The sequence below is a fragment of the Actinoallomurus sp. NPDC050550 genome (genome assembly GCF_040655075.1).
GTDB lineage: Bacteria > Actinomycetota > Actinomycetes > Streptosporangiales > Streptosporangiaceae > Actinoallomurus.
Genome location: NZ_JBFAJC010000007.1, coordinates 1 through 57,234, shown reverse-complemented (window position 1 = coordinate 57,234; position 57,234 = coordinate 1). Strand labels below are relative to the sequence as shown.

At 71.7% G+C, this 57,234-nt stretch carries 52 protein-coding genes and 2 pseudogenes (1 of these 54 only partly in view); 21 read left to right on the top strand and 33 right to left on the bottom strand.

Annotated features, from left to right (window positions below; genetic code table 11):
* Positions 1–664, bottom strand: the 5' portion of a protein-coding gene (locus AB0I04_RS12210; RefSeq protein WP_360882537.1) for a hypothetical protein. Its footprint begins 317 nt before the window's first position; only the first 664 of its 981 coding nucleotides appear in the window; it begins with the start codon at positions 662–664; its stop codon lies off the left edge, out of view.
* A 550-nt stretch (positions 665–1,214) separates the two neighbouring features.
* Here AB0I04_RS12210 and AB0I04_RS12205 point away from each other — a divergent pair.
* Both AB0I04_RS12205 and AB0I04_RS12200 read left to right on the top strand, forming a co-directional pair.
* The gene (locus tag AB0I04_RS12205; RefSeq protein ID WP_360882534.1) at positions 1,215–3,329 is read left to right on the top strand and encodes a RecQ family ATP-dependent DNA helicase; all 2,115 of its coding nucleotides are present in this window, start codon (positions 1,215–1,217) and stop codon (positions 3,327–3,329) included.
* Positions 3,330–3,528: 199 nt separating this feature from the next.
* The gene (locus tag AB0I04_RS12200; RefSeq protein WP_360882531.1) at positions 3,529–4,572 is read left to right on the top strand and encodes a LysR family transcriptional regulator; all 1,044 of its coding nucleotides are present in this window, start codon (positions 3,529–3,531) and stop codon (positions 4,570–4,572) included.
* A 21-nt stretch (positions 4,573–4,593) separates the two neighbouring features.
* Here AB0I04_RS12200 and AB0I04_RS12195 read toward each other — a convergent pair whose 3' ends face one another.
* Positions 4,594–5,487, bottom strand: coding sequence for a sugar kinase (locus tag AB0I04_RS12195; RefSeq protein WP_360883179.1), 894 nt, complete (start codon positions 5,485–5,487; stop codon positions 4,594–4,596).
* A 142-nt stretch (positions 5,488–5,629) separates the two neighbouring features.
* Here AB0I04_RS12195 and AB0I04_RS12190 point away from each other — a divergent pair, with 142 nt between their 5' ends.
* The 5 genes and pseudogenes from AB0I04_RS12190 (at position 5,630) to AB0I04_RS12170 (ending at position 11,812) form a co-directional block, all read left to right on the top strand.
* Positions 5,630–8,128, top strand: a complete 2,499-nt coding sequence (locus AB0I04_RS12190; protein WP_360882528.1) for a GNAT family N-acetyltransferase — start codon at positions 5,630–5,632, stop codon at positions 8,126–8,128.
* 544 nt (positions 8,129–8,672) lie between these two features.
* Positions 8,673–9,158: pseudogene (locus AB0I04_RS12185) on the top strand (transposase); the annotation flags it as partial.
* A gap of 70 nt (positions 9,159–9,228) precedes the next feature.
* Positions 9,229–9,819, top strand: a complete 591-nt coding sequence (locus AB0I04_RS12180; RefSeq protein WP_360882525.1) for a DUF5998 family protein — start codon at positions 9,229–9,231, stop codon at positions 9,817–9,819.
* Positions 9,816–10,928, top strand: coding sequence for a nucleotide pyrophosphatase/phosphodiesterase family protein (locus AB0I04_RS12175; protein WP_360882522.1), 1,113 nt, complete (start codon positions 9,816–9,818; stop codon positions 10,926–10,928). Before AB0I04_RS12180 ends, AB0I04_RS12175 begins: the two co-directional genes overlap by 4 nt.
* 50 nt (positions 10,929–10,978) lie before the next feature.
* Positions 10,979–11,812 carry a sulfurtransferase gene (locus AB0I04_RS12170; protein ID WP_360882520.1) on the top strand — a complete coding sequence of 278 codons (834 nt, stop codon included), beginning with the start codon at positions 10,979–10,981 and terminating at the stop codon, positions 11,810–11,812.
* Positions 11,813–11,925: 113 nt separating this feature from the next.
* On the opposite strand, the gene AB0I04_RS12165 is transcribed toward AB0I04_RS12170, so the two are convergent.
* The 4 genes from AB0I04_RS12165 to AB0I04_RS12150 all read right to left on the bottom strand — a co-directional run bounded on the left by AB0I04_RS12165 (position 11,926) and on the right by AB0I04_RS12150 (position 15,075).
* Positions 11,926–12,291: a DUF2203 domain-containing protein gene (locus tag AB0I04_RS12165; protein WP_360882517.1), complete on the bottom strand. Its 366-nt coding sequence runs from the start codon at positions 12,289–12,291 to the stop codon at positions 11,926–11,928.
* 140 nt (positions 12,292–12,431) lie between these two features.
* Positions 12,432–13,313, bottom strand: a complete 882-nt coding sequence (locus tag AB0I04_RS12160) for a trypsin-like serine protease (RefSeq protein WP_360882514.1) — start codon at positions 13,311–13,313, stop codon at positions 12,432–12,434.
* A gap of 394 nt (positions 13,314–13,707) precedes the next feature.
* On the bottom strand, positions 13,708–14,436 hold the full coding sequence (locus AB0I04_RS12155; RefSeq protein ID WP_360882511.1) for a hypothetical protein: 729 nt from the start codon (positions 14,434–14,436) through the stop codon (positions 13,708–13,710).
* 78 nt (positions 14,437–14,514) lie between these two features.
* Positions 14,515–15,075 carry a TetR/AcrR family transcriptional regulator gene (locus AB0I04_RS12150; RefSeq protein ID WP_360882508.1) on the bottom strand — a complete coding sequence of 187 codons (561 nt, stop codon included), beginning with the start codon at positions 15,073–15,075 and terminating at the stop codon, positions 14,515–14,517.
* A gap of 95 nt (positions 15,076–15,170) precedes the next feature.
* On the opposite strand from AB0I04_RS12150, the gene AB0I04_RS12145 reads away from it, so the two are divergent.
* On the top strand, positions 15,171–15,716 hold the full coding sequence (locus tag AB0I04_RS12145) for a hypothetical protein (protein WP_360882506.1): 546 nt from the start codon (positions 15,171–15,173) through the stop codon (positions 15,714–15,716).
* Between the two features lie 272 nt (positions 15,717–15,988).
* Positions 15,989–18,007 (top strand): zinc ribbon domain-containing protein, encoded by a 2,019-nt coding sequence (locus AB0I04_RS12140; protein WP_360882503.1) that lies wholly within the window; start codon positions 15,989–15,991, stop codon positions 18,005–18,007.
* A 120-nt stretch (positions 18,008–18,127) separates the two neighbouring features.
* On the opposite strand, the gene AB0I04_RS12135 is transcribed toward AB0I04_RS12140, so the two are convergent.
* From AB0I04_RS12135 to AB0I04_RS12120, 4 genes and pseudogenes are all read right to left on the bottom strand, one after another.
* On the bottom strand, positions 18,128–20,617 hold the full coding sequence (locus tag AB0I04_RS12135; protein ID WP_360882500.1) for a CHAT domain-containing protein: 2,490 nt from the start codon (positions 20,615–20,617) through the stop codon (positions 18,128–18,130).
* The gene (locus tag AB0I04_RS12130) at positions 20,610–21,026 is read right to left on the bottom strand and encodes a hypothetical protein (RefSeq protein ID WP_360882497.1); all 417 of its coding nucleotides are present in this window, start codon (positions 21,024–21,026) and stop codon (positions 20,610–20,612) included. The genes AB0I04_RS12135 and AB0I04_RS12130 overlap by 8 nt, the downstream gene beginning before the upstream one ends.
* A complete protein-coding gene (locus AB0I04_RS12125; RefSeq protein ID WP_360882495.1) occupies positions 21,023–21,553 on the bottom strand; it encodes a sigma-70 family RNA polymerase sigma factor in 531 nt (176 codons plus the stop codon). Before AB0I04_RS12125 ends, AB0I04_RS12130 begins: the two co-directional genes overlap by 4 nt.
* A 90-nt stretch (positions 21,554–21,643) precedes the next feature.
* A pseudogene (locus AB0I04_RS12120) lies at positions 21,644–21,850 on the bottom strand (glycosyl hydrolase family 5); the annotation flags it as partial.
* A 283-nt stretch (positions 21,851–22,133) separates the two neighbouring features.
* On the opposite strand from AB0I04_RS12120, the gene AB0I04_RS12115 reads away from it, so the two are divergent.
* On the top strand, positions 22,134–22,691 hold the full coding sequence (locus tag AB0I04_RS12115; RefSeq protein ID WP_360882492.1) for a hypothetical protein: 558 nt from the start codon (positions 22,134–22,136) through the stop codon (positions 22,689–22,691).
* Between the two features lie 115 nt (positions 22,692–22,806).
* Here AB0I04_RS12115 and AB0I04_RS12110 read toward each other — a convergent pair whose 3' ends face one another.
* Positions 22,807–23,970, bottom strand: a complete 1,164-nt coding sequence (locus tag AB0I04_RS12110) for a S8/S53 family peptidase (protein ID WP_360882489.1) — start codon at positions 23,968–23,970, stop codon at positions 22,807–22,809.
* Between the two features lie 253 nt (positions 23,971–24,223).
* Between AB0I04_RS12110 and lnt the strand changes: the two genes are divergently transcribed.
* Positions 24,224–25,732 carry an apolipoprotein N-acyltransferase gene (gene lnt / locus AB0I04_RS12105; RefSeq protein ID WP_360882486.1) on the top strand — a complete coding sequence of 503 codons (1,509 nt, stop codon included), beginning with the start codon at positions 24,224–24,226 and terminating at the stop codon, positions 25,730–25,732.
* Here the strand turns inward: lnt and AB0I04_RS12100 are convergent.
* On the bottom strand, positions 25,692–26,051 hold the full coding sequence (locus AB0I04_RS12100) for an FxLYD domain-containing protein (protein ID WP_360882484.1): 360 nt from the start codon (positions 26,049–26,051) through the stop codon (positions 25,692–25,694). The two genes, lnt and AB0I04_RS12100, sit on opposite strands and share 41 nt — an antisense overlap.
* Before the next feature lie 225 nt (positions 26,052–26,276).
* Between AB0I04_RS12100 and AB0I04_RS12095 the strand changes: the two genes are divergently transcribed.
* Complete coding sequence (locus AB0I04_RS12095; RefSeq protein ID WP_360882482.1) at positions 26,277–26,771, top strand: DUF3145 domain-containing protein; 495 nt, start codon at positions 26,277–26,279, stop codon at positions 26,769–26,771.
* A gap of 164 nt (positions 26,772–26,935) precedes the next feature.
* Here the strand turns inward: AB0I04_RS12095 and AB0I04_RS12090 are convergent, their stop codons facing one another.
* Both AB0I04_RS12090 and AB0I04_RS12085 read right to left on the bottom strand, forming a co-directional pair.
* Positions 26,936–27,307 (bottom strand): ClpX C4-type zinc finger protein, encoded by a 372-nt coding sequence (locus tag AB0I04_RS12090; RefSeq protein WP_360882480.1) that lies wholly within the window; start codon positions 27,305–27,307, stop codon positions 26,936–26,938.
* Between the two features lie 251 nt (positions 27,308–27,558).
* Positions 27,559–28,236 (bottom strand): VOC family protein, encoded by a 678-nt coding sequence (locus tag AB0I04_RS12085; protein ID WP_360882478.1) that lies wholly within the window; start codon positions 28,234–28,236, stop codon positions 27,559–27,561.
* Positions 28,237–28,407: 171 nt separating this feature from the next.
* On the opposite strand from AB0I04_RS12085, the gene AB0I04_RS12080 reads away from it, so the two are divergent.
* On the top strand, positions 28,408–29,226 hold the full coding sequence (locus AB0I04_RS12080) for a class I SAM-dependent methyltransferase (protein ID WP_360882476.1): 819 nt from the start codon (positions 28,408–28,410) through the stop codon (positions 29,224–29,226).
* Positions 29,227–29,379: 153 nt separating this feature from the next.
* Here AB0I04_RS12080 and AB0I04_RS12075 read toward each other — a convergent pair whose 3' ends face one another.
* From AB0I04_RS12075 to AB0I04_RS12030, 10 genes are all read right to left on the bottom strand, one after another.
* Positions 29,380–30,765, bottom strand: coding sequence for a carboxyl transferase domain-containing protein (locus tag AB0I04_RS12075; RefSeq protein ID WP_360883176.1), 1,386 nt, complete (start codon positions 30,763–30,765; stop codon positions 29,380–29,382).
* Between the two features lie 50 nt (positions 30,766–30,815).
* The gene (gene fabF / locus AB0I04_RS12070; protein ID WP_360882474.1) at positions 30,816–32,069 is read right to left on the bottom strand and encodes a beta-ketoacyl-ACP synthase II; all 1,254 of its coding nucleotides are present in this window, start codon (positions 32,067–32,069) and stop codon (positions 30,816–30,818) included.
* A 29-nt stretch (positions 32,070–32,098) separates the two neighbouring features.
* Positions 32,099–32,353: an acyl carrier protein gene (locus tag AB0I04_RS12065; RefSeq protein WP_360882472.1), complete on the bottom strand. Its 255-nt coding sequence runs from the start codon at positions 32,351–32,353 to the stop codon at positions 32,099–32,101.
* 63 nt (positions 32,354–32,416) lie between these two features.
* Positions 32,417–33,382 (bottom strand): beta-ketoacyl-ACP synthase III, encoded by a 966-nt coding sequence (locus AB0I04_RS12060; RefSeq protein WP_360882470.1) that lies wholly within the window; start codon positions 33,380–33,382, stop codon positions 32,417–32,419.
* Positions 33,379–34,314 carry an ACP S-malonyltransferase gene (locus AB0I04_RS12055; RefSeq protein WP_360882468.1) on the bottom strand — a complete coding sequence of 312 codons (936 nt, stop codon included), beginning with the start codon at positions 34,312–34,314 and terminating at the stop codon, positions 33,379–33,381. Before AB0I04_RS12055 ends, AB0I04_RS12060 begins: the two co-directional genes overlap by 4 nt.
* 91 nt (positions 34,315–34,405) lie before the next feature.
* Positions 34,406–35,527 carry a helix-turn-helix domain-containing protein gene (locus AB0I04_RS12050; RefSeq protein ID WP_360883173.1) on the bottom strand — a complete coding sequence of 374 codons (1,122 nt, stop codon included), beginning with the start codon at positions 35,525–35,527 and terminating at the stop codon, positions 34,406–34,408.
* Positions 35,528–35,836: 309 nt separating this feature from the next.
* Positions 35,837–37,027, bottom strand: a complete 1,191-nt coding sequence (locus AB0I04_RS12045; protein ID WP_360882466.1) for an acyltransferase — start codon at positions 37,025–37,027, stop codon at positions 35,837–35,839.
* A 307-nt stretch (positions 37,028–37,334) separates the two neighbouring features.
* Positions 37,335–38,246: an alpha/beta hydrolase gene (locus AB0I04_RS12040; protein ID WP_360882465.1), complete on the bottom strand. Its 912-nt coding sequence runs from the start codon at positions 38,244–38,246 to the stop codon at positions 37,335–37,337.
* A 210-nt stretch (positions 38,247–38,456) separates the two neighbouring features.
* The gene (locus tag AB0I04_RS12035; RefSeq protein ID WP_360882464.1) at positions 38,457–39,116 is read right to left on the bottom strand and encodes a response regulator transcription factor; all 660 of its coding nucleotides are present in this window, start codon (positions 39,114–39,116) and stop codon (positions 38,457–38,459) included.
* Positions 39,117–39,143: 27 nt separating this feature from the next.
* Positions 39,144–40,418, bottom strand: a complete 1,275-nt coding sequence (locus tag AB0I04_RS12030; protein ID WP_360882462.1) for a sensor histidine kinase — start codon at positions 40,416–40,418, stop codon at positions 39,144–39,146.
* A gap of 100 nt (positions 40,419–40,518) precedes the next feature.
* Here AB0I04_RS12030 and AB0I04_RS12025 point away from each other — a divergent pair, with 100 nt between their 5' ends.
* Positions 40,519–41,541, top strand: coding sequence for a PHP domain-containing protein (locus AB0I04_RS12025; RefSeq protein ID WP_360882460.1), 1,023 nt, complete (start codon positions 40,519–40,521; stop codon positions 41,539–41,541).
* Here the strand turns inward: AB0I04_RS12025 and AB0I04_RS12020 are convergent.
* The 3 genes from AB0I04_RS12020 to AB0I04_RS12010 all read right to left on the bottom strand — a co-directional run bounded on the left by AB0I04_RS12020 (position 41,531) and on the right by AB0I04_RS12010 (position 44,976).
* Entirely contained in the window at positions 41,531–42,811 is a 1,281-nt protein-coding gene (locus AB0I04_RS12020) for an ABC transporter permease (protein WP_360882458.1), read from the bottom strand. The genes AB0I04_RS12025 and AB0I04_RS12020 overlap by 11 nt on opposite strands.
* On the bottom strand, positions 42,798–43,784 hold the full coding sequence (locus AB0I04_RS12015; RefSeq protein WP_360882456.1) for an ABC transporter ATP-binding protein: 987 nt from the start codon (positions 43,782–43,784) through the stop codon (positions 42,798–42,800). Before AB0I04_RS12015 ends, AB0I04_RS12020 begins: the two co-directional genes overlap by 14 nt.
* Positions 43,785–43,845: 61 nt before the next feature.
* Entirely contained in the window at positions 43,846–44,976 is a 1,131-nt protein-coding gene (locus AB0I04_RS12010; RefSeq protein WP_360882454.1) for a sigma-E factor regulatory protein RseB domain-containing protein, read from the bottom strand.
* A gap of 171 nt (positions 44,977–45,147) precedes the next feature.
* On the opposite strand from AB0I04_RS12010, the gene AB0I04_RS12005 reads away from it, so the two are divergent.
* From AB0I04_RS12005 to AB0I04_RS11990, 4 genes are all read left to right on the top strand, one after another.
* Complete coding sequence (locus AB0I04_RS12005; RefSeq protein WP_360882452.1) at positions 45,148–45,825, top strand: response regulator transcription factor; 678 nt, start codon at positions 45,148–45,150, stop codon at positions 45,823–45,825.
* A 163-nt stretch (positions 45,826–45,988) separates the two neighbouring features.
* Entirely contained in the window at positions 45,989–47,437 is a 1,449-nt protein-coding gene (locus AB0I04_RS12000) for an ATP-binding protein (protein WP_360882450.1), read from the top strand.
* A gap of 41 nt (positions 47,438–47,478) precedes the next feature.
* A complete protein-coding gene (locus AB0I04_RS11995; protein ID WP_360882448.1) occupies positions 47,479–48,102 on the top strand; it encodes an amino acid-binding protein in 624 nt (207 codons plus the stop codon).
* Positions 48,103–48,150: 48 nt separating this feature from the next.
* Positions 48,151–49,161 (top strand): cation diffusion facilitator family transporter, encoded by a 1,011-nt coding sequence (locus AB0I04_RS11990; protein ID WP_360882446.1) that lies wholly within the window; start codon positions 48,151–48,153, stop codon positions 49,159–49,161.
* On the opposite strand, the gene AB0I04_RS11985 is transcribed toward AB0I04_RS11990, so the two are convergent.
* A complete protein-coding gene (locus AB0I04_RS11985) occupies positions 49,149–49,541 on the bottom strand; it encodes a hypothetical protein (RefSeq protein WP_360882444.1) in 393 nt (130 codons plus the stop codon). The genes AB0I04_RS11990 and AB0I04_RS11985 overlap by 13 nt on opposite strands.
* Before the next feature lie 158 nt (positions 49,542–49,699).
* On the opposite strand from AB0I04_RS11985, the gene AB0I04_RS11980 reads away from it, so the two are divergent.
* Complete coding sequence (locus AB0I04_RS11980; RefSeq protein ID WP_360882442.1) at positions 49,700–50,611, top strand: glutaminase; 912 nt, start codon at positions 49,700–49,702, stop codon at positions 50,609–50,611.
* 93 nt (positions 50,612–50,704) lie between these two features.
* Complete coding sequence (locus AB0I04_RS11975) at positions 50,705–51,406, top strand: WYL domain-containing protein (RefSeq protein WP_360882440.1); 702 nt, start codon at positions 50,705–50,707, stop codon at positions 51,404–51,406.
* An 84-nt stretch (positions 51,407–51,490) separates the two neighbouring features.
* On the opposite strand, the gene AB0I04_RS11970 is transcribed toward AB0I04_RS11975, so the two are convergent.
* Positions 51,491–52,120, bottom strand: coding sequence for a TetR/AcrR family transcriptional regulator (locus AB0I04_RS11970; protein ID WP_360882438.1), 630 nt, complete (start codon positions 52,118–52,120; stop codon positions 51,491–51,493).
* A 133-nt stretch (positions 52,121–52,253) separates the two neighbouring features.
* Between AB0I04_RS11970 and AB0I04_RS11965 the strand changes: the two genes are divergently transcribed.
* Entirely contained in the window at positions 52,254–53,300 is a 1,047-nt protein-coding gene (locus AB0I04_RS11965; RefSeq protein ID WP_360882436.1) for a hypothetical protein, read from the top strand.
* A 33-nt stretch (positions 53,301–53,333) separates the two neighbouring features.
* Here AB0I04_RS11965 and AB0I04_RS11960 read toward each other — a convergent pair whose 3' ends face one another.
* From AB0I04_RS11960 to AB0I04_RS11945, 4 genes are all read right to left on the bottom strand, one after another.
* Positions 53,334–54,944 carry a transposase gene (locus AB0I04_RS11960; protein ID WP_360882434.1) on the bottom strand — a complete coding sequence of 537 codons (1,611 nt, stop codon included), beginning with the start codon at positions 54,942–54,944 and terminating at the stop codon, positions 53,334–53,336.
* A gap of 70 nt (positions 54,945–55,014) precedes the next feature.
* Complete coding sequence (locus AB0I04_RS11955) at positions 55,015–55,173, bottom strand: hypothetical protein (RefSeq protein WP_360882432.1); 159 nt, start codon at positions 55,171–55,173, stop codon at positions 55,015–55,017.
* A gap of 158 nt (positions 55,174–55,331) precedes the next feature.
* Positions 55,332–55,988 (bottom strand): maleylpyruvate isomerase N-terminal domain-containing protein, encoded by a 657-nt coding sequence (locus AB0I04_RS11950; protein ID WP_360882430.1) that lies wholly within the window; start codon positions 55,986–55,988, stop codon positions 55,332–55,334.
* A gap of 197 nt (positions 55,989–56,185) precedes the next feature.
* Positions 56,186–56,890 carry a GntR family transcriptional regulator gene (locus AB0I04_RS11945; RefSeq protein ID WP_360882428.1) on the bottom strand — a complete coding sequence of 235 codons (705 nt, stop codon included), beginning with the start codon at positions 56,888–56,890 and terminating at the stop codon, positions 56,186–56,188.
* Positions 56,891–57,234: the final 344 nt, after the last annotated feature.

The following is a 57,234-nucleotide window of genomic DNA, read 5'->3' as shown; positions in this document are numbered from 1 at the left end:
TGAGCATCACAGGAGAGGCCGGCGGTCCACCCCTCGTGTCGACTGATGCGAGGAAGAGAGTGCCATTCCGGGTCAGCCCGACGAACTTCGTGAAGCTGTCGCCCGGGGCGGTTTCCGCGGCGAGGCACACACCCGCGGCGGCCGGGCCTGTCGGGCCGGTGGCACCTGTCGGGCCGGTGGGGCCAGTCGCGCCCGTTGGGCCGGTGGCGCCGGTGCCTCCCGTTGGGCCGGTGGCGCCCGTTGGGCCAGTTGCGCCCGTTGGGCCGGTCGCGCCGGTGCCCCCCGTTGCGCCGGTCGCCCCGGTCGCCCCGGTCGCCCCGGTCGCCCCGGTCGCGCCGGTCGCGCCGGTCGCGCCGGTGGCACCCGTGGCTCCTGTGGCGCCAGCGGGACCGGTGGGGCCGGGCGACGCTGCGTTTCGGATGACGGCGAGGTTGTTGGCGCGGATTTGGTTACGGATCGGTACGCGAACGAACTGCTCGTTGTTGTTGGCGTTGAAGTTCGCGTGCCGATGGAGCAATCTGAAGCGGCTGTTGTGGAAAGTGCGGAAACTGCTGTGATGGCGCCAGCCGTCCGCAGGAGCCTGGGCGTACGCGGAAATGCTGCCGATCATCCCGCTTCCGGTCACGGCAAGCATTCCGGTGGCAATAATCGCCTTCTTCTGCATTTTCCCCTCATTTTCGGAACGATGTGATGGCGTTCGTATCTGTCGCAATGGGTGTCTGGAGTCCGACGCGATCTATATTCCCGCGTATTCTGATGGCAATATACGTATCGGGTAAGGTGATCACCAAGAGGCGTGTCGGAGATGCGGTAGTCATCGTGAGTGTGGTCCGCTCCGTCATTCGCCCGCACTTTGCTAAACGAGTCAATCTGGACACCGGGATCAAGCTGGGAATCCGGGGCTTTATGGTATGGCGCGGCGGTGACGAGAGGTGGATACCCCTCCTGGTGTTCCATGAGACCCGTTTCGCGCGATAGTCCCAGCTATTACGCGCGACACCGCGTCTGCCGGCCCACCCCATCCGCGAATACCGCCCGAAAGGGACAGAAATCCCGGGATCTCCGTAGCGAGGATCAACCGAAGGGCTTGTTCGCCGCCTGCCTGGCGGAGCAGGCGGGTAGCAGGCCCGACCGGTCCCGACGCCGGCACCGGTCATCGGTCTGTCGGGCCGATCCGTCGCGGGCGGTCGGTGCGGGCTGGTACGAAGGACTGCATGGCTGACGAAGCGGACCGGGGACCGGCCGAAGACGCCCTGCGGGAGGACGCCGAGGCGTGCCTGCGATCGCTCGCCGGGGACCACGCCCGGCTGCGCGAGGACCAGTGGCTCGCGATCCGCGCGCTGGTCGTCGAGCGGCGGCGGGCCCTGGTCGTGCAGCGCACCGGATGGGGCAAATCGGCGGTCTACTTCGTGGCCACGGCCCTGCTGCGGCGGCGCGGCGCCGGGCCGACGGTGATCGTCAGTCCGCTGCTGGCCCTGATGCGCAACCAGATCGCCGCCGCCGAGCGGGCCGGCATCCACGCGGCGACCATCAACTCCGCCAACCTCGACGACTGGGAGCGGGTCTACGCCGACGTCCGCGACGGCGCCGTCGACGTGCTGCTGGTCAGCCCGGAGCGGCTCAACAACCCGGACTTCCGCGACCAGGTTCTGCCCGAGCTGGCGGCCGGCGCGGGACTGGTCGTCGTGGACGAGGCGCACTGCATCTCCGACTGGGGGCACGACTTCCGGCCCGACTACCGCCGGCTGCGCACGCTGTTCGCCGAGCTGCCGCCCGGCGTGCCGGTCCTGGCCACCACCGCGACCGCCAACGCGCGGGTCACCCATGACGTCGCCGATCAGCTCACGGGCGGATCCGACCAGGAGACCCTCGTGCTGCGCGGCCCGCTGGAGCGTGAGAGCCTGCGCCTGTCCGTCGTACGGCTCCAGGGGGCCGAGCAAAGGCTGGCCTGGCTCGCCGGGCGGCTCGACACCCTGCCCGGATCCGGGATCATCTACACGCTCACCGTCGCGGCGGCGCACGAGATGGCCGGGTTCCTTCGCGACCGCGGATACGCCGTCTCCGCGTACACGGGGCAGACCGAGCAGACCGAGCGCCTGCAGGCCGAGCAGGATCTTCTCGACAACAAGGTGAAGGCCCTGGTGGCGACCAGCGCGCTCGGCATGGGGTTCGACAAGGCGGATCTGGGGTTCATCGTGCACCTGGGCGCCCCGCAGTCACCCGTGGCGTACTACCAGCAGATCGGCCGGGCCGGGCGCGGCGTGGAGCGGGCCGAGGTGATCCTGCTGCCGGGCACCGAGGACCGCGACATCTGGGCCTACTTCGCCGGTCTGGCCTTTCCCCCCGAGCCGGTCGTACGCCAGGCGCTGGGGGCGCTGGAGGAGGCGGGCACACTGTCCACCGCGGCGCTCGAGACCCACGTCGACCTGGGCCGCAGCCGCCTGGAGATGATGCTCAAGGTGCTCGACGTCGACGGCGCCGCCCGCCGCGTGAAGGGCGGCTGGACCGCGACCGGCCGGCCGTGGGCGTACGACCGGGAGCGTTACGAGCGGGTCGCGGCCGAGCGCTCCCGCGAACAGCAGGCCATGCTCGAGTATCAAACGACCGGTTCCTGCCGGATGGAGTTCCTCCGGCGGCAGCTCGACGATCCGCAGGCGGTGCCGTGCGGGCGCTGCGACAACTGCACCGGGCGGCACCTGACGGCGGAGGTGCCCGAGGAGGAGACCGTACGGGCCCGGGAGCGGCTGAGCCGCCCGGGAGTCGAGGTGACGCCGCGCCGGATGTGGCCGACGGGCATGAAGGCGGAGGGTATTTCCGGGCGTATCCCCGCCGACCTGCAGGCCGAGCCCGGCCGGGCGCTCGGGAGGCTGACCGACATCGGCTGGGGCAACCGGCTGCGCGGTCTGCTCGCCGACGGCGCGCCCGACGCCCCGGTGTCCGACGAGGTCTTCGGCGCGATCGTGAAGGTCCTCGCGGCGTGGGACTGGGAGCGCCGGCCCGCCGGAGTGGTCGCCATGGGCTCGGCGACCCGGCCGGGGATGATCGCCGACCTGGCCCGGCGCGTCGCCGGGATCGGCCGGCTGCCCTACCTCGGCGAGGTCGCGTACGCGGACGGCGGCCCCGGTCCGCGCCGCCACAACAGCGCGCAGCGGGTCCGCGCGCTCTGGAACGCTTTCGTCGTTCCCGACGCGGTGCGTTCCGCGGAGGGGCCGGTGCTGTTGGTCGACGATCTGGTCGACACCGGCTGGACCGTCACCGTCGTGGCGCGGCTCCTGCGCGAGGCCGGCGCCCCCGCCGTCCTCCCGCTGGCCCTCGCCGCCGTGAGCTGACCGGCCGCCCCGGATCGGGGCCCCCGTGACCTTCACGATCCTGGACGACCGGCCATCGCACGCTTAGGAATTGTTCTAGAGTGCAAAAAGTCGTGTCCACCTGTTCTGGAGAACATCTAGAGGTCATCTCACCGCTAAGTGCGATCACTTCCCGCTGAACTGTTCTCGCGGACAGAACAACGCCCGAATTGGACGTCTGATGAGTGAATCGTCCGGTATTCATCCGCTGCGTGACGACAGGCTCGGCGAGTTGCTGAGCTGTGCCCCGCCGCTGCTCGACACCACCCTCGACCAGCTGAGGACGCTCCTGGTCGTCCGCGAGACGGGCTCGGCGCTGCGCGCCGCCCGGCTGCTCGGCCGCGAGCAGTCCAGCGTGCAGAAACAGATGGACACTCTCAACCGCAACTACCAGGACCTCTGCGGAGAGGTCCTCACCGTCAAGCAGGGGCGGGGCAAGGACGTCCTGTTCACGCCGACCGGCGAGGCGATCACGCGCCTCGCGGGCGCCACCCTGAGCGAGTGGCTGGCCGAGATCCACTCCTCCCGCCGGCGCCTCGGCAGCACGCTCACCGTGGGCACGACCGAGTTCACCCTGAAGACCGTCTCCCGCGCCTGGGCGCGCCTGTCCGAGGAGTTCCAGCGCCGCGAGGTCGAGTTCCGCGTCGTCCACGTACGTACGAAGGACGTGTGGTCGCGGCTGGAGTCCAAGAGCGTCGACCTGGTCTGCGGCACCATCGTCGCGGTCCCCGGCGACGAGACGCGCCTGCGGCCGTACGACGTCATCGAGCTGGCGCGCGGCCGCCCCGTCCTCCTCACCAACCTCAGCGAGCAGGAGCTCCCGCTCAGCGTCGTCACGAGCAGCCGCCTGCCGGAGATCCCGCTCGTGGTGCCGTCGACCGGACTGATCGCCGACTTCCTCGGCCACTGGTACGGGCCCAACTTCCGGGACCGCCTCGACATCGTGGCCGACATCGACGACATCTCCTACGGGCTGTCACTGCTGAAGTCCGGCCTCGCCCGCGGCTGCATGATCGTCACGCGGTCGATCGGCGACCGGTCGCGCGCCGAGGGACTCCGGGTCATCGAGCTGCGCAACGACCTCGAGGCCGCCCCGGAGATCATGACCGGGGCGTTCGTCAGCAAGGAGGACCGCGTCCGGTACGAACCGCGGCATCCGCTCAACCTGCTGTGGGCCGCCATGCGCGAGGAGGCCGCCGCCCGGGCCGAGGCCGCCGAGCGATGACCGTACGGCCTGTGCGGTTTCTCAGAGCATGGGGCGGGCGCCGAGGTGGCTGATCGCCCGCGCGGCGAGCCGGCAGCCGTTCGCGAGGCCCTCCACGGGCGGCTTGCCATCGAGCCAGACCGGCAGGAATCCGGCGATGAAGGCGTCACCAGCGCCCGTGCCGTCGGCGATCTCCTCCACCGGCTCGGCCGGCACCCGGATCGGGTCGGTGGGGCCGTTGCTGAACCACAGCGCGCCCTCGGCCTCCATCTTCACCACGACCTCCGGGTACCAGGCGGTCAGCACCTTGGCCGCCTGCTCCGGGTTGTCGCGGCCGGTCAGCACCTCGGCCTGGGAGGTGTTGACGATCAGCAGCCGGACGCCCTGTGTCCACTCGAGGAACGGCTCGGCGCCGGCCCGCTTGAGATGGGAGTTGGAGCCGCCGTCCACGGTGACCGACATCTGCGCCCGCTGCGCCAGCTTCATCGCGTGCAGGACGGCCTGCCGGGCCCCCTCGTTGAGCAGGGAGTAACCGGACACGTGGAGATGGGCGCCGGGACCGAAGAGGTCCTGCGGGATGTCCTCGGGGAGCAGCGCGGCGTTGGCGCCCGGGTCCGACAGCATCGTCCGGTCGCCCTTGTGGGTCACCATGACCACGCACGTGCCGGTCGCCCGCTCCGGATCCATCACGAGCCGGGCGTCGACGCCGTAGCCCATGAGCTCCATGTCGCGGTTGCGGCCCGCGATGTCGGCCCCGCGCCGCCCGATGAACGCCGACTCGACGCCCTCGACGGCCAGCCAGGCCGCGATGTTGGCTCCCGAGCCGCCGCCGTGCATCGTCACGTTGGCCGGCGTATCTCCGCCTTTCGCCAGCGGGAACGCGGCTCGCGCGACGGCATCGGTCATCAGATCACCGACCACGACCACGCGCGTCATGTCGTCCACCCACCCTGTTCCCTGCGGCTGCCACCCCCGAAAGGCGGCCTGCCTGCGCGACCCGGAGAAAAACCTAACAGCTCCCGGTACCCGGGTGGGTCCCGAACCGGCGCTAATTCGGGATCTCCCATAGTCTCGACGTGTGCCGTACCCCGACCACTGGGAGGCCGACGTCGTCCTCGCCGACGGAGGGACGGCGCACCTACGGCCGATCAGGCCCGGTGACGCCGAGTTGTTGCGCGAGTTCTACGCCCGGCTCTCGCCCGAATCCATCTACTACCGGTTCTTCTCGCCGCGCCCCCGGCTGACGGACCGGGAGATCGAACATTTCACCACCGTCGACCACACCGACCGCGTGGCCCTCATCGCCACCATCGGCGACGCGATGGTCGCGGTCGTGCGCTACGACCGCCTCGGCACGGGCAGTCCGTACGCGACCGTTCCGGAGTCACCGGACGAGTCACCGGACACCGCCGAGGTGGCCTTCCTCGTCGAGGACGCCCAGCAGGGCCGGGGCCTCGGCACCGTGCTGCTGGAGCACATCGCCGCGGCGGCCCGCGAACGCGGCATCCGGCGGTTCATCGCGGACGTCCTGCCGGAGAACCGCCGGATGACCACCGTGTTCCGGGCGGCCGGCTATGAGGCTCAGCAGCGTTTCGAGGACGGTGTGATCCGGCTCACCCTCGACCTGCAGCCGACCGAGACCTCCCGGGAGGTCATGGGCGCCCGCGAGCACCGGGCGGAGTCGCGGTCGATCGAGCGTCTTCTGTTCCCCGGGTCGGTCGCGGTGATCGGCGCCAGCCGCGAGGCGGGCGGCGTCGGCCGGACCGTCCTGCGCAACCTCCTCGGCGGCGACTTCACCGGCCCGGTGTTCCCCGTCCATCCGACCGCGTCGGCGGTGGGCGGCGTACGCGCCCACCCGACGGTGTCAGACGTCCCCGACCCGGTCGACCTGGCCGTCGTCGCGGTGCCCGCCGACCACGTCAACGAGGTCGTGGCCCAGTGCGCCGCCAAGGGCGTCCACGGGCTGGTCGTCGTCTCCTCCGGCTTCGGGGAGGCCGGCTTCGAGGGACGCGCCCGCCAGGACGAGCTCGTACGCCTCGCGCGGGCGAACGGCATGCGCGTCGTCGGCCCCAACTGCCTGGGCATCGCCAACACCGACCCGGGCGTACGGCTGAACGCCACCCTCGCCCCGACGCTGCCGGGACGCGGACCGGTCGGGTTCTTCTCCCAGTCCGGCGCGCTCGGCATTGCGATCCTGCGCTGGGCGGCCGAACGCGGGCTGGGCCTGTCGACGTTCGTGTCGGCGGGCAACCGCGTCGACGTGTCCGGCAACGACCTCATGCAGTACTGGGAGGAGGACCCCGCCACCGAGGTGATCCTCCTGTACCTCGAGTCGATCGGGAACCCCCGCAAGTTCACCCGCCTCGCGCGGCGGATCAGCCGCGTCAAGCCGATCGTCGCCGTCAAGAGCGGGCGTACCACCCAGGGCGTGCCGCTCGGCCACGCCGCGCGGGCGCTGACCCTTCCCGACCACGCCGTCAGCGCGCTGTTCGCCCAGGCCGGGGTCGTACGGGTCGACTCGCTCGGCGAGCTGTTCGACGTCGCCCAGATCCTGGCCTACCAGCCCCTGCCGACCGGCCGCCGGGTCGCGATCGTCGGCAACTCGGACTCCATCGGGCTACTGGTCCAGGACGCCGCGACCGCGGCGGAGCTCGACCCCCTCGCACCGGTGGACCTCGGCCCGGCGGCCGGGCCGGCGGACTTCGAATCCGCGCTCGCCGAGGCACTGGACGACGATGCGGTCGACGCGGTGATCACGGTGTTCGCGCCGCCCGTACGGGGCGGCATCGACCCCGAGGTGGCCGCTGCGATCGTCCGGCAGGCGGAGGGCGCCGCGAAGCCGGTCGTCGCGACCTACCTCGGCGAGCACGGCCTCCTGCACGGCAGCGTTCCCTCCTACCCCGCGCCCGAGGACGGCGTCCGGGCCCTCGTGTACGCCGTCCGGTACGCCGAGCGACGGCGCCGCGCGCCCGGCCGGATGCCCGAACTGCCCGGCATCGACCGGCCCAGGGCCCGCGCACTGGTCGACGAGATCTTGGCGGCGGATGGCGCTCCGGCCGGGGACCGGGAGCCCGGCGCGGTTCCCGAGCCGGTGGAACGGCGTGCAGCCGATGCGGAGCGGACCGCCGCGCTGCTCGCCTGCTACGGCATCGAGCCGGCAGGGGACGCCGTGGAGGCGGGCGACGAGGGGGTCGTCACGCGGATCACCACGTCGGAGGATCCCTCCTTCGGCGCGATCGTGTCCTTCGGCCTGGCAGACCTCACGGCCGAACTCCTGGACGACCGCGCGTACCGGCTTGCGCCCCTGACGGACGTCGAGGCGGCCGGGATGGTCCGCGCGATCAGGGCGGCGCCGCTGCTGCTGGGCCACCAGGGAGCCGAGCCCGTCGACCTGGCGGCGCTGGAGCGCCTCCTGCTGCGGGTGTCCCGGCTGTCCGACGACCTGCCGGAGGTGGCACGGCTGGACCTCGAGGTGGTCGCCCGCGCCTCCGGCGCCGTCGTACGGAGCGCGCGGCTGTGGTCGGAGAGACCGCCGGGTCCGCGCATCGACCACGTTCGCCGGCTCAGGCCGTCCTGACGGGAGAGTCGGGTCTGGCCGTCCTGACCGGCGAGTCGGCTCAGGTGGTCATGACGGGAGAGACCGCGCGGCGGCCTTTCGCGGACGGCCGGTGGGGGCGCATCCCAGGCTCGGCCGTTGCGCGGTTCGTTCCGGGCTGGGCCGTTGCGTGGCGCGTCCTGGGTCAGCCGGTGCGAAGGTCCGCGGGTTGCGGCGGTGGCACCGGCTCCGGAATCGGCGGGATTGGGCTGGGGTCCGGCTCGGGGACAGGACGCGGGGAGGGTCGGGACGGCGGCGGCTCCGGAGGCGGCACCGGCGGCTCCGGCGGAGGGATCGGCGGCTGCGGGGTGGGCGGTTCCGGTTGCGGTGGTGGAACAGGTGGTCGGGTCATCACGGTCCTCCGAGAAAACCCCGCCTTTTGAGGGCGAGGAGGAATCGGGCCCCTGCGGAGCAGGAGGGTAGGGGTGGCCGGATCGGCGCCATAGCGATTCGGCGTCCGCCACCCGGAGACCCGCAGCAGGTCACACGTTGCACTGCTAGTTTGCGGGCCATGGCCGCACATGTGAAGCGCGTCGGCTACAACGCCACGTCGGCAATGCTGACGGCTTGGAAGAAGACCGAGGAATTGGCCTACCTCAACGAGGTGTCCTCGGTCCCGCTCCAGCAGGCGCTCCGGCACCTACAAACCGCGTTCACCGGCTTCTTCGCCAAACGGGCGAAGTACCCACGTTTCAAGAGCCGGAAGAAGTCCCGCAAGTCCGTCGAGTACACCACCAGCGCGTTCCGCTTCCGCGACGGAAAACTCACCCTCGCCAAAATGACCGAGCCGCTGAACATCGTCTGGTCGCGACCTCTTCCCGAGGGCGCCGAACCCTCGACGGTGACCGTCTCCCAAGACTCGGCCGGACGCTGGTTCGTTTCCCTGCTGCGCCAAGACCCCGGCATGCAGTCGCTGCCTGCCAACGGCAACGCCATCGGGGTCGATGCCGGGCTGGACCGTCTGCTGACCCTGTCCGCCGGGGAGAAGATCACCAACCCCCGGTACGAGCGCTTTTTGGTTGGCGGTGGTGTTTGGGGGCGTGGGTGTGCGTGTAACGCCCGGGCAGTGCAGGATGGGATCCATGAGGGAAACCCGAGCGATGGCTCAGGGCCTGCGCACCGCGATCGAGCGGAGCGGCTACTACCCGGCGCTCGTCGCGGACGCGGTCGAGTCGCTTCTGGGCAACGAGACCGTGATCTCCTACGTCGTCCATCACGAGGCGACGTTCGATCCGGCGATGGAGGTCCGGCGCCACGTCACCGTGCTGGTGTTGTCGCCGACGCGCCTGCTCGTCTGCCACACGGACGAGCACCCGCCGACCGAGTCGGTTCCGCACCCGCACGCCTCCACGACGACGGAGGCGGTGCGCCTGGGCCGGGTGCAGTCGGTGGCGGTGACGCGCGTCGTGCCGGAGCCCGCGTCGTACGTGCCCGGCGTGCCGCCGACCGAGGTGATGCTCACCATCGGCTGGGGGGTGATCGCTCACGTCGATCTGGAGCCGGCTTCCTGCGGTGACGAGTCCTGCGAGGCCGACCACGGCTACACCGGCACGATCACGGCGGACGACCTCTCGCTGCGGGTGAGTGAGGCGGCGGACGGCGCGGACGCCGTCGAGCAGGTCCTCACGTTCGCTCAGGCGCTTTCGGAGGTCACTTCTCAGCAGGGTCGATGAGCATTCCCGCCCCGGCGTACGGCCGGGAGTCGCTGGCGGACCTGGGCCCGTCCGTGCTCGCCGCACTCGGCGTCCCGGACGAGACGAACGTTCTGGGTCTGCCCGCCCTGCCGCGCGCCTGCGTCCTTCTCGTCGACGGTCTCGGCTGGGAGCTGCTGCGGGCACATCCGGACGCCGCGCCGTACCTCTCCTCGCTGCCGGGCCGGCCACTGACCGCGGGATTCCCGTCGACCACGGCGACCAGTCTCGCGTCGCTCGGCACCGGCCGCCCGCCGGGCGGGCACGGCATGTTCGGATACCAGGTCGCCGTCCCGGGGGAGGGGCGGCTGCACAACTGCCTGCGCTGGAGCGACGGGATCGACCCCCTGACCTGGCAGCCCGCGCGCACCATCTTCGACCGGGCCGTCGCGGCGGGCGTGGCCACGAGCCACGTCGCGGCGCGGGCGTTCGAGCACTCCGGGCTGACCCGCTCGGTCTATCGCGGCGCGCGCTACCTCCCCGCGGACGCCCTCGGCCCGCTGGTCGCCCGCGCCGAGCAGGCCATCGGCGAGAGCGAGCGCGCGTTCGTCACCGTCTACCACGGCGATCTCGACGCCACCGGCCACATCCACGGCTCCCGTTCGGCGGCCTGGCGCCACCACCTGGCCTTCGTGGACCTGCTGGCGCGGCGGCTGGCCGAGGCGATGCCGCCGGACGCCGCCTTCTACGTCACCGCGGACCACGGCATGACCGATCCCGCCGACCGGGTCGACGTGGACGCCGAGCCCGCGCTGCGGGAGGGTGTGGCCCTGCTGGGCGGCGAGGCCCGGGCCCGGCACGTGTACGCCGAGGATGGGGCCACCGCCGACGTGCTCGCCGTGTGGCGTGAGCGCTTCGCGGGGCAGGCGTGGGTGCTGACCCGCGAAGAGGCGATCGCCGAGGGGCTGTTCGGCCCGGTGTCCGCGCCCTTGGCCCCGCGCATCGGCGACGTCGTCGCCGTCCCGTACGCCGACGTGGCCATCGTGGCGACCAAGGCCGAGCCGATCGAGTCCACTCTCATCGGCATGCACGGGTCGCTCGTCGCCGCCGAGCAGCTCGTTCCCCTGCTCTTCCGGGAGTCGGCCCGATGAACGCCGAGCGGCATCTCGCAGACGGGGGGATTAACGGTCAGACTGGCGGCGTGCATCCTCTCATCGACGTCCAGTCACTCGTCCGAGAACTCCGCGGCGACGTCGTCCTGCTCGACGTCCGCTGGCGCCTCGGTGGTCCGCCCGGCATCGAGGCGTACCGGCGGGGCCACCTGCCAGGGGCGGTCTTCATCGACCTCGATCGCGACCTCGCGGGGCCGCCGGGCCCGGACGGCCGGCATCCCCTTCCGGAGCGGCAGGTCTTCCAGGACGCGATGCGGCGGGCGGGCGTCCGCGACGACGGCCTCGTCGTGGTCTACGACGACGCGGACTCCACGTCCGCGGCCCGCGCCTGGTGGACCCTCCGCTACTTCGGGCACCAGCGGGTCCGCGTCCTCGACGGCGGCTACCACGCCTGGGTCGAGGCCGGACGGCCGGTGACGACCGAGGCACCGAAGGTCACACCCGGTGACTTCACCATCCGGCCGGGCGGCCTGCCCGTCCTCGACGCGGACGGCGCCGCCGCCCTCGCCAAGGCCGGAGCCTTGCTCGACGCCCGCGCGCCGGAGCGATACCGCGGCGAGGTGGAGCCCATCGACCCGGTCGCCGGGCACGTCCCCGGCGCCGTCAGCGCGCCCACGACCGGCAACGTCGGTGTCGACGGCCGATTCCTGCCCGCCGACCTGCTCCGCGAGCGCTTCGCCGAGCTGGGCGCCACCGACGCCGTCGACGTCGGCGCCTACTGCGGCTCCGGCGTCACTGCCGCCCACGAGATCCTCGCGCTCACCGTCGCGGGCGTGCCCGCGGCCCTGTACGTCGGCTCCTGGTCCAACTGGGTCGCCGACGGCACCCGCCCCGTCGAGACCGGCGACCAGGGTCTGGCGTAATTCATCGCCGGGGTTTCGCACGGTAATCGCGCGGAACCCCGGCATCCAGGGCTGGAAGGCCGGAGAGGATCTCTCAGGCCGAGAGCGCCGGGTCGCCGGACGCCCAGCCTCGTCTACGGCAGGCGGCGGCGTCCGGCGAAGCCGAGGTCCGTGCGGTGATACCAGCCGAGCGCGGACTCGGTCTCCAGCAGGCACAGGCGGATCGACTGCCCCCGCAGGTAGGCGGGGAAGTCGACGAGCACGGGCGTGACGCCCTTCACCTCGATGCCCTGGATCGTGAACCACCCGAGCGACTCGTCGATGCGCGCCTCGTACGCCTTCAGCTCGGGCGTGCCGCCCAGCGGCGACGACCGCCCCGACTGCAGGTCGAAGGCCAGCTCGGCGAGATCGGCACGGGCGGCGATGATCGCATCGATGTGCGCGCGCACCTCGGGGAGCAGCGCGCGGGCCTCCCCGAGGGTGAAGATGCGGTCGGTCACGGGTCGTACGCTACCGGCGCGGAGCGTCCGTCGTCCGGATCTGCCTCACGGGCGAGCCACCCCGACCATCGCGGATGGACCGCCCTCAACCACCCCTGACGATTGTGGAGCCGGGATGGCTCGTTTTATATCGCCGGGCTCTACCCGTTCGATTCGGCTTGGTCACGCAGGCTGGCTATGTCATGATCGACGAGAGATGAGTAGGATCGTTGTGGCGTATCGCCGCCCTCGTGATAGCCGCCGAGAACGCCGACGACCTTTCCCTGCTGCTTCGCCGGGTTGTACTGCGAGAGCCAGGGGCTTCCGCTGGTGCCGCCAGTGAATCCATCACAGTCGAAGGCCAGTTGGTATTTGAACCGGTGAATGGCGGTCGTGTCACACTGGATCGCGCGATCATTCCCGGGCGTTCCAGAAGCCGGATACCCGACGACGTGGACTTTCTCGGGGAGTGCTGTATTCGGGGTGAGGCGGTTCGATCCGGTTACATCGGCGACATTCTTGCCGCTTGTCTTGTCCTTGGCCAGGATGATGAAGCCGAAATCGAGGTCAGGGTCCGCTCGTTTCTTCCATCCATTGTGAACGAGGAGTGTCTTCGCGGCCCAGATGCCATGCGGGGCGTTTCCGGAGTCGTACTGGGGAACGAAAGCGATCTTGTCGCGGTAGTACCCGGTATTGGTGGTGCTGTTGTAGCTGTATATGCAGTGCGCCGCGGTGAGGGCCAGATTATGCTTCGTGCTGTATACGACGCTGGCAGTGCAGTAGTGGTCACCCGTCTTGCTGTGCGTGAAGAGCCGGCCGACGCTCGGAATACCGGTGAACACCGTCCCTTGGGGAATGCTCTTCTTGTCTCGTAGCAGTGCTCGTTTTTGTGGTCGGCGCTGATCCTCTGGGGTGGCCGCCTTCATGCGTGCCGGGGTCCAGTAGTTCTTCGTGTCCGAGTCGCTGCTTGACGCGGTCTGTGTGATCGCCGTGCTCGGCGAATGACCGTGGGCGGCCAGGAGGATCGCGCCGGTCGCCGCCACGCACGCGGCAGTCGTAGCGGTGATAACGGTCTTCGTTCTACTGTTCATCATAGTTTGGGGTTGTGTCGTTGGCGGATGAGAGAGCCTACTCTTTTTACCGCACTAAGGTGACAATGGGCGACTTGGCGCGTAAGTGATGCAAATCACACGAAGCGCTCTGGGGCTGTGATCTGCGTTCCGGGGTTTGCGCTAAATTCGGGCAATACCTGTTTCGGGGATCTGTGTAGTGTCTTTTACCTATTTTTTACCGGCATTGGGTCGGTCGGGCGAACGTACGCGAACGTCGACGGCACCCTGACGACGCAAAGACCTGGGCTGGAGTCCGGAATGGTCGGCGGTCAGAGCCGAGCACCGGTGGGTGGTCAGAAGGACGAACGCATCGGTGGCCGGGTGATCAGTCCGGCCAGGTGTACTCGAAGGCGCCGCTCTCGATCAGCTCGATGAACCGAGTGATGTCCTCGGCCTGCGGCAGCGCGTCGTGCCAGCCGTCTCCGGTGAGATCGACCAGCATGACCGGACCCGAGTCGTCTCGAAGGTCGACCGCGAGGAGCTCGCGGCTCCCGTCGCATCCGAGGACGGCCATCCCGGGGAACGCCTCGTTGGCCCCGGTTTCTCGGAGGACGGCGTTCGTTTCATGCGTTTCGCGGGGTGTGTAAAGCCATACGTAGGAATCCGAAGGGGACCAGCCGCGGCGAAACCAGGATCGTCTCTGGAGGTAGTCGCGCCAGGCGACGGGGAGCGGAGCGCCGAGAGCCTCGGTCGCCTCGGCGAACTCCTCGTCGGCCACGCGTCCGCGGTAGTCGGCCTCTTCGATGATCGCGCCGACGATGTTCGCGTTGAGTTCGTCCAGATCTTCGGCCGGGATCCAGTACTCCAGAACGTCGCGCCCGCCGACCTGCCGCACCGAGTAACGATCGAGGAAGGACTTACGGACGTCGAAGCGGGTGACGTAGCCGACGCCTCCGTGCGGGACGTTCCACTCGCGGGTGATCTTCGTTGCGTACCAGCGGTTGAGGACCGGATAGAAGATCGGCTGGTCCGGCAGCCGTGGCGGCCAGGACCGCCACCCCGACGCCGCCACCAGATCGAGCTCCTGCTGCCCGGTCGGCCTCCACAACGTCACCGTTTCCGCACCATGTTCCCCTGCCCGCATGGCGGACAACCGTAGTGCCCGGCCGGCCGCGAACGGGATCTCGGCCGCTCAGGCTCCCGGCGGGACGCCGAAAGGAGCCAGGATGGCGTCGACGTAGGTATGGGGATCGTCTGGGGCCGCGCCGACGCGCCGAAGCGCCGCGGCTCCGAGGTAGGCCGAGTAGCTCATCGTCGCGTAGTGACGCGCGAGCTTGGGGGAGTGTCCGAGCTCGGCGAACGCGGTCTCGATGACGGCGAGGCGTCGGTGTGTCACCCGCTCGGCGACGGACCGTACGGCCGGATCGTCGGAGGCGGTGAGCAGTCGCAGGGCGAGGTCGCCGTCGTCCGGGCCCGCGAACGCCTGGTGGACCAGGCGGCGCAGGCGCTCGGCCGGGTCGGGGATCTCGGCGAGCCGCGCCGCGACCGCCTCGGTCTGGGTCCGTTCCCAGCGCTCGAGAGCGGCCTCGAGCAGCGCCTGCCGGTTCTCGAAGAGCCAGTAGAAGCTCGACTTCGAAGCGCCCAGCCGGGCGGCGACGGGTTCGACGGCGACCGCGTTCGGCCCCCCTTCGGTAAGGGCGTCGAGCGCGGCGGCGGCCCAGTCGTCGCGGGTCAGACGGGCGGTACGCGGCATTCGGGGACCTCGCGGAATCTCGTTCTGTACGGTGGCGTACAGTACCATTCTAGACGGTGGCGTACAGAACGCCTCTCGACGTGAGGAGCGAGCGCGTGGAAAAGATCCTGGACCGGCTGATCCCGACGTACGACTTCCGTACCCGCTACAGCCGCCGGGTCGCGGCCCCTCCGGACGCGGTGTGGGAGGCGCTGCAGAAGATCACGGCCGCCGAACTTCCGGTCACCCGACTGCTGATGCGCATCCGGTCGGCCGGCCGCGACCCTCTCTCCGGACCGATCGCGCAGGCGCTGCCAATGGCCGACCTGGGGCGCGAGGAGGGCCGCGAGGCCGTGAGCGGGAGGGTGGCGAAGTTCTGGCGGTTCCGGCCGGAGCCGGGCCCGGAGGAGACCGCCGACCCCGCCGTGTTCGCGGCCTTCTCCGAACCCGGCTGGGCCAAGGCCGCGATGAGCTTCCAGCTCAGCCCGACGGCCGACGGCACCCTGTTGGCGGCCGAGACCCGCGTCCGCGCCACCGACCGGGCCAGCCGCCGCGCCTTCGCCCCGTACTGGCTGCTCATCCGCGTCGGAGGTGCCGGCTTCATCCGCCTGGAACTCCTAAGGGCGATCGCCCGCCGCGCCGAGAACGTCGGTGCCTCCTGAGGGTCCGCCCTGCCTCTCCTAGGTGAATGCGGCGCCAGGCTCACAGGTTTCCTTAAGGATCCGTGATGTTACGTTGCGGTCGCTCGAGGGTGTCGAGTTGCTGTGGTTGCTCACGATGGCGAAAGCGGGGTGTCCCCGATGACGCTTCGCCGGTGGGCGGTCGACGCTCTAACGGCCTGATCTCGCTCGAATTTTCGAATCACCGGGCGGATCACGGATACCGGTCGCTACTGTGCGTACATGCTTGGTCGCGTGTCGTCCGGTCGTGTCGCATGAGCCGGAAACGTCGGTTGGCCGCCGGGCAGGTGGCCCGGACGGCGACGGCCCGGGTGCTGCTGCGCAGTGGGGTGGATGAGAAGACCGGTGAGGCCCTGACGGCCCGGGTGGTGGCCGAGTGGGTGGGCTGGTGCGCGGACCTGATCGCGGGGATGACCACCGGCCTGCTGGCCGGGCGTTGGAATGCCGGTGATGTGGCCGTGCTGGCCGGTGGGACCGATGGCGCTGGCCGTGTCTTGCCGTCGAACGCGTGGATGGCGTTGCGCCGCTTGGGCTGGGCCGTGAGGGTCCCTGATGGGGTCAAGGTCAATGACCGGATCGTGCGGATGGCTCAAGAGCAGGCCGGGCGAGTCCTGCGTGGTGCGCAACACCGCGCCGGGATGGTCGCCGGGATCCTGGCGGCCTGGCCCGCCGACCCGGCCAAGCGCACGGCGGCCGAGTGGGACGCCGTCCGCGCGGCGATCCCCGACGGCCAGGGCCTGCCGGGCAGCGTGATCAGAGCGCGCACGCGGCAGGTCAGCGCGTTCGTCGACGGGCATGGGCGGCTTCCGGTCGATGTGTTCGAACTGGAGGATGTGCCGCGTGTGGCGCGGATGCTGGTGCTGGCCGCGGTGGACCGCCAGCAGGCCAGTCTGGAACGCGCCGACGACGACCCAGCCAGGGTGCTGCTGCGGGTGCAGTTGCCGACCCGCCCGGATCCGCGCTCCTACGCCGACTGGACCTGGGTGGCCTGCCCGATCACGCTGCCGTCCACCGTCCCGCCCGACGCTGTGCTGCACCTGCCCACACTCCGCCCGCAGGGCCGGAAAGTGCACGCGGACCTGGCGTTCTCCCACCCCGTCCCCAAAACCGAACGCAAGGGTCACCTGACGGCGCTGGGCGTGGACTGGGGCCTGAACACCCTGCTGTCGGCGGGCGCGGTGCACCGTCACGACGATGGCCGTATCACCGCGCTGGGGGCCGGGGCGATGTTCCGGGCCGCCGGGGTGATGGCCCGCCAGCACCGGCTACGCCGCCACGGCGAACACCTGCACGCCAAAACCGGCACCTACACCCGTCTCATCGGCGGCCGGGAGGGGCACCACTTGGTCGCCAAGCACGCCGTGCTGACGGCCGAGAGCGAGCATGTGGCTGATCGCCGGTCGGGCCTGAACGATGCGCTGGCCTGGTCGGCCGCCCGCTGGGTAGTGGATCAGGCGATCGCCGCGGGGGCGAGCGTGATCTATGTCGAGGATCTGCGGTCGATGGAGGCCAAGGGCATGGGCCGCACCCTCAACACCCGCCTCGCCCAAGCGGCGCGCGGGCAGATCGCCGGGAACATGCGGCACCTGGCCGCCGAGACCGGTATCGCCGTGGTCACGGTCCCACCGAAGAACACCTCCAAGCACTGCCCGCAGTGTCTGGTCCCGTTGCGGCACTGCAAGGCCCCCGACCGGCCCGCCACGCCCGGGTGGAAATGGGCGATCTGCCCCGACCCGCACTGCGGCTGGCAAGGCGACCGCGACCACGGCGCATGGCGGCGCATCGCCGCCCGCGGCCTGACCCACCAGACGAAGACCATCGTTGACCGCGCCACCGGCCAGATGGCCATCGGCCGTGTCATCGATAAGTTCGAAACCAGCGCGGTCATCGCGTCGACCGCTGCTCCTCGATCCAGCGGGGGTGACCGGTCCAAGACCGGGCCGACCCCGCGCCGATCTCCACGCCCCGTGCCCAGGCGACGCGGGGCACCCTCCACCCGCAGCCCTCAAAGGTCGGCGGGTCAGCGTCCGGAGGGACACGCTCACACGGACCCCAGGTTGCCTCGGGCGGCCTGCCGGTACCAGGGCGTGCGCACCACCACCGTGCACACGATCAGCTCGAACACACCCACCACCAGCCGGAACCGGTCACGGCACCGGCCCAAAGGAGCGGCACTGGGTGCAGGCTTCCACCTGCACGCCCACGCCACCCCACCACGATGGGCAGATCCCCCAGTCACCACAACTCAATATGACTACGGATCCCTAAGCTGATCAGAGACGCTCGTGCCCACTGCTGTTCCTCCAAGGCGTCACCTCCGCACCCCCGGACGATGCCTTGGACGTATTTGAGCCTCAACGGCGGTTTGTCGGGCCAGTCGTACAGCTCACTGATCACGCGTGGCCGTGGCCGGCGCCGAAGCAGACGAAGCCGAGAGTGGACAAGGACCTAGGGGCCCGTGCCAAGGCCCCGGCCGGGCTCGCGCCTCCGGCGAGACGCTCGTGGAAGCCGGTCATCAGGTCGCGGGCGGCGGCGTCGCCGACCGGGGTGACGGCGGCGACGACGGTCGCCGTGCCGAAGCCGAGGGCGGCGGTGACCATGCCGATGACCGCCTCGCCCTCGTAGATCTCCGCGCGGCCCGCGTCGCACGCGGAGAGCACCAGCAGCCGCGGTGAGCGTTCGAGATGCTCCAGGTCGTACGTGAACAGCAGTCCGTCGGCGAGCCGGAGGCCGGAGAACAGGGCGTTTCCCGAACGGAACACTCCGTGGGCCGCGACGTGGGCCACGGCGGCCCCGTCGAGGGCGCGCTCTACGGTCTCGGCGGTCGCGGCCGGGCCGGTGAGGACCCTCGCCCTCGGATGCTGCGCGCGTACGGCCGCGATCTCGTCCTCGGCGTGCGCGAGGTCCGGACCGGCGATCAGCGTCGCGTGCCCGCGGGACGGCGGCGTCCGCATGGCGCGCAGCCAGCCCGCCGCCGACGGCACCACGGTCATGGGACGGTCCGCCAGCGACGGCAGCGCGGGCCAGGGCAGGCCGTGCAGCGCTCCGACCGGGGACAGCACGACAGACCGGTCGGCCACACGCAGCGGGTCGAGCAGCCGGGTCTGGAGGCGCTTCGCCGTGGCCGCCAGGGACGAGCGGGCCGGTGCGCCGTCGGGATCCCGGGCGAGCCGGGAGACGGCGAAGCGGAGCAGCCGTACGTCGTCGCGGACCGGGTCGTACGGGCCCAGGGAGCGGCGCCGGCAGCGACCGTTCGCGAGCGTCACCGCGACGAGCTCCGCGCCGACCCGGATGAACTCCACGAACATCCGTTCGCCCAGCGTCTCGGTGAGGGCGGGGATCAGCCAGCCCCACCCGGGGACCGCGTCGCGGCTGGACGACAGGCGGCGGCACCGGGCGCGTACGGTGTCTTCCAGCCGGGCCTGGGCGGCCAGGAGCTCCGGGCGGTCGGGGACCTCGGCGGTGACGCGGCGCAACTCGGCCAGCAGTCCGCCGAGCCGCCGGTCGCGGGGCGGCCGTACGGCGGGCGGTCGGCCGGCGATCGCCCGCGCCCGCTCGGCGGCCACGAGGAGGGCGCGGGGGCCGGCCGCGAGTCGCAGGCCGAGCTCGGCCAGCTCGACGGCCCAGCCCGCCGCGCGCCCGCGCAGCTCGGCGGCGCCGAGCGCGGCGGCGTGCTCGTCTACGGTGCGCAACCCGGCGCGTACGGCGGCGGCGGCGCCGGCCCGGTCGCCGCGCGCGAGCCGCAGCAATGCGGTGGCGTGCAGGCCCGCGACGCGTGCGCTCACGGTGCCGCCGCCGACCCGGTCGAGAAGGCGTTCGGCATGCGCGTGGTCGCCGTGTGCGAGCGCCACCAGGCCCGCCAGGGTGCGCGCGTCGTCGGCGGCGGAGGCCCAGCCGTACCGCGCGAGGCGTTCGGCGGCCTGCTCGGCGGCCGTGAGCAGGCCCGCGGACCGGTCGCCGTCCGCCCATCGGGCCCGCAGGCCGACCAGCTCGGCCGGCAGGCCGGTACGGCCTGCGAACTCCTCCTGCGCCCGCCGGGCGGTCGCCGCCGCGGCGCGGGGATCGCCGTCGGCCAGCTCGGCGTGGGCGAGGAGCAGGAGTGCGTCGGCGGTATCGCAGCGGTACCCGCCGGCGGTCAGCCGCTCGACGGTGTCCGTCAGCAGGGTGCGGGCCTCGCCGGGCAGCCGGGCGGCGATCAGCGCCTCCGCCCGGTCGATGCGCAGCTGGTGGACGCGTTCGTCCGCGCCGGCCAGCTCCGGCTCGATCTCCTCGTACAGCGTGAGCGCGCGCGGCAGGTCGCCGCGCCGCATGGCGACGAACGCGAGGTTGTGCCGGACCATCGCCGCCTGGTGCCGCAGGCCCGCCCGCTCGGCGACCGCGAGCGCCGCGCGCAGATCGGCCTCGCCGCGCCCGAGCCGGCCGGCGTACGTCTTCGCGAGCCCGGTGTTGATGCGCAGGCCGACGACGACCTCCGGGTCGGTGCAGGTCCGGGCGATGCGCGCGACCTCCCGGACGCGGCCGCTGCGGGCGAGGACGTACGCCCGGTTGGCGAGCAGCCGGTCGGCGTCGGCTCCGGTCAGCACCGGGGTGGCGGCGTCGGCGGCGGCCAGTGCCCCATCGAGGTCGCCGCTCGTGGCCAGCAGACCGACGAGGTTCATCCGCACCTGGGCGGCGGCGTAGGGCAGCGCTGCGGACTCGGCGACGCGGAGCGCCTCGCGCAGGTGGGCGACGCCCTCGCTCAGCCGGCCCAGCTCCTTGCCGGCCAGGCCGAGGGCGCGCAGGGCCAGGACGCGCTCCTCCGGCCGGCCGGTGTCCCGCAGCGCCGAGGCGGTGGCGTACACGCCGCGCGGGTCGACGGCCGCCAGCGCGAGCAGGTCAGACATGGATCCAGCTCGTCACCACGGACGTCGCGTCGGCGAGCCTGAACAGGAGACTGACCAGGCCGGCCGGGACCTCGGAGAGCACGAATCCACCGGACTCGTCGGTCCGGGCACCGCGCTCGCCGTGCGGCGAGCGCAGGATCACCTCCGCGGCCACCGCGGGGGCCAGTTGCCCGACGATCTCCCGGCCGGCGACCTCGATCTCCACGTGGACACCCCGCCCGGCGAACGTCAGCGTTCGCGGCCCGCCGCCGCGCACCCCGGCCGGGGTCTCCGCCGCGTCGTGCGCGAGCGTCGCCAGGGTCGCCTCCGGCGCGAACCAGTCGAACGCCGCCAGCCCCAGGGCGACCAGGTGCTCCGGCACCGGCGGGAACGCGACGCGCAGGCCCTCGATCAGCTCGTCGTCGGTCACGTGACACCGAGCCGGCGCCGCAGGTGGGTCAGGCAGCGGGTGCGGGTCGGGCCGACGCTGCCGAGCGGTACGCCGAGCGCCGTCGAGATCTCCGCGTAGCTGAGCCGGGGCGAGGCGATCGACAGCTCGAGAAGAGCGCGGCAGCGGGGCGGCACGGCGTCCAGGGCGGCGGCCACCGAACCCGCGAGCTCACGGCCGAACACCACGTGATGCGGTCCGGTGACCGTCGGGGCGTGGCCGTTCAACGGGCTCTCGCGGCCTCGCCGCCGCAGCGTGGCCAGGCTCTCCCGGCGGGCGGTGACGGCCAGCCACGCGCCCGCGCGCGCCGGGTCCCGCAGCCCGGGCAGCCGCTCGACGAGCCGCAGCCACGTCGTCTGCACGACGTCGTCGATGTCCGCGCCGCTCAGCCCGTACGATCGCGCGATCGCGCACAGCAGCCGCGAGTAGCGGTCGACGAGCGTCCGCCAGGCCGCCGGATCACCCCCGCGGGCCCGCCTCACCAGGTCTCCGGTCTCGTTCCACTCCACGCGCCGTGATATTAGCGGAAAGTAGTCGTGAGATTACACTCGGTTGAGTAATGGAGGTGGCGGCATCGGATGGCGCCGCCTCGGCGTGGATCAGCCGATGCTGTAGGAGAAGGAGTTCACGGCGAGGCCCATGCCGCTGACCCACGGTTCGAAGCCCGCCTGAACGCTGGTCAGATACCAGGAGCGCTGCGCGTAGCCGCGCCTCACCATGTCGTCATAGAAGGTGTGGACGGGGAAGGAGATCGCGGACGTCGCCGAGGTGCGTACGTACGAGACCACGTTCCAGCCGCTGTTGCCGTACCAGACGTCCTAGGTGCCGCCGATTCCGGCGTTGGCCCAGGGGAGGACTCGGCGAGCGCACCCGTCCCGACGAGGGCGAACGGATTCGCAGCGTCCCCCATGCCGGTGAAAGTCGTTTCACGGCGACGGGCGCCATGCCGGGAAGACGGGGCTCGGCCGATCACCACTCCGAGATCGTGATGCGCCACCATCGTGCGGTGGCCCGCAACTCCCGCAGCGACTGGGATCTGTACACCGCAGGGCCCTTTACAATCGTCCGAACTCAGCGAAAGCTTCCACCATGACTGCGATCGTCGGCATCACCGATGGCAACACCGTCGTCATCGCTGGAGACTCTGCCGGGGTAGGCGGAGATGTAACTCAGCCCCGTCTAGACGCCAAGGTCTTCTCCAACGGGCCCTACGTGATCGGCTACACCACCTCATTCCGCATGGGCCAGATCCTCCGCTACACCTTCAAGGCCCCAGCCCTGCCCGACAGTGAGGACGGCTTGCACGCGTTCATGTGCACCAGCTTCATCAACGGCGTCCGTGAGGGCCTCAAAGACGGCGGGTGGGCCAGTAAGAACAACGACCAGGAAGAAGGCGGGTCCTTCCTCGTCGGCGTCCGTGGCCGCCTGTTCGAAATCGGCCACGACTACCAGGTAGGCGAGATGGCGGACGGGTACACAGCGGTCGGTTGCGGCGCAGAGATCGCCCTCGGAGCCCTCCACGCCACCGACAACACGGATATGACCCTCCAAGCCCGTGCCGTCGCCGCGCTCGAAGCCGCAGCGCACTTCTCCACTTGTGTTCGGCCGCCATTCACGATCGTCGACACGGCAAAGCACGAGGACTGAGGGGCACCGCCGCCGCGGAATGCGAAAGACGCTCCGTCATCTTCGTCGAAAGATGACGAAGCGTCGCCTGGCGCGGTCTGGTTCCAGCGCCCCGGCCCTGGGAGTACCCGTCTCATCAGCCGACCGCCACTCCGAGGTCCGGGTGCGTGCGCCGGCCCACCGGGTCGAGGACGCGGTCGGCGGCGACTGTGGCGGGCAGATCCTCGTCGGCGGAGAGGCGGGCGATCGCGCCCGCGACGGCCGGGGCCGCGAAGGAGGTTCCGCTCCAGGTCGCGTACCCCGTGAAGTCGTCGGGGTCGATGCCCCGGATGCGCGGCCGGGGCCCGTCGAACCGCACGAAGCAGCTGTGGACGTCGACACCGGGCGCGCAGGCGTCCACCCACCAGCCGTAGTCGGAGAACGCCGCGCGCTCCTCGCCGTCGAGCGCGGCGACCGCGATGACGTGCTTGAGGGCGGCCGGCCAGAACGGCCGGTCGCTCGCGTGGTTGCCCGCGCAGGCGACGACGACCGAGCGGCGGGCGAGGGCGGCGATGGCGCGGGCCACGAGGGGAGAGGGGCGATCGTCGAAGGTGTGGCAGCCGAACGACAGGTTGACCACGTCGGCCTCTCCCCACGCGACCAGCCAGGCCAGAGCGTGCAGGACACCGAGTTCGTCGCCCACGCCGTCGCCGCCGATCACGCGTCTGGCGCGGATGCGCGCGGACGGCGCGCGGCGCAGCACGACCCCCGCGACGAACGTGCCGTGCCCGGCCTGCGCGTCGAGCGTGTAGTCGAGGTCGGCGTCCAGCACCTCGGCGACCTCGTCGCGCTGCTCCGCGTACCAGGGCGCGGCGGAGTACCACGGGTGCGGCGACAGGCCGGTGTCCAGGACGGCGACCGTCACCGGCCGGCGGGCCGCGTCGTCGGCCGCAGGCGGGGCGAACGCCGGCGCGGGGCGGGGCGCCCCGGCCGGGCCGCTCCACCACATCGGCTGGCCGTGGACGAGGTGGTTCGGCGCGACGGCCAGGCGCCGGTGCGGCGTGCCACCGGCCAACTGCGCGGACAACTCGCACACGTCGACCTTCGCGGCGGCGCGGAGCATGACGCGGGAGAACCCCGGTCCGTCGTGGCGCGTGTCGTACCACCGGCGCACCGCGTCCTCGACCGCCGGCAGATCGTCGTCGGCCACGAGGATCTGGTCGCGGCGCAGCAGCGCCGGACGGCCGGGGGACGGCTCGACCACGATCGCGTCACGGTGTCGGGTGAGCAGCCGTTCGATGCGGGTGTCGTGATCGGTCATCGCGCCGCCTTCTCCGCGTGTCCGTGTGATTACCCATCGTCGCCGAATGGCGGGACGTTTCACGCACCATGCCCAAGGAGCCAGAGCCGGCGCGGCAGGCCATCGGGTCGCCCCGGGGCGTGGTGGGTCCTGCCGCCTGGGCATGGCGGGTTCGATCGTTGGGTCGCCCGGGTATGGCGGGTCCGTGCCTTCGCGTCCACCTTGGGTACGGCGGGTCCTTGCCGTGAGGTCGCCTCGAGGTCACTCTGAAGTGATGAGAACGGCGGCGGAGTCCACCGGCCCGGGTCCCTCGCCGGACGAGGTCGAGCCGCCGGCCTCCCCCGGAGCGCGTCGCGGGCTCCGGTTCGCGGCGCTGGTCGCCGGGGCGCTGCCGGTGCTGGCGTTCCCCCGCGCGGGGCTGGACTGGCTGGCGTGGGTGGCGCTCGTGCCCGGCCTGCTGGTGGTACGGGCCGCCGCGACCGGCCGGGAGGCCGCCGTACGCGGCTGGTGGTTCGGCGCGGGATTCCTCGCCGCCGCGCTCTACTGGCTGCTGCCCGATCTCGGCCCGGCGCTGCCTCTGCTCGTGGTGGTCGCCGGGGTGCTCTGGGCGGGGTGGGGATACGCGGCCTGGGCGCTGCTACAGCCGGGGCGGCTCGCGGCGGCGCTCGTCGTCGTGCCGAGCGTGTGGGTGGTGGGCGAGTGGCTGCGTTCCTGGCACGCCCTCGGCGGGCCCTGGGCGTTGTACGGTGCCACGCAGTGGCGGCATCCGGCGGTGCTGGGCCTCGCGTCGCTGGGCGGCGTTTGGCTGGTGAGCTTCGCCCTCGTGGCGGTGAACACCGCGGTGGCCATGGTGCTCGTCACCCGTTCGGTGACCGCCGCGGTCCTCGCGGCGCTCATCGGCCTGTCCGGCCCGGTGGTCTACACGCCGTCGTCGGAGGCCGCCGGCCGGCCGATGCGGATCGCCCTCGTACAGCCCGGGGTCGTCGACGGCACGGAGCGCCGGTTCGACGAGAACGAGCGGATCACGGCCGCGCTCCCGGCCGCCGACCTGGTGGTCTGGGGTGAGAGCAGCGTCGGCTTCGACCTCGACCGGCGGCCCGATCTGGTCGCCCGCCTGACGGCGCTCGCCCGCGCGCACGGCCCCCTGCTCGTGAACGAGGACGCGCGTGACGTATCCGGGCGCATCTCCAAGACGGCGATCCTGATCGGGCCGGACGGCATCCGGGGCCGGTACGTCAAGAACCTGCTCGTCCCGTTCGGGGAGTACATCCCGCTCCGCCGTGAGCTGGGGTGGGTCGCCCGGATCAGCGCGGCGGCCGCCGAGGACCGCGTGCCCGGTACGGGCATCGTGCTGATGCGGGCCGGGAGCGGTCCGGACGCTGTGACGTTCGGGCCGCTGATCTGCTTCGAGTCGGCGTTCCCCGACCAGAGCCGGGCGGTGGTCCGGCGCGGCGCACGGCTGATCGTGTACGAGTCGGCGACCTCGTCCTTCCAGGACAGTTGGGCGCCGCCGCAGCACGCGTCGCTCGGCGCCGTGCGCGCGGCCGAGACCGGGCGCCCGGTCGTGCAGGCCGCGCTGACCGGTGTGTCGGCCGCCTTCGACGCGAAGGGGCGTCGGCTCGCCTGGTTCGACACGTCGCGGCGCGGGTCGGTGCTGGCCGAGGTCGCGCCCGCCGGGGGCCGTACGCCCTATGACCGGTTCGGGGACTACGTGCCCTGGCTGGCCGTCGGCGCCGTGCTCGTCAGCGGGTGGTGCGCTGTACGGACGCGACGCGGCAGGTGATCCGTCCGCCGTACGTCTGCACGCCGCTCGCCGTGAACTTCACCTTCTCGCCCGGCGCCACGTCCGTCTCGGCGTGCATCGCCGTGTCGACGCGGTTGCCGCCGCCGTCCACGATGTCGACCTGGACGACGTACCCCGCCGTTCGGCCGGTCGTGTTCGTTATCACACCGTGGACGACCCCGGCGTGCAGTTTTCGGCTCAGCGCGCACGCGGTCAACCGGACGTCCTTATCGGCCGGACCGGCGGGGGAGCCGCCGTGCTGGCCGCCGCATCCGGCGAGAAGCCCTGCGGTCACGGCCAGGATGAGGGCTCTGCGCATGCGGGAATCTCCTCGACTGTCATCACCGAACGAAGGATTGGCAGCTGTTGATCGCAGCCGACCGCAGAGCCTACCAACGAGTAGGGAACGCGGAAGGCGCATCCACGGCCCGGAATCCGGGCTGGTGCGACTGGGGGCGATGAGGCACAATAACCAAGCGGTCATCTACCTGGAGCGCCGAGGACGTAGGGGAAGACGAACCTCGCAACGTTCCCAGGAGGTCCGGTGTCCGCACGTGGCGTTTTCTACGTCCACTCAGCGCCGCCTGCGCTGTGCCCGCATATCGAGTGGGCCGCCGCAGGTGTACTTGGCGTGCCTGTATCGTTGCCGTGGAGTGATCAACCCGCGGCACCTGGCACCATGCGCGCCGAGTTGTGCTGGGAGGGCCAGCCCGGCACGGCTGCCGGCATTGTCTCCGCGCTGCGCGAGTGGCGGCTGCTTCGCTTTGAAGCGACCGAGGACGCCAGCCCGGGCTGCGACGGCGTCCGCTACAGCTTCACGCCCTCCCTGGGCGTGTTCACCGCGGTGATCGGCGCCAACGGCGACATCCATGTGCCCGAGGACCGCCTCCGTACCGCCATGGGCAACGCCCTAGCCGGCAAGGTGACGTTCGAGCACGAGGTCGACCGCCTCCTCGGCAAGCCCTGGGACGACGAGCTCGAGCCCTTCCGCCGGGCCGGCGACGGCGCGCCCGTCCGCTGGCTCCACGCCGCGGGCTGATCGCACGTCACTGACGGAGTCCTCGCCGGTCGGGAACGCGGCGAGGACTCCTGGTCTGATGCCTGCCGCGCATGCGATACGACGAATTCGCCGTCCGCTGCCAAGCGACCGTGTTGGTCGCAGCCATCAACGAGTGGCTGCGACCAACACGGTCGCAATGGGCCCTACTCCTCGCCAGAGAAGCGCTCCCACGCGGACTGGCGGGTCATCCCCAGCGTCTCCCCGATGCGCGCCCAGGTCACTCCCAGCGCACGCGCCTTGAGCACCCATTGAGCGAGGTTTCGCTCGACCTGCGCCCCCGCAGCTGCGATCCGCGGCAGACTCGCCAGCACTACCTCGGGGCTCGTCACCTGGTCCCACGGGGCAAGTTGCGGTCCGCCCTCCGCGGGCTTCCCCTCGATCACCGTCGAGCAGAGAGCCACGCACTCATCACAGATGAACACTCCCGGTCCGGCCACGAGCGTCCCGACCTCGGTGTTCCGCTTCTGACAGAACGAGCACGCTGCGATCACGGACTCTTTTGCTGCGGGCGACATCCGATCACCTTTCCCTCTGTGTCAGGTACTCCCTGACGGCGTCAGGCGCCACCTTACGCCGTCAGGAAATGCCTGACAAGAGAGTTCGATCGGCTCGCCGAGAGCTGGGAGCCACACCGGTCAGCGTGTCGAATGCTGCCGGCGGGTCGGTTTCAGCCGGTCCTAATGGCATCCGGGTGCCTCGAAACCGGCCCCGGCCGACCGCGCACCAGGCAGGCTCTCCGCTCGGTGCCGCACTACTGGGCTCACACTCACCGCTGATACAGGTCGATGTGGTTGCCGCCGGGGTCCTGCACCGTTGATGACTGAGGCTTCCATGGCTTGTCGGCCGGCGGTTCGATCTCGACGGCACCAGCGGCGAGCGCCCGCGCATGCGCGGCGTCGATGTCGTCGACGAGCAGGCCGAATTTGACCCGCCCACCGGGCCACGGATGCCGCTCGGGATCGGCCACGGTCAGGAGGAAGAAGTCGTCGTCAGGGTATGCGCCGAACTGAAACGAGCTGATCTCTTCGTGGTAAGAGGCGTCGAAGGCGTCGCGGTAAAACGCGATCGAGGTGGGCAGATCGTCGGCCACGATCGTGACCTGGGCGATGCGACGGGTCTTCACGGGTAGCCCCTTCTCAAGATGGTGCTCGACGGTCTCGATGAGCTGCGCCAGCGAGTCGGCTCTGCCTCGCAGGCGTTCGCGATGCTCGGCGAGCACGGTCTCGACACCGCGTTCGCGGACCGCTCGCATCGCATCGACGGGCACCTGCAAACGGCGCAATGTCGCGTACAAACGCGCCTCGCTGACCTGATCAAGCCGATAGCGGCGGTATCCGGTGTCGGGGTCGACGAAGGCGGGTCTGAGCAGCCCCACGTCGTCGTAGTGCCGCAATGCGGTGATCGACAGACCGGTGACCAGCGAGAAACTCCCTATGCTCAGCACGCGCCCATTCTGCGAGTCTCGAGCCACCCGAGAGTCAACCAGCCGTGGTCAGCCTCAAGGATGCGAGTGTGTGGAAGTGGCGGTCTTGTCGGCGGGAAACGAGACTGCGACGAGCCGGTAGCCCGAAACCGTGTGAGGTGCCTTGGCGGCTGCGTCGCTATGATCGGCAGGGTGGAGGCGAGCCGTAACACGGCAGCGCATGGCGGTGAGTTCGACGCGTTGCGCGAGGCGGCTCGCCATACCTACGGTGCCGATGCCGCTGGTTACCAGGAAGGGCGACCGGATTATCCGCCGCGGGTCTACGAAGTGCTGCGGTCGAGGTGTGGCCTTGGACCGGGCAGCCGGGTGCTGGAGATCGGGCCAGGGTCTGGCTTGGTGACCAGGCATCTTGTCGCTGCGGGGGCGACCGTGGTCGCGGTTGAGCCGGACCATGGGTTCGCCGAGTATCTCGGCCAGACCATGCCGGAGGTGCAGGTGGTGCGTGCGCCTTTCGACGAGGCCGATGTCGGTGGTGGGTTCGACGCGGTCGTGGCCGCGACCTCGTTTCACTGGCTTGACCAGTCCGCCGCCTTGCGGAAGGTGAGCGCTGCGTTGCGGCCGGGCGGCTGGGCGGCGATCTGGTGGACGGTGTTCTCCGATCCGTACCGGGAAGATCCGTTGCTGGCCGCAGCCAGGGCTGTTCTGGGCTTCGAGCCCGGCAACCAGCGGGACGGGACGGCATTTCAGCTTGACCGCGACGCTCGATGCGAAGATCTGCGCCGTGACGCCGGTCTGGCCGACGTCGCCGCGGAGTTGATCTCCTGGGACCTGTCGATGAACGCCGATCAGGTAGGGGCGCTGTTCAACTCGATGATGACCGTCAGGCAGTTGCCAGAAGTCCAACGCAGGCACGTGCTGGAGACACTTACCAGCCTGGTGGACGAGCGGTTCGCGGGCACCGCTACCCGTCCGCACTTGACCGCCTTGTACGTCGGCCGGAAGGTCGCGTAGCGCGGGAACAGCGACTCCATTACGTCCCCGAAGGCGGTGGCGGTCGGCGCTCTTCGCGTGCGCCTCGCGGGGAGGTCCCGAGGCCGCCCCCTGCATGGTGACGAACGCCCCGCCCAGGGCTGTTCCTGGACGGGGCGTTCGGGTCTTCGGGTGCTACAGCGGGATGTTGCCGTGGGCGCCTCGGGCGGGGGTCGCCTCGGCGATGGCCTGGGCGATCGCGCGCCGGGTCTTGGGCGGCTCGACGACCTCGTCGATGACGCCGAGGTCCTGGGCGCGCTGCAGTCCGCCGGCGATCTGCTCGTGCTCGGCGGCGAGCTGCTCTTCCAGCGCGTGCCGCTCCTCGTCCGGGACGGCGGCCAGCTTGCGGCGGTGCAGGATGCGCACGGCCGCGACCGCGCCCATTACCGCGATCTGGGCGGTCGGCCACGCGAAGACGCGCGTCGCGCCGAGTGCCCGGGAGTTCATCGCGATGTACGCGCCGCCGTACGACTTGCGGGTCACGAGCGTGACGCGCGGCACGACCGCCTCGGCGAACGCGTGCAGCAGCTTCGCGCCGCGCCGTACGACGCCATCGTGCTCCTGGCCGACGCCCGGCAGGTAACCGGGGACGTCGACGATGACGACGAGGGGCACCCCGAACGCGTCGCACATCCGTACGAACCGCGAGGCCTTCTCCGCCGACGTGGAGTCCAGGCAGCCGCCGAGACGCATCGGGTTGTTGGCGATGACGCCGACGGTGCGGCCGCCGAGGCGGCCGAGCGTCGTGACGATGTTCGGCGCCCACTTCGGGTGCAGCTCGATGGACTCCGCGGGGTCGTCGAGCAGCCCGCTCACGATCGGGTGCACGTCGTACGCGCGCCGCGGGTTCTCCGGCAGGATGCCGCTGAGGTCCTTCTCCTCGACCTCCTCCGTGCGCAGCCGCCCCTGGTGACCGAGGAGGGTCGCGACCCGCCTGGCCTTCACCAGGGCCTCGGTGTCGTCCTTGGCCACCACGTGCACGACGCCGCTGCGCTTGCTGTGCGGCTCGGGGCCGCCCAGCGCCGCCATGTCGACGTCCTCGCCGGTGACCGACCGTACGACGTCCGGGCCGGTCACGAAGATGCGGCCGCCCTCGGACAGGATGACGATGTCGGTCAGAGCCGGTCCGTACGCGGCCCCGCCGGCGGCGGCGCCGAGCACGACCGAGATCTGCGGCACCACGCCGGACGCCCGGGTCATGGCGGCGAAGATGCGCCCGACCCCGTGCAGCGACTCGACGCCCTCGGCGAGGCGCGCCCCGCCGGAGTGCCACAGGCCGACGATCGGCAGCCGCTCGCGTACCGCGTGGTCGTAGGCGTGGACGATGGCCTCACAGCCGACCGAGCCCATCGCGCCGCCCTGGACACGCGGGTCGCTGGCGAACGCCACGACCGGCATGCCCTCGATCCGGCCGACGCCGACCAGGGCGCCGCTGGTGTCCTCCTCGCTGAGGAGCCGCAGCGACCCTTCGTCGAAGAGGGCCTCCAGCCGGACCCGTGGGTCGCGCGGGTCCGGAGCGATCTGTTCAGGGGGCTCGGACGCCTGGCTGGCCGACCTGCTCTCGACAACGGTCACGACTCATGCCTCCTCAAGGCGACGGTCACGTTGTGGCCGCCGAAGCCGAACGAGTTGTTCAGGGCGGCGGCGGGACCGCCGGGCAGCTTGCGAGGCTCGTCCCGGACGATGTCCAGGTCGACCTCGTCGTCGAGCTCCTCGATGTTGATGGTCGGCGGGACCAGGCTCTCGCGCAGGGCGAGGATCACGGCGATAGACTCCACCGCGCCCGTACCGCCGAGCAGGTGCCCGGTCATCGACTTGGTGCTGGTGATGGCGACCTGGCCGGCGGCCTCGCCGAGTGCCAGCTTGATCGCCTTGATCTCCCCGGCGTCGCCGACCGGAGTGGAGGTGCCGTGCGCGTTGATGTGCACGATGTCCGACGGCTCCAGCTTCGCGTCGGCCAGCGCGCGGCGCATGGCCTTCGCCATGCCCTCGGGGTCGTTGGACACGATGTCCACCGCGTCGGCGGAGTAGCCCACACCGGCGGCGACCGCGTAGATGCGGGCGCCGCGCGCCCGCGCGTGCTCCTCCGACTCCAGGATGACGATCCCGGAACCCTCGCCGAGCACGAACCCGTCCCGCGCCTTGTCGTACGGGCGCGAGGCGTGCTCGGGGTCGTCGTTGCGCGTCGACATGGCGCGCATCGAGCCGAAGGCCGCGAGGTTCAGCCGGTGGATGGCCGCCTCGGTGCCGCCGGCGATGACGACGTCGGCCCGCCCGGCCCGGATCATATCGATGCCGTAGCCGATGGCCTCCGCGCTGGAGGCACAGGCGCTGGCGAGGGCGTGCGCTCCGGCCTTCGCGCCGAACTCGATGCTGACGACCCCGGCGCCGCCGTTCGGCATCAGCATCGGGACGGCGAACGGGGAGACCCGCTGCCAGCCCTTCGCGTTCAGCGTGTCGTAGTTGTCGAGGGTCGTGATGATCCCGCCGATCCCCGACGAGACGACGGCGCCGAGCCGGTCACTGTCGACCGTGAAGCCCGCCTCGTCGCCGAACGCGAAGCCGGCGTCGCGCCAGGCCTCTCGCGCGGCGATGAGGGCGAACTGCTGGCAACGGTCCAGCCGGCGCAGTCGGTGCCTCGGCAGGACCTCCGAGGGCTCAACCGCGATCGGAGCCGCGATCCTCACCGAGAGGCTCTCCGCCCACTCGGCGGTGAGCCGCTTCACGCCGGACCGGCCCGCCAGCAGAGCGGACCAGGTCGATGCCACGTCGCCGCCGAGAGGCGTAGTAGCGCCGAGTCCGGTCACGACGACGGAGGTACTCATATGGTCACGCTCTCCCTTGTTGTTCGACTTCAGGCAGAGACGCCCTTGCTCTGCACGTAGTTGACGACGTCCTTGACCGTCTTGAGGTTCTTCAGCTCGTCGTCGGGGATCTCCACGCCGAACTTGTCCTGCGCGGCCACGGCGATCTCGACCATCGACAGGGAGTCGATGTCCAGGTCGTCGACGAACGACTTCTCCGGGGTCACGTCGGCCGGGTCGACGCCCGCGATCTCCTCGATGATGTCGCCGAGGCCTTCGAGGATCTCCTGCTCGGAAAGAGCCATGGGATATTTCTCCATTTCTAGGGTGTGGAACTGTGCTTCGGAGGGAGTTCAGGGGTGGCGGCCCTACGGGATGCGGACCACCTGGGCGGCGTAGGTCATGCCGGCGCCGAAGGCGATCAGCAGGGCCGGTGCGCCGGAGGGCACGTCGCCGCGTTCGATCATGCGGGACAGCGCGAGGGGGACCGAAGCGGCCGAGGTGTTGCCGGCGTTCACGATGTCGTCGGCGACGACGGCGTTCTCGGCCTTGAGCTTACGTGCGATCGCCTCGATGATGCGCAGGTTGGCCTGGTGCGGGACGAACGCGGCGAGCTCGGACGGCGAGATGCCGGCGCGCTCGCACGCCTCCTTCGCGATCGGGGCCAGCGCGGTCGTGGCCCACCGGAACACCGACTGGCCTTCCTGGAACAGGAAGCTCGTACGGTCCTTGATGTAGATCCGGTCGGCCATGTCGCCGGCGCTGCCCCAGACGACGGGGCCGATCGCGGCGTCGTCGGCGCCGGTCACCACGGCCGCACCGGCACCGTCGGCGAAGATGATGCAGGTGGAGCGGTCGGTCCAGTCGACCCACTGCGACAGCTTCTCCGAGCCGACCACCAGGACGTTGCGCGCCGAACCGGCGCGGACCGCGTCGGCGGCGTTGGACAGCGCGTAGCAGAAGCCCGCGCACGCCGCGTTGACGTCGTACGCCCCGGGCGCGGTGATGCCGAGCCGGTGGGCCACGCTCGCCGAGGCGTTGGGGATCTGCGCCTCCTGGGTGCAGGTGGCGACGATGACCAGGTCGATGTCCTCGGGGGACAGGCCGCTGCTCGCCAGGGCCTTGCCGCCCGCCTGGACGGCCATGTCGACGACGGACTCCTCCGGACCCGCGATGCGGCGCTGCTTGATGCCGGTGCGGCTCTGGATCCACTCGTCGTTGGTCTCGACGGTCTTGGCGATGTCGTCGTTGGTGACGACGTTGGACGGCTGGTAGTGACCGAACGCGAGGATGCGCGCCCCGGGGGCGCCGGTACGGAGCTGGAAGGACGTCACGCGTTCTCCAAAGTGTCGTCGCCGACGCGCGTCTCCTGCTGGATGAGGGCGCGCGCCTTGTCGAGGTCGGCCGGTGTCTTCAGCGCGACCCGCTCCACGTCGGGAAGCGCGCGCCTGGCCAGGCCGACCAGGGTGCCCGCAGGGGGCAGTTCGATGATCGCCGTGACGCCGAGGTCCGCCATCGTCGCCATGCAGGAGTCCCAGCGCACCGGTGCGCTGACCTGCTCGACGAGGCGGGCGACGAGGTCGCGGCCGTCTGCCACGACCGCACCGTCGCGGTTGGAGAGCAGCCGGGTGACCGGGTCGGCCACCGGCATGCCCGGGGTGATCCGCCGCAGTGTGTCCACCGCGGGGGCCATGTGATGGGTGTGGAACGCTCCGGCCACCGACAGCGGCCGCAGCCGCGCGCCGGCCGGTGGCGCGTCCGCGAACGCGGCCAGCTGCTCCATCGTGCCGGCCGCGACCACCTGGCCGGCGCCGTTGGTGTTGGCCGGGGTGAGGCCGTGCTTCTCGATCGTCGCGAGGACCTCCTCCTCATCGCCGCCCAGGACCGCGGTCATGCCGGTCTCGGTGACGGCTGCGGCCTCGGCCATCGCCCGGCCGCGCTCCCGTACGAGCACCATGGCGGACTCGGGGGAGATCACACCGGCGATCACCGCGGCGGCGAGCTCGCCCACGCTGTGCCCGGCCGTCACGTCCGGACGCACGCCCAGGACCTCGTACGCCGCGAGCGCGGAGGCGACCAGAAGAGGCTGCGCGACGGCGGTGTCGCGGATCTCATCGGCGTCGGCGGTCGTGCCGTACCGGATCAGGTCGAGCCCGGTGACGGCGGACCACCACGCGAGACGGTCGGCGACGCCCGGCAGTTCGAGCCAGGCGTTCAGGAATCCCGGGGTCTGGGCGCCCTGCCCGGGCGCGGCGATGACGAGCACGCACTCAACCATGCACTGTAGGACTCCACCATATGCATGCGGTTAGGTACGAAGTTCCGGCGGCGAGCCTTGTGTGACTCCTACAAGACCGTCACAGGCCGTTGGAGCGACCCGCGAATCGGCCCAGAACAAGGGCGATGCGCAGAGTGAACGCCGCCCGGCCGTCGGAGGGAACGTATCCGGTGAGCTCGGTCACCCGGCGCAGGCGGTACCGCACCGTGTTGGGGTGCACGAACAACAGCCGCGCCGTGGCCTCCAGCGACGAGCCCTGCTCCAGGTACGTGGTGAGAGTGTCCAGCAGCGGCGCCCCGGCGGCGCGCAGCGGTTCGTACACCTCCTCCACGAGGTACGCCTGCGCGTCCGGGTCGCCGTCGAGGGCGCGTTCGGCGAGCAGGTCGCTGGCGAGCACCGGCCGTGGCGCGTCCGGCCAGCCGGCCACCGCCCGCAGACCGGCCAGCGCCGCGCGCGCCGACATGGTCGCGGCGTACAGGTCGTCGACGCGCGGCCCGATCACGACCGCGCCCGGGCCGAACTTCGACGTGAACGGCTTGGCGGCCGCGAGCGGGTCCTCCTCGACACCGCCGACGATGACGATCAGCCGGTTGCCCTGGACGCCGGCGAGCACGTCGACGCGCGCCCGGCGGGACGCGATGCGGATGTCGTCGATGATGGCCTCGGGCTCGTCCTCGGGGGTGTTGCCCGCCATCACCGCGACCGACGTCGACGCCCAGCCGAGCGCGGCGGCCCACGAGTGCAGCGACTCGTCGACCTCACCGCGCAGCAGCGCGTCGACGATGAGCGCCTCCAGCCGGGCGTCCCACGCGCCACGGGTCTCGGCGGCCCGCGCGTACACCTGGGCCGCGCCGAAGGCGACCTCCCGGGTGTAGCGCAGGATGGCCTCCCGCAGCTGCGTCTCGCCGCCGGGCGCCGCCAGCTCGTTCACCTGCGCCTCGACGACGTCGATGACGACCCGGACGATCTCCACCGTCTGCTGCAGCCGCACCGCCCGCATCAGCTCGCGCGGCGCCGTGCCGAACACCTCACCGGCGATCGCCGGCCGGATCTTCTCCTCGTGCTTGAACCACTCGACGAACCCGGCGATGCCGGCCTGGGCCACCAGACCGACCCAGGACCGGTACTCCGCCGACATCGCGCGGAACCACGGCAGTCGTTCTTCCATGCTGGCCGTCGCGGCGGTGCCCAGGGTTCCCATCGCCTGTTCGAGCCGCTCAGTGGTCTGTTCGCGGATGTCGAGGTCTTTCTTCACGACGAACAGCCTCCCACCAATCGGCCGCCTCGGCGGCACCGCCTCCGCCGAGGTCACCGGCTGCCGCGGCGGTGCCCAGGCGGGCGCCCGCCCGGACCGTCGCTCGCCTCCGCGACGCCGGGCGTACCGATCGGACCTGCTCCGGGGGCGCCTCGATCACTGTACGGGTGCGCGTCGGTCGCTCGGGACGCCGCGGTCCGCGTCACCGCCCGCGACGGCGCGGTGACCGGCGGGCGCATCGCCCGGGGCCGTCGGTCAGGCGGCGTCGCGCCCGGCTCCGAGGCCGGGCGCCGCGAGGCCGCGACGTCTCGGACTCTCGAACCTCCAGAAGATCGCCCGGCACCCGGCGAGCACGACGGCGAACACCGGCAGCCACACCGCCCGTGCCGCGACCCACGTCCAGTCACCGGGCAGGTCGTGCAGGCCGGGCAGGGCGCCGAAGGGCAGGGTCACCACCGTTGTGAGCATGAACGCGGTCTGGTGCCAGCAGAAGACCGTCATCGCCGACAGGTTCGCCAGCGCCACGGGCAGCCAGGCCAGGGGCCGCCGCATCCAGCGCGCCAGCCGGTCCCGGAGCAGCAGAGCCGCCCCGACCTGCGCCAGGCCGAACGCCACCGCCGCCGATGTCGGCGGGCTCAGATTGGACACCGGCGCTCCCGGCACGCCGACCATGCTCGCGGGATATCCGGCGAGCGTCACGAGCGCGACCGTCGCCGCCGTCCCACCGGCCAGCAGGGCCACGGCGGTACGCCGGGAGCCGAGCCCGCCCTTCGCCCAGGCGATACCGAGCAGGTACGGCACCGCCCACCCGGCGGGCACATTGATCCAGCCCACCCACGCGGGACCGTGCAACCCGAACCGTACGAGGTCGGTGCAGGCCACCGTCCCGGCCGCCACGGCCGCGGCGTACGGCCCGAACCGGGCGAGCAGCGGGGTCAGCGCGGTCATGCCGGTGAAGACGCACAGGAACCACAGCGGGCTGAGCATCAGGCGAACGAGCGGCTCCGGATCCACACCGGCCGCGATGAGAACGATCGTGAGCGGTATCCACGCGGCCACCAGGACCGCGGCCGGCCGGACCAGCCGCTCGAGACGGCCGCGGACCCACCCGCCGGGGCTCCTCCGGCCGAGGCTCCTGGCCGCGGCGTACCCGCCGACGAAGAAGAAGAGGGCTAGTGTCTGCAGCACCCAGGACACCGGGGCGAGCCACGGCATGAACGCCAGCGGGCTGCGCACGTTCCAGTGCGTGGAGCCGTCCGCCGCTCCCGCGGGGACGAGCGCGGTGACCAGCCAGTGCCCGAGGACGACCCCGAGGATGCCGAAGGCCCGCAGGGCGTCCACGGCCCGGTCACGGTGCTCCGGAGTGGCCGCCTCGACCCGCTCGGCAAGCGCGCGCAGCCCTCCGCCCCGAGAGTGTCCTCTCCCCGCCAGCGGTCGGGGAGCCACGGGCCCTGCGCCCGGCCGAGGGGCGACCGGCCTCACTTCGGGGTGCTGAGCGAGGGGCCGCGCTTCCGAGGGGGCGGGTTCTGCTTCCGGGCGGGGAGCGGCCGGTCGTGCTTCCAGACGGGGAGCGGTGGGGTCCGCGCCCGACCGGGGAGCGTCGGACCTTGCTTCCGAGTGTGGGGCGAGGGACCGCGCCTTCGAGGGGGCGGGTTCTGCTTCTGGCAGGGGAGCGGCCGGTCGTTCTTCCGGACGGAGGGCGACGGGGTCCGTGTCCGGCCGGGGCGCGAGGACGGGAGGGTGGAGGATCGGGTCAGCGGCCACGGGACACCTCCGCGCCACGGCCCAGGGCGATGAGGGCGAGGTTGCGCAGGGCGATCCCGCCCGGCCGGAGGTAGTCGCTGTGGCTGCCGCCGCCGGCCGCGAACACGCGGGCGCCGAAGCCGCGGCCGATCGGGTCGGCGCCGAAGCCCAACCCGAGGACCCGCACCTTCGGGACGTACGCGGTCCAGTCACCGGACGCCCGCCCGGCCCACAGCCGCGCCCCGGTGTGCAGGCCCGCCGCCGACGAGACCGCCATGCCGGGACTGCCGAACACCGCGATGTCCGTGGCGGGCAGGTGGTGGGCGGCGCGCCCGCACACGACCGAGCCGTAGCTGTGGCACAGCAGGCTCACCGCGACGCCGCGGGCGGCCAGCGCGTTCACCAGCGGGCGCAGGGCGCGGGCGCCCTGGTCGGCGCGGGCGGTGGTGGCGATGTCGAGGCTGACGGTGGCCGGGGTCGTGTACCCGAGCCAGGCGATCACCGCGAGCCGGGCGTGCGGGTCGAGGCGGCGGGCCTCGGCGAGCACCGCCCGCGCCCCGCCGCCCGGCGAGGCGGTGCCCCGGGAGTCGAAGCTCCGCAGTGTGGTGTCCGCCCCCGGAACCAGGATCGCCACGCGGCGGGCCGTGGCCAGGTCGCCGACGACCTCGACGGCCCGGCCGCGCGGGTCGAACGCCAGGAACGTACGGCCGGGCGAGGCCAGCGGCGCGAGCCGAGGGTCGCGGCTGGCGGCGGTCTCGATCGCCATCCGGTCCGAGGCGTACCGGGCGGCCAGCGTCCGGCCGGTCAGCACGGGCAGCGGCTGTTCGGGCGGCGGCGCGACGGGGCGTCCGCCGGCCGCCCCGGTCACGATCACGACGCCGCCGAGGGTGAGTGTGGCGAGTGTCGCCCGGCGCTTGTTCACGGGCCGTCCTTCCTGGTCAACGATTGATCAGGAAGTTACGAACCGGGCGTTGTCACCCGCGTCCCCCCGGCGACCGGACTTAGGGATACATCTCCGGTAGGGGGCGGGATGACCCCGGTGCCCGTTAGCCGCTATGCGGAGACGTCATCATCGCCGGGCTGGGCCAGGCCGGCCCGGTGACCAGGCCGGCCCGGTGTCCGGGGCGGGGCCTCATTCGCCGGGGCGTACGAGGCCCGTCTCGTAGGCGTAGACCACGGCCTGGGTGCGGTCCCGCAGGTCCAGCTTCATGAGGATGCGGCCGACGTGCGTCTTGACCGTCTGCTCGGCGACGACGAGGCGTTCGGCGACCTCCGCGTTGGACAGGCCGCGCGCGACCAGGCCCAGCACCTCGGTCTCCCGGTCCGTGAGGCCCTCCAGGCGTTTGCGGTCCGGTCCCTTCGGGGCGCCCATCCGCGCGAACTCCGAGATCAGCCGGCGGGTGACGGTCGGCGCCAGCAGCGCCTCGCCCCCCGCGACCACGCGTACCGCGTCCGAGAGCTCCTGCGCGGACGCGTCCTTGAGCAGGAATCCGCTGGCCCCGGCGCGCAGCGCCTCGTACACGTAGTCGTCCAGGTCGAAGGTGGTCAGCACCAGGATGCCGGGCGGGTCCGGCTGTTCGGTGATGAGGCGGGTGGCCGCCAGGCCGTCGAGCACGGGCATCCGTACGTCCATGAGCACCACGTCGGGCCGCAGGCCGGCGGCCTTGCGCACGGCCTCCTCGCCGTTGACGGCCTCGCCGACGACCTCGATGTCCGGCTGGGCGTTCAGGAGGATGGAGAAGCCCGACCGGACCATTCCCTGGTCGTCGGCGATCAGCACGCGGATGCTCATGAGTCCCTTTTTCTTCCGAGGGGGCGGCTACGGCCGGGCTCGGTCGGCCGGCGTCGCGGGCTCCGGGCGCCCGGCCGGGTGCGTACGGTCGTCGGCGTCCAGGGGGAGCACGGCGGTCACGACGAATCCGCCGTCGGCGGTCGGCTCGGTGGTGAGGTCGCCGCCGAGCATGGCGGCGCGTTCGCGCATGCCGACCAGGCCGTGGCCGCCTCCGGCGCGCGCCACGCGGTCCGGGGCGGTCCCCGCGCCGTTGCGCACCCGGAGCCGCAGCACGTCCGGCTCGTACGCGATGTCCACGCGCACCGACGCTCCGGGCGCGTGCCGCATCACGTTGCTCAGTGACTCCTGCAGGATCCGGTAGGCCGAGAGCCCGACGCCGGCCGGCAGGATCGGCGCCTGCCCGGTCACGGACGTCTCGACGGTGAGGCCGCCGGCGCGTGCCGACGCGACGACCTCCTCCAGGCGTTCCAGGCCAGGCAGCGGCGCGGTCTGGGCCGCAGGGTCGGTCCGCAGGACGCCGAGGATCCGGCGCAGCTCGGTCAGCCCCTCCAGCGCGCTGGCACGGATGTCGGCGAAGCTCTCGGCCAGTTCCGGTGGCGGGTCGGCGACCTTGTACGGCGCGGCCTCCGCCTGGATCGCGATGACCGACATGTGGTGGGCGACGACGTCGTGCAGCTCACGCGCGATCCGCTGCCGCTCCTGCAGTACGGCCGTCTCCGCCTCGTGCCGGGCCTCCTGCTCGGCCAGCGCCCGCCGGGTGGTCCGGCGCAGCCGGACGGTGTACCCGAGGAGGATCGGAACGGCGCACAGCAGCGCGAACGCGCCGGTGTTCGGATCGATGAGGATGCATCCTGCGGTGGTGATGACCATCACGCCGACCGTCACCGCGCGCTCGCAGCGCACCGCCACCGAGTACAGGCACAGCAGGTAGACGATGCCCAGCCAGGGCAGGTACGGCACGCCGGTCAATGCCGGGGCCCGGAAGACGAGCGTCGACAGGATCATCGCAAGCGCGGACCACCGCCAGGCGACCAGCGGACGGCTGCCGCGCAGCAGCAGGGGCAGGACGCCCAGGAGCGACACCACGGTGAGGGCGGAGTCGGCGTGGTACGACCGCACGGTCGCGTTGCCGGCGAGGAGCAGGATCAGGGTGAGGAGCACCTCGGCGGCGGTGGGGAGGTAGACCCCGCGGATCGTCAGCCGACGGTGACGCCGCCCCGGCGGGTCCGTCCGGCCTTGCGCCACCGCGGCGAACACCGGACGCAGCGCACGCGCGAGCGTCCCGGGTGGTGCATCGGCCATGCCCTGAGCGTAGGCCCTCACGCATGTCCGCCTCGTACCTCTCAGGACCGATCCGCGGATGCTACCCAGGTAGGGGGTGGTCCTCGGGTAATAGTGGGGCATGGATCCGATCGAGGCGCTGAAGCGGATCGCGTTCCTGCTCGAGCGGGCGCACGAGGCGACGTACCGGGTGCGGGCGTTCCGGCGGGCCGCCGAGACGGTGGAGCGGACCTCCCCGGACGAGCTGGCCGAGCGGGCGCGGGCCGGCACGCTGGAGGCGCTGCCCGGTGTCGGCAGCGTGACCGCGCTGGTGATCGCCGAGGCGCTGCGCGGCGAGACGCCGACGTACCTGCGCCGCCTGGAGGCGACGGAGGGCACGCCGATCGACGAGGCCGCTGCCGCCCTGCGCGCGGCGCTACGCGGCGATCTGCACACGCATTCGGACTGGTCGGACGGTGGCTCGCCGATCGAGGAGATGGCCGAGGCGGCGATCGAGGTCGGCCACGACTACATCGCGCTGACCGACCACTCGCCGCGCCTCAAGGTCGCGAACGGCCTGTCGCCGGAGCGGCTGCGCGAGCAGCTGAAGGTCGTGGCCGCGGTCAATGAGCGTCTCGCGCCGTTCCGGATCCTCACCGGCATCGAGGTCGACATCCTCGACGACGGGTCGCTCGACCAGGACCCGGCGCTGCTCGCCGAACTCGACGTCGTCGTGGCCAGCGTCCATTCCAAGCTGCGCATGCCGGGACGGGACATGACCCGCCGCATGCTCGCCGCCGTGGCCGACCCCCGCGTGAACGTACTCGGCCACTGCACCGGGCGGATCGTCCAGGGCGGCGGGCGGCGCGGGAACAAGCGGCCGGAGTCGGAGTTCGACGCCGAGCGCGTGTTCGCCGCGTGCGCCGCCCACGACGTCGCCGTGGAGATCAACAGTCGGCCGGAGCGCCTCGATCCGCCGAAGCGGCTGCTACGGCTCGCCGTCGAGCTGGGCTGCCGGTTCGCGATCGACTCCGACGCGCACGCCCCCGGTCAGCTCGACTGGCAGCCGTACGGCTGCGAGCGGGCCGCCCGCTGCGGAGTCGACCCGGACCGGATCGTCAACACGATGACGGCGGACGACCTGCTCGCCTGGGTCAGCAGGTGACGTCCTTGCTCGTGAACCTCGCCCAGGCCACCGAACCGAACACCACCGTGTAGGCCAGGAACGTCAGCAGCCCGCGGGTCAGGTGGTCGGTCACGATCGGTGCCCGCAGGAGGTCGTCGTAGCTGTACCACCAGTGCGTGAACAGGTACGGGTGCACCGAGCCCAGCTGCGGCACCGCGTCGACCACCTGGCTGACCACCGGCAGGACGGCGGTCGTGGTGATCGCGGCGATCGGGCTGTCGGTGACCGTGGAGACCGCCAGGCCGATCGAGGCGAGGGTGGCGACACCCGCGGCGATGTACAGCGCGACGAGGAGAAGCCGGACCATCCCCGCGCTCAGGGACACCGTCGATCCCGACAGCAGCGTCACCGGGCCGACGGGGAACAGCAGCAGCCCCGTGGCCAGCGCCGTCGCGGTGAGCGTCGCCACGGCGGCCAGGCAGAACGTCACCGTCGTCGCGTACTTGACCAGCAGCAGCCGGGTGCGGCCCGCCGGCACGGCCAGCAGGTAGCGCAGCGTACCGATCCCGGCCTCACCGGCGACCGAGTCCCCGGCCACCACCGAGATCGTCAACGGCAGGATCAGCGGCAGCACGAAGAACAGCGCCCCGACCGTCAGGAAGACGCCGTTGCCCGCCACCTGGGTGATCAGGCGCGGGCCGGCATCGTCGCCGCGCGGCGTGCTCAGCTTCAGCGCGATTCCGACCACGATCGGAATCGCGCCGAGCAGGAGCAGCAGCGACTGGTTGCGCCGCCGCCGGAAGACCAGCCCGAGCTCCGAGCCGAACAGCCGCAGCCCGAGCGCGGACCGAACGGGCGTCGCGGTGGCTCCCGGGCGGTCGGCCTCGGCGGGATGGGCGCCGGTCGCGGTGGCCGCCGCGCGGGCCTTGGCCGAAAGGGCGTTTCCCGGGTCGGTGGCTTCGCCCGGATGGGTGCCGGTCGTGGTGGTCGCCGGGCGGGTGGCCCCTGCCGGTTGGGCGCCTGCCGGGTCGGTGGTCTCGGCGGTATGAGTGCCCGTCGCGGTGGCCGCCGCGCGGGCCCTGGCCGAAAGGGCGTTTCCCGGGTCGGTGGCTTCGCCCGGATGGGTGCCCGTCGCGGTGGTCGCCGGGCGGGTGGTCTCGGTCGGATGGGTGCCCTCCGCGTGGGTGGCCCCGGCCGGAGGAGCGTCCGCCGCGGTGGTCGCCCGGCCGGTGGTCTCGGCCGTCGGCGCGTCCGTCTCCCGGGCGATCGCGGCCCGGTCCGTTCCCTGCGAGATGTCAGCCGTCGACATCGAAGCCCTCCCCGGTGAGCTCGACGAACATGTCCTCCAGGCTCGGCCGTACCACCGCCAGCCCGCGTACGGCGACGCCCGCGCCGACCAGTTCGGCGCACACTCGTTCGGACGGCAGCGCGCCGAGTTCGGCACTGACCTCGCCTTCCGAGCCGCGCACGTCGGCGAGGCCAAGGCCGGTCAGCACCCGGCTCGCCGTACCGGAGTCCGGGGTCTCCACCCGGATCCGGGCACTGGTGCCCGCCCGCAACTCGTCGAGCGCGCCCTGCGTGACCAGCCGTCCGGTGCGCATCACCGCGACGTGCGTGCAGACCTGCTCGATCTCGGCGAGCAGGTGAGACGAGACGAACACGGTGGTGCCGTCGGCGGCGATCTCCCGGATGAGCGTGCGGACCTCGCGGGTGCCCTGCGGGTCGAGCCCGTTCGTCGGCTCGTCCAGGATCAGTAGCTCCCGGTGCCGCAGGAGCGCCGCCGCGATCCCCAGCCGCTGCTTCATGCCGAGGGAGTAGTTCTTGTAGCGCTTGCCCGCGGCCGCGGTCAGCCCGACGCGTTCGAGGGCGTCGCCGATGCGGCGGCGCGACGTGCGAGGGTCGGCCGTACGGTCGGCGGCGTCACAGCGGCGCAGGTTCGCCTCGCCCGACAGGTGCGGGTGGAAGGCCGGCCCCTCGATCAGCGAACCGACCTGCGGTAGCGCGGTCGCCCAGCCGTCCGGCATGGGCACGCCGAGCAGCGCGTGGCTGCCGGTCGTCGGCGAGATCAGTCCGAGCAGCATCCGGATCGTCGTGGTCTTCCCGGAGCCGTTCGGGCCCAGGAAGCCGAAGACCGATCCCCGGGGGACCGTCAGGTCCAGGTCCGCAACGGCGACCTGACCGCCGCGGAACCTCTTGGTCAGCCCCCGGGTGGCGATCGCGTCGTCCTCGGCGGGCGGCGGGGGCGCCGACACCGGCGCCCCCGCTTCGATGGCCGCGGTCACCCGCGCGCCCCGGCTTCCGTTGTGGCGATCACTCGTGCGCCCCCGCTTTCAGTGGCCGTGGTCACTTGTGCGCCGCCGCCTGCTCGAGCACGTCGGGGGTGACGGCGCCGACGTACACCCGGCCGTCGTCGGTGAGCAGCACCGAGACCAGCTTCGTGCGCAGCAGCTTCCCGCTTCCCCAGGAGCCGCTCACGGGCGTCGCGGCCTTCTGCAGCGCGGACATCATGCCGCTCTTGTCCTTCTGCTGCGCGTTCTGCTGGGCGTTCTGCGGCAGCGTGAGCCGCTTCACGGCGGTCCACCCGGTGCCGATCGTCGACGTGTCGGCCGCACGGCGGCCGGCCTCGACCTTCTTCGCTCGGGCCTTCGCGTCGGAGCCCGCCGTGGAGGCGGTCTTGCGCACGACCTTCGCCCCGGCGGGAGGCGTGAACGCGAAGTTCGCGGCGGCGGGCCTGCTGAAGGTCACGGACGTGAAGCCGACCTGGAACGCCGGGCTGTTCGCGCCCCGCGCGAACACCTGCACCCGCAGCGGGACGTAGGTCTTGCCGTCCAGCGCCAGCCGGACCCGGCCGATCAGCGACCGGTTGTCCTTCGGGGCGAGGACCAGCTCGTAGGCGTCACGGCCGGCGACGTGCGCGGTCGGGTCGACCCGTACGTCCGTGGTCTTGCCGACCGTCGCCAGCGCTTGGTCGGCGGCCTGCTGCGGCGTCATCGGCGTCTTGGACGGCGTGGCGGCCTCGGACTGCTTCGCCTGCTCGGTGACCCGCCGGTACGTGGCGGTGTTCTGGTCGCTGGACCACTCCCAGGTGTCCTGCCCGTTGCGGATGAAGTCGGTCTCGCTGCCCGTGCCCAGCAGCGCCAGCCGTACGTGCGTCTCGTCGCCGTACCAGACCCGTGCCGTGTTCGACCCGGACAGCAGGCTCATCGGCGACGTGCTCGAGCCGCCGCCTGGCAGTGCCGGGAGTCCCAGGGACGCGTTCTCGACGACCGTGCCGGACAGCGGCTGGACCTTCCCGTTCTTGTGCGCCTGCTGGACGGCGGTGATGAGCTGCGCCGCGGTCTTCGGCGGCAGCGACGGGCTGCCCTGCGCCGCGGCGATGACCGGTCCGGCCCCGGCCGCCGCGCCGACGACGGCGATCACGCCGACCGGCACCGCCCACCGGATGGCGCGCGAACTCTTGAACGTCGATGCCATGCTGACCCCCTGCTTCGTGTTCCAGTAACCGCAACAATGCCGGGCTGATCCTGTGGAGACGCTGAGAGTTCCGTACGCCTCGGGAGGGATATCCGGTTCATCCGCGCGTACGACGCACCGGGGGCCGAACCCCGTCATCCTGGGCGCAGACTGTACGGAGGGAGGGCGCTCGTGCGGGTTCTCGTGGTCGAGGACGAACGGCGGATGGCCGATGCGCTGCGGCGTGGTCTGCAGGCGGAGGGGTTCGCCGTCGACCTGGCGTACGACGGCGTCGACGGTCTCCACCTGGCGCGGGAGGGCGGCTACGACGCGGTCGTGCTCGACATCATGCTGCCCGGGCTGTCCGGCTACCGCGTGTGCGAGCGGCTCCGGCAGGAGCAGAACTGGGTGCCGATCCTCATCCTGTCGGCCAAGGACGGAGAGTACGACCAGGCCGACGGCCTGGACCTCGGCGCGGACGACTACCTCACCAAGCCGTTCTCCTACGTCGTGCTCGCCGCGCGGCTGCGGGCGCTGCTGCGCCGCGGCCCCACCCGGCGGCCGTCGGTCCTCACCGCCGGGGACCTTCGTCTCGACCCGGCACGGCGCCAGGTCTTCCGCGGCGACACCGAGATCGAGCTGACGCCCCGGGAGTTCGCGCTGCTGGAGTACCTCATCCGGCGCCCCGACGAGGCGATTTCCAAAGGCGAGCTCCTCGAACACGTGTGGGAGGACTACGACGGCACCGACCTGAACACCGTCGAGGTCTACGTGGGCTACCTCCGCCGCAAGATCGACGCGCCGTTCGTACGATCCGCTCTGCGGACCGTACGCGGAGCGGGCTACCTGCTGGCCGGCGACGGTGGCTGACCTCACGGGGCCGGACCTCCCAACCGGATCGGAGCAGACGCCCGGCCGCGCTCGTCCACGGCCGCCGAGCAACTCGACGGCGGACGAACCGGCGACGTCGGGTGAACCTGCGTCGGGCGGGTCGGCGACCGGCCGCGCTCGGCGGGACGCGGCGGGCGGCTCGGTGACCTGGGGTCGCCGGCGGCGGGGGCCGGGGGGCGGATCGGCGGCGTTGGGCGGGCTGCGGGGATGGTGGGGTAGGCGCGGGATCCGGGCGCGGCTGGCGCTGACGTCCGCCGTCGTCCTGGCGCTCACGCTGGTCGGGCTGGCGCGCCTCTTCGCCTTCGCGGTGGGCCACTCCATGATCGCCACGCTGGACGACTCCGCCCGGCGCAGTGCCTCGGACGTCGTCACCCTCATCGACGCGAACCGGCTGCCCGATCCGATCCTGACGACCGGCGGGACGATGACGATCCAGGTCGTCGACGCCACTGGCCGGATCCGCGCGGCCTCGCCGGGCGCCGACCGTCTCGTGCCGCTCCTCGACGCCCGCAGCATGGCGGCGGCGCGTCGCGACGGACGTGCGCGGTTCCTCGACGGGCGCGGGTACGGGATGCCCGATCTACTGCGCGTCGTGGCCCTTCCGGCCCGCGACGGTCAGACGGTGGTCGCCGCGACGTCGTTCGAACAGGTCCATCACGGCCTGGAGATCGTCGCCCGTACGCTGGTCGTCGGCGTGCCGATCCTGCTGGTGCTCCTCGGCGCTGCCGGGTGGCTGGTGATCGGCGGAGCGCTGCGTCCGATCACCGAGTTGCGGCGTGGCGCGGAGGAGATCAGCGGCACGGCCCGCTCCCGCCGGCTTCCCGTGCCCGAGGCGCGGGACGAGGTGCACGACCTCGCGGTCACCCTCAACGACATGCTGCACCGGCTCGAACAGGCCGAGGCCCGCCAGCGGGCGCTGGTCTCCGACACCGCGCACGAGCTGCGCAGCCCGCTCGCCAGCATCCGGGCCCAGTTGGAGGTCGCGCTGGACCACCCGGACAGCCAGCCCTGGCCGGAGACGGCGGCGGGCGCGCTCGCCGACACGCTGCGGCTCTCCCGGCTCGCCGACGACCTGCTGGTCCTCGCCCGGCTCGACGAGCACGGGGCCCGTACGGTGGCGCGCGAGCCGGTCGACCTGTCGGCGCTGGCCCGGGCGGCGGGGGAGCGCCACCCGGCGGGCCGGGTCCCCGTCACCGTGGACGCCGCTGAGCCCGTGATCGTGCAGGGTGACGGCAAGGGCCTCACGCGCCTGCTCGACAACCTCGTCGACAACGCCCTGCGGCACGCGGCCACCGGCGTACGGGTCGGCGTGTCGCGGGCCGGCGAGTGGGCGGAGTTGTCGGTGTGCGACGACGGCCCCGGAATCCGGCCGGCCGACAGAGAGCGCGTCTTCGCCCGGTTCACGCGCTTGGACGAGGGACGAAGCCGTGACGAGGGTGGCGCCGGCCTCGGCCTGGCCATCGTCCGCGAGACCGCCCGTGCCCACGGCGGCGACGCCCACCTGGAGGACGCGTCCCCCGGCCTTCGCGCCGTCGTACGCCTTCCGCCGGCGGAGTCGCCGCCCGACGAAATAGGCCAGCAACATGTTTGAAATGTCGCTATGGCAGCCTATTTGTCCAGGAGGTGAGCGGTATGCCGCTTTTGCGGGTACGACTCAGGCTGCCCGACCGGCCGGGATCGCTCGGGACCGTCGCCCGGACCCTGGGCGCCGCGGGCGCCGACATCGTGCAGGTCGTTGTGCTGGAACGTTCCGCGGGCCGGGCGGTCGACGACATCACCGTCTCGTGGCCGCAGAGCGCGTCGCTGGACGTCCTGTGGGACGCCCTGGCCTCCGTGCGCGGCCTCGAGGTCGACGGGGTCTGGCAGACCAATGAGGCGCCCGGCGTCTTCGCCGATGTCGAGGTGGTCGGCCAGATGGCCGCCAACCCGCCGAACGGGGTGATCGCCCTGGTCGAGGCCGTACCGAAGATCTTCGGGGGCGACTGGGCCGCGATGCTGGGCCGGGACGGGCTGGTCGTGCACGCGAGCTGGCAGGCACCCGACCCGCTCACGCTGCCGGTCGTCCCCGCGTCCGGCGCTCGGGCGTTCACGGGCGAGGACGGAGTCCGCTACGCGTTCATCCCGGTCGGCCGTTCCGGGCAGGCGCTGCTGCTCGCCCGCGTGGCCGCGCCGCCGTTCCACCAGACCGAGATCGAACGGCTCATCCAGCTGGCCACCGCGGCCGAGGCCGTCCTCGGCGTGGGAACGGCGGTGTGACGAAACGCCGGTTACGCGACGAACCAGGCTCCATGACACCCTGAGCACGTGGCTGAGGAACAGCAAGAGAGTCGGCTGACCGTCGTCCTCGCGCTCGCCGCCAATCTCGGCATCGCGCTGGCCAAGACGGTCGCCGCGGTGATCACCGGGTCGGCGTCGATGGCGTCCGAGGCCGGGCACTCCTTCGCCGACACCACCAACGAGGTGCTGCTGCTCACCGCGCTGCGCCGCAGCGCCCGGCCGGCCGACCGGCGGCACCCGTTCGGGCACGGTACCGAGCGCTACATCTGGTCGCTGCTCGTCGCCGTGTGCATCTTCGGCATGGGCGCGCTGTTCGCCTTCGTGCAGGGCGCGCAGGCGCTGATGGGCGAGGAGACCGGTGAGAGGGACGCCTTCGTCGGCTACCTCGTCCTCGCCGTGTCCGCGGTGCTCGAGAGCATCTCCTGGCGGCAGGCGTTCCGGCAGACCCGGGAGGGCGCCCGCGAGAACGGGCAGTCGCTCGTGGCGTTCCTGCGCACCACCGACGACCCGACCACCAAGTCGGTGCTGTTCGAGGACTCGGCGGCCCTGATCGGCCTCGTCCTCGCCGCCGCCGGCCTCGGCCTGCACCAGCTCACCGGCTCCGCCGTCTGGGACGGCGTGGCCTCCCTGCTCATCGGTGTCGTGCTGACGCTGGCCGCCTTCCTCCTCGGCCGGACCAACCTCGACCTGCTCATCGGCCGGCAGGCCAAGCCGGCGATCCTGCGCGGCGTACGGCGCATCCTCTTGGCCGCGCCCGAGATCGAGGCGCTGGTCGACCTGATGACCATGACCGTCGGCACGGGTCAGGTGCTCGTCTGCGCCCGGCTGGACTTCCGCGACGACCTTGGCGCCGCCGACGTCGAGCGCGCGTGCGTACGCCTCAATGACGAGCTCCGCACCGCCCACCCGGACGTCTTCGAGGTCTTCCTGGAGCCCGTGCCGCGCGACGACGCCGGCCTTCGCGAGCACGTCATCGCGCGGTACGGCCGCCCGCCGTCCTACTGGACGGCGGGCGATCAACCCGTTCAGCCGAGTTGAACACCGAAGAACAGGGCGACGAGGGCACCGAGTGCGCCCAGCCCGCCCCAGATCGCCAGCCCGCGCTTGGACGTGGATCGCATGTGCAGGAACGCCGCCACCCCGGACAGCACCACGAAGACCATCTTGATGTTGAGCGTCATCCGGTAGGCGTCGCTCGGGTGGTGGAGCGCGACGATGTTCCATACGCCGGTGAGGACGAGGACCGCGAACGCCGGCCAGGCGACCATGTTGAAACGGCGCGCCGCGACCTTGGTCACACCCTCGTACCCGCGCAGGGCCGGTACCAGCGCGCCCAGAGTCAGCTGGCCGCCGACCCAGACCGTGGCCGCAAGAACATGCAGGAAGACCCGGATCGTGTCCGTCGAAACCGCGAGCAACGTCCTTCACCTCATCTCTCGGGGACGCTCCGATCATTCCGGTAGGTTCGGCGCCGCCGCCACCGGGTCCCGCCTTCCGACCGGGTGATCACCGAGCGCGCGGGCCTGACCTCTCCCCGAAGACGGTCGTACGGCGACGTACCAGGACAATCGGGGTCATGGATTACGACGCCCTCCTGCACGAGGTTGCCGCGCAGGCACGACCGCTGGTCGGCCAAGGACAGGTCAGCCGGTACATCCCGGCGCTCGCCACGGTGCAAGAGGAGCGGTTCGGGATCGCCGTCGCCGACATCGACGGCGCGATCCACGGCGTCGGGGACTGGGAGACCCCGTTCTCCATCCAGTCCATCTCGAAGACGTTCAGTCTCGCGCTCACCCTCGCCCGCGACGGCGAACACCTCTGGTGGCGCGTCGGCCGGGAGCCGTCCGGGAACCCGTTCAACTCCCTGGTCCAGCTCGAAAACGAGAACGGCGTGCCCCGCAACCCCTTCATCAACGCCGGTGCCCTCGTCGTCACGGACCGGCTGCAGACCCTGACCGGCGACGCCGGCGCGGCAGTCCTGGAGTTCCTCCGGGCCGAGGCCGGGAACCCGGCGATCGCCCCCGACCCGGATGTCGCCGACTCCGAGGCGGCCCACGGCGATCGGAACGCCGCCCTGGCGCACTTCATGGCGAGCTACGGGAACCTCGAGAACCCCGTCCCGGTCGTCCTCGAACACTACTTCCGCCAGTGCGCCATCACGATGAGCTGCCGCGACCTCGCGCTTGCCGGCGCCTTCCTGGCCCGGCGCGGAGTGCGCAACGACGGTTCGCGGCTGCTGAGCGGCAGCGAGGCGAAGCGGGTCAACGCGGTCATGCTCACGTGCGGCACGTACGACGCGGCCGGCGACTTCGCCTACCGCGTCGGCCTGCCGGGCAAGAGCGGAGTGGGCGGCGGCATCCTCGCGATCGTCCCCGGCCGCTGCGCCGTGTGCGTGTGGAGCCCCGGACTCGACGCGCACGGCAACTCGGTGGCCGGTGTCGCGGCCCTCGACCGTTTCACGACCCTGACCGGCTGGTCGGTGTTCTGACGGTACTCGAGGTCGAAGGTGGAACTTTGGGGCTACCGTGACCCAACCGGCGCGTCAGCTTGAAATGCCGGACTCGTGATCTACGGTCGGTTCGTGACCCGTACGGACCGCTTGTTCGCCCTCGTCGACGAGCTTCGTGCGGGCGCACCCCGGCCGTACACCGTCCGCGAACTCGCCCGGCGTTTCGACGTCGACGCCCCGACCATCGAGCGGGACATCGAGGAGCTGCGCGAGGCCGGTGTTCCGATCAAGGCCGACCCGGCCGGGGGCGGCTATTTCTTCGACACGATCGGGACGCTGCCGCCGGTCGTGCTCTCCCCGGCCGAGGCCGTCGCGCTCGCGACGGCCGTGGGCGCCGACGGTGCGTCCCCCTTCGCCCACTCGGGCCGTACGGCCCTGCTGAAGATCGTGGCCGCCATGTCGGCGGCGGACGGCGCGGAGGACCGCCGGCTCGCCGCGAGCATCCGTGGCCTGGTGCCCGCGGATGGCACCCGGGCGGTGCCCGTCGCGGCCATCGTCGAGGAGGCGGTGGCCACGCGCCAGGTCGTGCGGCTGGTCTACGCGGGCCGCGACGACACGGAGACGCGCCGCGAGGTGGAGCCGGTCGCGTTCGTCGCCGGCGCGCGCGACTGGCATCTGATCGGCTGGTGCCGGCTTCGCGACGCTCCGCGGATCTTCCGGATCGACCGCATCAGGGAGGCCGTGCTGCTGGACGAGATCGCGCCGCCCCGCGACTACTCCCAGGCCGACCCCAGGATCGCCGACCTCATGGCAGGCGCCCTCCGGCTCGACTGACCGGCGCGCGCCCGAAGGCATGCGATACGGCCGGGCAATGACCTGCTCGGACGAAGGGCAGGCGTCTTTCGGACATTTCGGTCATCAGTGGTGATCGCAGCTTCTCGCCGGGCCACGTCCGCGGATCAGCGGGAGGTAGACCTCGTCGACGATCTCGACGAGGACGCCGTCGGGGACGCTGCCGAGTCCCTGGGTGACGTACTCGTTGCGCAGGAGTGTGAGGGCCACCGTGGCGACCCGCGGGTGAAGGGCCTCCGGGGGCGCCTCGCCGCGCGCCACGGCGCGCCCGAGAATCGTGAGCCACGCGGCCGAGCCGCCGTCCGCGGCCTGCTCCTGCAGCTCCGCCAGCAGTTCCGGCTCGTCGCCGACGCTCGACAGCAGGCTGCGGAGGATCTCGCCCTCGGGCGAGGACAGGTCGCAGTTGATGCGGCGGAGCAGCGTCAGCGCGTCTTCGCGCAGTTCGCCGGTGTCGGGAGGCTGTGTCCGGGCCGTGACCAGCCGGCGGTACGCGGCGACGCCGAGCGCGGCGCGGTTCGGCCAGCGGCGGTAGATGGCGTTCTTGTTCGTCCCCGCCCGCTTGGCGACCCGGTCCATGGTCAGTCCGGGATAGCCGGACTCGAGCAGTTCGTCGGCCGCCGCGCTCAGGATCGCCTCCTCCAGGACCGCCCCGCGCCGCCTCGAGCCGCCAGATGTCGCGGTGGGATCGCCGACCATGCCTCCCTCTCCGTTCGGGTACCACCCGTACCTTAGTGCCCGCGTCCATCCTTCGCTAAGTTGAGCCATACGGTACGGTTGGTACCCTAAATGCCGTCGACGCCGACGGCTCTGAGCACGGAAGGACGCACCAATGCGGCGCTACGGCATCGGGTACGACACCGGTTTCATCAACCTGGGGATGAGCACTCGCGAATCCTTCGACCCCGAGGTGGTGTGGCGTGAGATGAGCGTCATCCGCTACGACCTGCACTGCGACACCGTCCGCGTCACGGGCGGCGACCCGGAGCGGCTCGAGATCGCCGCCACCCACGCCGCCGACCTCGGGCTGGAGGTCTGGTTCTCGCCGTTCACCTGCGACCTGACCACCGGCGAGCTGCTCGACTTCCTCGCCGACTGCGCCGAACGCGCCGAGCGGCTCCGCAAGCGCGGCGCCGAGGTCGTGTTCGTCACCGGCGCGGAGCTGAGCCTCTTCACCAAGGGCTTCCTGCCCGGCGACGTCTGCACCGACCGGATCGAGACCCTGCTGACCGCACCGGACCCGCAGCGACGGGAGCTGCTCGCGGCGCTCCCCGAGCGCATCAACGACTTCCTCGGCAGGGCGGTGGACGTCGTCCGCCGACGGTTCGGCGGCAAGGTCACCTACGCCTCCATCCCGTTCGAGCGCGTCGACTGGACGCCGTTCGACCTTGTGTCGGTCGACCTCTATCGCACGATCGAAATCGCCGGCCGGTTCCGCGAGGGCGTCCGCGCGCTCGTCGCGGAGGGAAAGCCGGTCGCGATCACCGAGTTCGGCTGCACCGCCTACCGGGGCGCGGCGGACAAGGGCGCGCACGGCGGGGACATCGTCGAATGGGACGGCACCACCCCGGTCCGCCTCGACGGCGACTACGTCCGCGACGAGTCCGAACAGGCCGCCTGCCTGCGCGAGCTACTCGAGATCTTCGAAGCCGAAGGCGTGGACACCGCGTTGGTGTGCACGTTCGCGTCGTACCACCTGCCGCACCGGAGCGGCCCTCGACAGGACCTGGACCTGGCCTCGTACGGAGTCGTGAAGGTCTTCGACGACCGTCTGGGCCGGACGTATCCCGACCTGCCGTGGGAGCCCAAGCTCGCGTTCACCGCCCTCGCCGAGCACTACGCCGCCAGGACGGCCGGCCACGTACCGTACGCTCGGTGAAGATGCGGAGCCGCCCGAGGGGTGGGACGTGGATCAACTGTTCGCCGACGGATCCGGCTCCGTGGATGACGCGTACGGTGCCGCCGTCCCGCCGCCCGGAGAGATCTTCCACGTTTCCCAGCGTCGCCCGTCCGGGTCGAGACGCGCGAAGAGCAGCGCGATGTTGTCCGTCTCGATCAGGCGGGTCCTCGCCGCCTCCTGCCAATCCGGCCAGTAATAGTGCCGCGTCAACCAACATTGGTCGTGTATCGACCGTGTTGGTTGATCCTCGCCTGGGGCGAGCGACTCCCCACCGGGTGGTGGGGCGGGCCGCGGCCGGCCAATGGACCCGTTGACGGTGCCGTGATGGGGGCGTCGTCTGGGGTCACGCCGGGCTGGTCCGGTACCGGGGAGGTGCCGTCCGGCTCGACGGTGCATTATCACCACCGGGAACTTGTTGGTGGTGATGGTGCCGCCCGGTCCACGCCGGGCGATGTTGGCGCCGCCGACCAGGTCGCGGTGCCCAGCAAAACCACAATGCATACACCTGAAGATCCGGCCGGTGGGTTTGGGCACCCGCCGCTCACAGGCCGGGCAGGTCGAAGACGTCCCACGCTCATCTACCAGGACGACCCGGATCCCGGCCTGTTCGGCCTTGTCCTTCAGACAGCGGAGCAAATAGCCGACCCGCCAGTCGCGGAGGCGTTTGTTGTGCCGCCGCCCCGCCTTGAGGTCCAGCACGCCGCGTGGGTCGCCGACCACCAGCGTCCCGACGCGGCGCTGCACGGCCCACTCGACGACGGTCTTGGCCGCCTCATGCTGGGCCTGCTTGACCCGCCGTTTGTGCCGGGCCTCCAGTTTCCGTTGCCGGGCCCGGTACTTGCGCCACCGCCGCGACCCGGCCTGCCCCGGCTTCGGGGCCCGAGCGGCCATCGTACGGCGGCGGTATTTGGTGTCTTTGAGGTGCAGATGGGACTCGGCGCGGATCGCCCGCCCCGACACCACCAGTCCCTCCCCGTCCGGTCCGGCCACCGCGAACGGATGAATCACTCCCGGATCGACCCCCGCCACCCGGTCCGGGTCGGGCTCGGAGCCGGGCGCGTAGGTGGTGATGGGGACTTCGGCGGTCACCTCGACGAACAACCGGCCGCCCTCGTTCAGCAAGGTGACCGACCGGACCTGCTCCACCGGGTAGGGCACCTCCCGGTCCAGTCGCACCCACAACGGAGCGCATCTGCGACTGACCGGAAGTCGTAACCGCTGATCCTCAAGGGTGAAGGTGCCGTGGTAGTACCGCACCGGCATCAAACGGCGTTTGCGGCGCGGGAACCGGGCCGAGGCGTCACCGTTCTTGCGGCGTTTGGCGGTGGCGAACCAGGCGTCGCTGTACCGGCGCAGCACTGACCGTGCACCTTGAGCGTCCAGCTCACCGAACGTGCCCGGACCGGCCGCCGACAACTCCCGGCACAACGCCTGATACGACACCACGGCGGGTAGGCCACGTTGACGCCGCCACCGGTTCATGTCCAGCATGCATGCCCACACGTCCCCGGCCGAGACCAGCAGCCCGAAACACCGCTCCCGCTGGCCGGGCGTGAGGCGCAGGCCGACCCGGGCGGTGCGTAGCACCGCCCGGGTCGCATCCGGATCAACACGTCGAGGCACGAAGCGATTACAGCATGTACCTACGACAAACCAGCGCCGGTCCGCGATACCGCACGCTCCCTCGTCCGGATCAATCCGCTTCGACCTCGTCCGCCATGGACAGAGCGGCGGAGACGAGCAGCGCGTGCAGCGTGAGCGCCTCTCGGGCCCGGGTCGCCATGAGCAGCCCGAGCCCGTCGAGCGCGCGCAGGGTCCACTCGGTGTGCGCCATCATGTTGGGGACGAGCAACGGGCGAGTGAACGAGACGGCCCTGGGTAGCCAGAGGTGCCGTCGGCGCAGCTCCCACTGCCGGCGGGAGATCAGTTCACGACGCCGGATATCGGGCGATGGCCGACGCGGTCGACCTCGCCGGCCTGGGCGGGCGGCCGTAACCGCCCGCGCAAGCCTCAGCCGAGGACGAGGGGGAGTTTCGCGGCGAGTTCGCCGACTTCGGCCTTTTCCACGTCGGTCGGGGCGCGTCGCCCGGTGCCGACCAGCAGCGCGTCCTTGTCGGAGAACGACGTGGGAAAGGCGGTCCCGGCGATCTCTTCCAGCATCGCGCGGGACCGGGCGAGCCCTTCCGCGGGTGGTCCGGCCGCGTCCGGGAGGTGCGCGACCAGGTCGAGATGGTGCAGCGTCCATTCCAGGATGTAGGCGGAGAGGTAGTCGCCCGCGGTGAGGACCTCGTCCTGGGTGCCGACCCGGAGGCCGGGGTCGGCGAGTTCGGCGGCGCGGCCGGCGGCGGAGCCGACGTCGTCGAGGTGGAACTTGAGCAGCCGGGGCTCTTCGTACGCGGCGGCCAGCCGGACGGTCAGCGCGTCGAGCGGGTCATCGCCGGTCGGCGGTGCTTGGCTGACGTGCCAGTAGGTGATCGCGTCGCGGGTCGGTTCCGTCTCGGCGGGGGTCACGAGGGTGATCAGGACGTCCTGGGCGTCGATGATCAGATGGCACACCAGGTCCCGTACGAGCCAGCCGGTGCAGCCGGACGGCTGTGCGAAGTCCTCGTCGGAGAGTTCGGCGACCGCCGTACGCAACGCCGCCCAAGAGCGTGAGAAGAGATCCACACCGGCACGGTAGGGCGGCGCCGGAATGGCGGACAACCACATTTGGACGGTGGGACCGGCCGCACAGGGCGGTGGCGGCCGGTCCCCACGTCGGCGGATCGCCGGGGGAGAGTCAGCGGAGCTTGCGGAAGAACCGGCGGATGTCGCCGATGAGCAGATCGGGGGCGTCGTGGGCGGCCCAGTGGCTGCCCCGCCCGTCAGGCTTCCTTCGCGGGTTCGTGGTGGGCACAGCCGGTCAGCGCGGCCGCGGTCAGGGTGAGGTGCTGGGCCAGTACCTCGGCCGCGGTGTCGGCGTCGCGGGCCAGCGCCGCCTCCTCCAGTCGGCGGTGCTCGCCGGCGCCGTCCCGGTCGGGGCTACGGTGCGCCGACCAGCGGCGGGCCAGTTCGCTCGCGGTCCACATCCGGTCGAAGGTCTCCAGCAGGACGGGGTTGCCGCAACCCTCCAGCAGGGTGCGGTGGAAGACCCGATGGGCTTTGGACCATTCGCCGGTGTAGTACTCGCCCTCCTCCGGCGCGTACGCCGGGGTACGGGCCAGACGGTGGTGGGCGGCTCGCACGCGGGCCTCCCAGTCGACGTCGCCGCGCTCGATGGACATGCGCAGCAGGACCGGTTCGATGGTCCGGCGGGCCTCGGCGATCTCCTGCCAGCGGCGGTCGGAGAAGGTCGGGACGGCGAAGCCGCGGTTGGGCAGCCGGTCGGCGAGGCCCTCGCCGACCACCCGCACGAGCGCCTCGCGTACGACGGCCAGGCTCACGCCCTGTTCCTTGGCGAGGTCCTGCGGTTTGAGGGCGTCGCCGGGGGCGTGGTCCCCGCGCATGATCGCGTCCCGCAGGTGTGCGTAGACCTGCTCGGAGAGCATCTGCTTCCCCGACGATGCCGAGGTGTGGGCCGTCTGCGTCATGCCATCATCATAGACGATTCGACAGATAATCGATTATCGGCGCTATAGTCGATTTGGTGAAAGGCGACGAGGGTGCCTCGACGCGCCGCGTCGGTCCCTTCGTCGGTCGCATCACCGCCATCCCACAGCACGGCCTGAAAGGAACGACGCGATGAGCGCCAACGACCCCTTCGCCCGCCTCCCCGAGGCGGCCTCCTTCACCGTCACCAGCACCACGGTCACCGATGACCAACAGCGACGTGGGGTTGGGGGGGGGGCCGCCGGCGGGGTGGGGGCGGAGACCCGCGGCGGGCGCCCCCAAAGGGGGCGGGGTGCACCGGCGGTAAGAGAGCAAAGCGGTGGTG

Coding starts and splice junctions, on each gene's coding strand:
- AB0I04_RS12065 (WP_360882472.1), bottom strand. CDS start 32,353: ATGGCTCTTTCCGAGCAGGAGATCCTCGAAGGCCTCGGCGACATCATC.
- AB0I04_RS12030 (WP_360882462.1), bottom strand. CDS start 40,418: ATGGCCGATGCACCACCCGGGACGCTCGCGCGTGCGCTGCGTCCGGTG.
- AB0I04_RS12050 (WP_360883173.1), bottom strand. CDS start 35,527: ATGGGAACCCTGGGCACCGCCGCGACGGCCAGCATGGAAGAACGACTG.
- AB0I04_RS11995 (WP_360882448.1), top strand. CDS start 47,479: ATGCCGCTTTTGCGGGTACGACTCAGGCTGCCCGACCGGCCGGGATCG.
- AB0I04_RS12010 (WP_360882454.1), bottom strand. CDS start 44,976: ATGGCATCGACGTTCAAGAGTTCGCGCGCCATCCGGTGGGCGGTGCCG.
- AB0I04_RS12205 (WP_360882534.1), top strand. CDS start 1,215: ATGGCTGACGAAGCGGACCGGGGACCGGCCGAAGACGCCCTGCGGGAG.
- AB0I04_RS12180 (WP_360882525.1), top strand. CDS start 9,229: ATGAGGGAAACCCGAGCGATGGCTCAGGGCCTGCGCACCGCGATCGAG.
- AB0I04_RS11970 (WP_360882438.1), bottom strand. CDS start 52,120: ATGGTCGGCGATCCCACCGCGACATCTGGCGGCTCGAGGCGGCGCGGG.
- AB0I04_RS12200 (WP_360882531.1), top strand. CDS start 3,529: ATGAGTGAATCGTCCGGTATTCATCCGCTGCGTGACGACAGGCTCGGC.
- AB0I04_RS12090 (WP_360882480.1), bottom strand. CDS start 27,307: ATGTCGCCCGCAGCAAAAGAGTCCGTGATCGCAGCGTGCTCGTTCTGT.
- AB0I04_RS12110 (WP_360882489.1), bottom strand. CDS start 23,970: ATGACCGATCACGACACCCGCATCGAACGGCTGCTCACCCGACACCGT.
- lnt (WP_360882486.1), top strand. CDS start 24,224: ATGAGAACGGCGGCGGAGTCCACCGGCCCGGGTCCCTCGCCGGACGAG.
- fabF (WP_360882474.1), bottom strand. CDS start 32,069: ATGAGTACCTCCGTCGTCGTGACCGGACTCGGCGCTACTACGCCTCTC.
- AB0I04_RS11980 (WP_360882442.1), top strand. CDS start 49,700: ATGGATTACGACGCCCTCCTGCACGAGGTTGCCGCGCAGGCACGACCG.
- AB0I04_RS12025 (WP_360882460.1), top strand. CDS start 40,519: ATGGATCCGATCGAGGCGCTGAAGCGGATCGCGTTCCTGCTCGAGCGG.
- AB0I04_RS12150 (WP_360882508.1), bottom strand. CDS start 15,075: ATGCCGCGTACCGCCCGTCTGACCCGCGACGACTGGGCCGCCGCCGCG.
- AB0I04_RS12140 (WP_360882503.1), top strand. CDS start 15,989: ATGAGCCGGAAACGTCGGTTGGCCGCCGGGCAGGTGGCCCGGACGGCG.
- AB0I04_RS12135 (WP_360882500.1), bottom strand. CDS start 20,617: ATGTCTGACCTGCTCGCGCTGGCGGCCGTCGACCCGCGCGGCGTGTAC.
- AB0I04_RS12100 (WP_360882484.1), bottom strand. CDS start 26,051: ATGCGCAGAGCCCTCATCCTGGCCGTGACCGCAGGGCTTCTCGCCGGA.
- AB0I04_RS12115 (WP_360882492.1), top strand. CDS start 22,134: ATGACTGCGATCGTCGGCATCACCGATGGCAACACCGTCGTCATCGCT.
- AB0I04_RS11965 (WP_360882436.1), top strand. CDS start 52,254: ATGCGGCGCTACGGCATCGGGTACGACACCGGTTTCATCAACCTGGGG.
- AB0I04_RS11945 (WP_360882428.1), bottom strand. CDS start 56,890: ATGACGCAGACGGCCCACACCTCGGCATCGTCGGGGAAGCAGATGCTC.
- AB0I04_RS12195 (WP_360883179.1), bottom strand. CDS start 5,487: ATGACGCGCGTGGTCGTGGTCGGTGATCTGATGACCGATGCCGTCGCG.
- AB0I04_RS12175 (WP_360882522.1), top strand. CDS start 9,816: ATGAGCATTCCCGCCCCGGCGTACGGCCGGGAGTCGCTGGCGGACCTG.
- AB0I04_RS12020 (WP_360882458.1), bottom strand. CDS start 42,811: ATGTCGACGGCTGACATCTCGCAGGGAACGGACCGGGCCGCGATCGCC.
- AB0I04_RS12035 (WP_360882464.1), bottom strand. CDS start 39,116: ATGAGCATCCGCGTGCTGATCGCCGACGACCAGGGAATGGTCCGGTCG.